The organism is Enterobacter asburiae (assembly GCF_024599655.1).
In the GTDB taxonomy this organism is placed as follows: domain Bacteria; phylum Pseudomonadota; class Gammaproteobacteria; order Enterobacterales; family Enterobacteriaceae; genus Enterobacter; species Enterobacter asburiae_D.
The window spans coordinates 1,029,821-1,084,966 of the sequence record NZ_CP102247.1; the positions used below are offsets into that span (position 1 = coordinate 1,029,821).

57 protein-coding genes (2 of these 57 only partly in view) are annotated in these 55,146 nt (G+C 58.7%); 36 read left to right on the plus strand and 21 right to left on the minus strand.

Annotated elements, in window-relative coordinates:
• Both NQ230_RS04985 and NQ230_RS04990 read right to left on the minus strand, forming a co-directional pair.
• Positions 1–50 carry the 5' end (the start) of an SDR family oxidoreductase gene (locus tag NQ230_RS04985; RefSeq protein WP_257260254.1) on the minus strand. 1,060 nt of this gene lie to the left of the window's left edge, so only the first 50 of its 1,110 coding nucleotides appear in the window; the start codon lies at positions 48–50; its stop codon lies beyond the left edge, outside the window.
• Between the two features lie 348 nt (positions 51–398).
• Positions 399–1,223: a MurR/RpiR family transcriptional regulator gene (locus NQ230_RS04990; RefSeq protein ID WP_024909265.1), complete on the minus strand. Its 825-nt coding sequence runs from the start codon at positions 1,221–1,223 to the stop codon at positions 399–401.
• A gap of 165 nt (positions 1,224–1,388) precedes the next feature.
• Between NQ230_RS04990 and NQ230_RS04995 the strand changes: the two genes are divergently transcribed.
• The 3 genes from NQ230_RS04995 to queE are packed head-to-tail and all read left to right on the plus strand — an operon-like array spanning position 1,389 to position 4,381.
• Entirely contained in the window at positions 1,389–2,948 is a 1,560-nt protein-coding gene (locus tag NQ230_RS04995; RefSeq protein WP_257260257.1) for a PTS transporter subunit EIIC, read from the plus strand.
• Positions 2,948–3,655, plus strand: a complete 708-nt coding sequence (locus NQ230_RS05000; RefSeq protein WP_121424542.1) for an N-acetylmannosamine-6-phosphate 2-epimerase — start codon at positions 2,948–2,950, stop codon at positions 3,653–3,655. The genes NQ230_RS04995 and NQ230_RS05000 overlap by 1 nt, the downstream gene beginning before the upstream one ends.
• Positions 3,656–3,709: 54 nt before the next feature.
• The gene (queE, locus tag NQ230_RS05005; RefSeq protein WP_023333236.1) at positions 3,710–4,381 is read left to right on the plus strand and encodes a 7-carboxy-7-deazaguanine synthase QueE; all 672 of its coding nucleotides are present in this window, start codon (positions 3,710–3,712) and stop codon (positions 4,379–4,381) included.
• A gap of 86 nt (positions 4,382–4,467) precedes the next feature.
• Here the strand turns inward: queE and queD are convergent, their stop codons facing one another.
• A complete protein-coding gene (gene queD / locus NQ230_RS05010) occupies positions 4,468–4,830 on the minus strand; it encodes a 6-carboxytetrahydropterin synthase QueD (protein ID WP_023309002.1) in 363 nt (120 codons plus the stop codon).
• Positions 4,831–5,136: 306 nt separating this feature from the next.
• Here queD and cysJ point away from each other — a divergent pair, with 306 nt between their 5' ends.
• The 3 genes from cysJ (at position 5,137) to cysH (ending at position 9,465) form a co-directional block, all read left to right on the plus strand.
• The gene (gene cysJ / locus NQ230_RS05015) at positions 5,137–6,942 is read left to right on the plus strand and encodes an NADPH-dependent assimilatory sulfite reductase flavoprotein subunit (RefSeq protein ID WP_257260260.1); all 1,806 of its coding nucleotides are present in this window, start codon (positions 5,137–5,139) and stop codon (positions 6,940–6,942) included.
• The gene (gene cysI, locus NQ230_RS05020) at positions 6,942–8,654 is read left to right on the plus strand and encodes an assimilatory sulfite reductase (NADPH) hemoprotein subunit (RefSeq protein ID WP_257260262.1); all 1,713 of its coding nucleotides are present in this window, start codon (positions 6,942–6,944) and stop codon (positions 8,652–8,654) included. The genes cysJ and cysI overlap by 1 nt, the downstream gene beginning before the upstream one ends.
• A 76-nt stretch (positions 8,655–8,730) precedes the next feature.
• Positions 8,731–9,465 (plus strand): phosphoadenosine phosphosulfate reductase, encoded by a 735-nt coding sequence (gene cysH, locus NQ230_RS05025; protein ID WP_257260264.1) that lies wholly within the window; start codon positions 8,731–8,733, stop codon positions 9,463–9,465.
• A 97-nt stretch (positions 9,466–9,562) separates the two neighbouring features.
• Here the strand turns inward: cysH and NQ230_RS05030 are convergent, their stop codons facing one another.
• A complete protein-coding gene (locus NQ230_RS05030; RefSeq protein ID WP_121424538.1) occupies positions 9,563–10,606 on the minus strand; it encodes an aminopeptidase in 1,044 nt (347 codons plus the stop codon).
• 237 nt (positions 10,607–10,843) lie between these two features.
• Between NQ230_RS05030 and cysG the strand changes: the two genes are divergently transcribed.
• The 13 genes from cysG to rpoS all read left to right on the plus strand — a co-directional run bounded on the left by cysG (position 10,844) and on the right by rpoS (position 21,932).
• Positions 10,844–12,202 carry a siroheme synthase CysG gene (gene cysG, locus NQ230_RS05035; RefSeq protein ID WP_371745445.1) on the plus strand — a complete coding sequence of 453 codons (1,359 nt, stop codon included), beginning with the start codon at positions 10,844–10,846 and terminating at the stop codon, positions 12,200–12,202.
• A gap of 9 nt (positions 12,203–12,211) precedes the next feature.
• Positions 12,212–13,120, plus strand: a complete 909-nt coding sequence (cysD, locus tag NQ230_RS05040; protein WP_006811770.1) for a sulfate adenylyltransferase subunit CysD — start codon at positions 12,212–12,214, stop codon at positions 13,118–13,120.
• A gap of 9 nt (positions 13,121–13,129) precedes the next feature.
• Positions 13,130–14,554, plus strand: coding sequence for a sulfate adenylyltransferase subunit CysN (cysN, locus tag NQ230_RS05045; protein WP_257260265.1), 1,425 nt, complete (start codon positions 13,130–13,132; stop codon positions 14,552–14,554).
• Positions 14,554–15,159, plus strand: a complete 606-nt coding sequence (gene cysC, locus NQ230_RS05050) for an adenylyl-sulfate kinase (protein WP_032660281.1) — start codon at positions 14,554–14,556, stop codon at positions 15,157–15,159. Before cysN ends, cysC begins: the two co-directional genes overlap by 1 nt.
• Positions 15,160–15,217: 58 nt before the next feature.
• The gene (locus NQ230_RS05055; protein WP_008499610.1) at positions 15,218–15,544 is read left to right on the plus strand and encodes a DUF3561 family protein; all 327 of its coding nucleotides are present in this window, start codon (positions 15,218–15,220) and stop codon (positions 15,542–15,544) included.
• 166 nt (positions 15,545–15,710) lie between these two features.
• The gene (gene ftsB, locus NQ230_RS05060; protein ID WP_008499609.1) at positions 15,711–16,022 is read left to right on the plus strand and encodes a cell division protein FtsB; all 312 of its coding nucleotides are present in this window, start codon (positions 15,711–15,713) and stop codon (positions 16,020–16,022) included.
• 19 nt (positions 16,023–16,041) lie between these two features.
• Positions 16,042–16,752: a 2-C-methyl-D-erythritol 4-phosphate cytidylyltransferase gene (gene ispD, locus NQ230_RS05065; RefSeq protein WP_121424534.1), complete on the plus strand. Its 711-nt coding sequence runs from the start codon at positions 16,042–16,044 to the stop codon at positions 16,750–16,752.
• Positions 16,752–17,231, plus strand: coding sequence for a 2-C-methyl-D-erythritol 2,4-cyclodiphosphate synthase (gene ispF / locus NQ230_RS05070; protein ID WP_029741541.1), 480 nt, complete (start codon positions 16,752–16,754; stop codon positions 17,229–17,231). The genes ispD and ispF overlap by 1 nt, the downstream gene beginning before the upstream one ends.
• Positions 17,228–18,277 (plus strand): tRNA pseudouridine(13) synthase TruD, encoded by a 1,050-nt coding sequence (gene truD, locus NQ230_RS05075; RefSeq protein ID WP_211137937.1) that lies wholly within the window; start codon positions 17,228–17,230, stop codon positions 18,275–18,277. Before ispF ends, truD begins: the two co-directional genes overlap by 4 nt.
• Positions 18,258–19,019: a 5'/3'-nucleotidase SurE gene (gene surE, locus NQ230_RS05080; RefSeq protein ID WP_023308990.1), complete on the plus strand. Its 762-nt coding sequence runs from the start codon at positions 18,258–18,260 to the stop codon at positions 19,017–19,019. Before truD ends, surE begins: the two co-directional genes overlap by 20 nt.
• Positions 19,013–19,639: a protein-L-isoaspartate(D-aspartate) O-methyltransferase gene (locus NQ230_RS05085; protein WP_023333224.1), complete on the plus strand. Its 627-nt coding sequence runs from the start codon at positions 19,013–19,015 to the stop codon at positions 19,637–19,639. The genes surE and NQ230_RS05085 overlap by 7 nt, the downstream gene beginning before the upstream one ends.
• A gap of 116 nt (positions 19,640–19,755) precedes the next feature.
• Complete coding sequence (nlpD, locus tag NQ230_RS05090) at positions 19,756–20,880, plus strand: murein hydrolase activator NlpD (protein WP_121424532.1); 1,125 nt, start codon at positions 19,756–19,758, stop codon at positions 20,878–20,880.
• Between the two features lie 59 nt (positions 20,881–20,939).
• A complete protein-coding gene (gene rpoS, locus NQ230_RS05095; RefSeq protein WP_008499600.1) occupies positions 20,940–21,932 on the plus strand; it encodes an RNA polymerase sigma factor RpoS in 993 nt (330 codons plus the stop codon).
• Positions 21,933–21,984: 52 nt separating this feature from the next.
• Here rpoS and NQ230_RS05100 read toward each other — a convergent pair whose 3' ends face one another.
• Complete coding sequence (locus NQ230_RS05100; RefSeq protein ID WP_193940363.1) at positions 21,985–22,362, minus strand: DUF4440 domain-containing protein; 378 nt, start codon at positions 22,360–22,362, stop codon at positions 21,985–21,987.
• On the minus strand, positions 22,359–23,561 hold the full coding sequence (locus NQ230_RS05105) for an MFS transporter (protein ID WP_257260273.1): 1,203 nt from the start codon (positions 23,559–23,561) through the stop codon (positions 22,359–22,361). The genes NQ230_RS05100 and NQ230_RS05105 overlap by 4 nt, the downstream gene beginning before the upstream one ends.
• Before the next feature lie 108 nt (positions 23,562–23,669).
• Between NQ230_RS05105 and NQ230_RS05110 the strand changes: the two genes are divergently transcribed.
• Positions 23,670–24,557: a LysR family transcriptional regulator gene (locus NQ230_RS05110; RefSeq protein WP_257261319.1), complete on the plus strand. Its 888-nt coding sequence runs from the start codon at positions 23,670–23,672 to the stop codon at positions 24,555–24,557.
• Here NQ230_RS05110 and NQ230_RS05115 read toward each other — a convergent pair.
• Positions 24,554–24,961: a MarR family winged helix-turn-helix transcriptional regulator gene (locus tag NQ230_RS05115; RefSeq protein ID WP_023308984.1), complete on the minus strand. Its 408-nt coding sequence runs from the start codon at positions 24,959–24,961 to the stop codon at positions 24,554–24,556. The two genes, NQ230_RS05110 and NQ230_RS05115, sit on opposite strands and share 4 nt — an antisense overlap.
• Positions 24,962–25,132: 171 nt before the next feature.
• Here NQ230_RS05115 and NQ230_RS05120 point away from each other — a divergent pair, with 171 nt between their 5' ends.
• From NQ230_RS05120 to NQ230_RS05130, 3 genes are read left to right on the plus strand one after another with little or no spacing between them, the layout of a single operon-like run.
• Entirely contained in the window at positions 25,133–25,735 is a 603-nt protein-coding gene (locus NQ230_RS05120) for a non-oxidative hydroxyarylic acid decarboxylases subunit B (RefSeq protein ID WP_121424528.1), read from the plus strand.
• Positions 25,725–27,152 (plus strand): non-oxidative hydroxyarylic acid decarboxylases subunit C, encoded by a 1,428-nt coding sequence (locus NQ230_RS05125; RefSeq protein ID WP_257260278.1) that lies wholly within the window; start codon positions 25,725–25,727, stop codon positions 27,150–27,152. The genes NQ230_RS05120 and NQ230_RS05125 overlap by 11 nt, the downstream gene beginning before the upstream one ends.
• Before the next feature lie 10 nt (positions 27,153–27,162).
• Positions 27,163–27,384 carry a non-oxidative hydroxyarylic acid decarboxylases subunit D gene (locus NQ230_RS05130; RefSeq protein ID WP_003862116.1) on the plus strand — a complete coding sequence of 74 codons (222 nt, stop codon included), beginning with the start codon at positions 27,163–27,165 and terminating at the stop codon, positions 27,382–27,384.
• Positions 27,385–27,526: 142 nt separating this feature from the next.
• Here NQ230_RS05130 and mutS read toward each other — a convergent pair whose 3' ends face one another.
• Positions 27,527–30,088 (minus strand): DNA mismatch repair protein MutS, encoded by a 2,562-nt coding sequence (gene mutS / locus NQ230_RS05135; RefSeq protein ID WP_121424527.1) that lies wholly within the window; start codon positions 30,086–30,088, stop codon positions 27,527–27,529.
• Positions 30,089–30,201: 113 nt separating this feature from the next.
• Complete coding sequence (locus NQ230_RS05140) at positions 30,202–30,432, minus strand: SymE family type I addiction module toxin (protein WP_121424526.1); 231 nt, start codon at positions 30,430–30,432, stop codon at positions 30,202–30,204.
• 175 nt (positions 30,433–30,607) lie between these two features.
• Here NQ230_RS05140 and NQ230_RS05145 point away from each other — a divergent pair, with 175 nt between their 5' ends.
• Positions 30,608–30,952 (plus strand): nitrous oxide-stimulated promoter family protein, encoded by a 345-nt coding sequence (locus NQ230_RS05145; protein ID WP_024909244.1) that lies wholly within the window; start codon positions 30,608–30,610, stop codon positions 30,950–30,952.
• Between the two features lie 5 nt (positions 30,953–30,957).
• Here the strand turns inward: NQ230_RS05145 and NQ230_RS05150 are convergent, their stop codons facing one another.
• From NQ230_RS05150 to hypA, 10 genes are all read right to left on the minus strand, one after another.
• Positions 30,958–32,178, minus strand: a complete 1,221-nt coding sequence (locus NQ230_RS05150; RefSeq protein ID WP_121424525.1) for an MDR family MFS transporter — start codon at positions 32,176–32,178, stop codon at positions 30,958–30,960.
• A gap of 16 nt (positions 32,179–32,194) precedes the next feature.
• On the minus strand, positions 32,195–32,956 hold the full coding sequence (gene eitC / locus NQ230_RS05155) for a siderophore ABC transporter ATP-binding protein EitC (protein WP_213822115.1): 762 nt from the start codon (positions 32,954–32,956) through the stop codon (positions 32,195–32,197).
• Entirely contained in the window at positions 32,956–33,993 is a 1,038-nt protein-coding gene (locus NQ230_RS05160; RefSeq protein WP_257260284.1) for a FecCD family ABC transporter permease, read from the minus strand. The genes eitC and NQ230_RS05160 overlap by 1 nt, the downstream gene beginning before the upstream one ends.
• Positions 33,993–34,991: a siderophore ABC transporter substrate-binding protein EitA gene (eitA, locus tag NQ230_RS05165; RefSeq protein WP_257260286.1), complete on the minus strand. Its 999-nt coding sequence runs from the start codon at positions 34,989–34,991 to the stop codon at positions 33,993–33,995. Before eitA ends, NQ230_RS05160 begins: the two co-directional genes overlap by 1 nt.
• Before the next feature lie 153 nt (positions 34,992–35,144).
• On the minus strand, positions 35,145–37,217 hold the full coding sequence (gene flhA / locus NQ230_RS05170; RefSeq protein WP_257260289.1) for a formate hydrogenlyase transcriptional activator FlhA: 2,073 nt from the start codon (positions 37,215–37,217) through the stop codon (positions 35,145–35,147).
• 65 nt (positions 37,218–37,282) lie between these two features.
• On the minus strand, positions 37,283–38,293 hold the full coding sequence (gene hypE / locus NQ230_RS05175; RefSeq protein WP_121424520.1) for a hydrogenase expression/formation protein HypE: 1,011 nt from the start codon (positions 38,291–38,293) through the stop codon (positions 37,283–37,285).
• Entirely contained in the window at positions 38,290–39,411 is a 1,122-nt protein-coding gene (hypD, locus tag NQ230_RS05180; RefSeq protein WP_257260292.1) for a hydrogenase formation protein HypD, read from the minus strand. Before hypD ends, hypE begins: the two co-directional genes overlap by 4 nt.
• A gap of 3 nt (positions 39,412–39,414) precedes the next feature.
• Positions 39,415–39,687, minus strand: coding sequence for a HypC/HybG/HupF family hydrogenase formation chaperone (locus NQ230_RS05185; RefSeq protein WP_159514794.1), 273 nt, complete (start codon positions 39,685–39,687; stop codon positions 39,415–39,417).
• Positions 39,678–40,541: a hydrogenase nickel incorporation protein HypB gene (gene hypB, locus NQ230_RS05190; protein ID WP_257260295.1), complete on the minus strand. Its 864-nt coding sequence runs from the start codon at positions 40,539–40,541 to the stop codon at positions 39,678–39,680. The genes NQ230_RS05185 and hypB overlap by 10 nt, the downstream gene beginning before the upstream one ends.
• A gap of 3 nt (positions 40,542–40,544) precedes the next feature.
• Positions 40,545–40,895 (minus strand): hydrogenase maturation nickel metallochaperone HypA, encoded by a 351-nt coding sequence (gene hypA / locus NQ230_RS05195; RefSeq protein ID WP_048979273.1) that lies wholly within the window; start codon positions 40,893–40,895, stop codon positions 40,545–40,547.
• Positions 40,896–41,106: 211 nt separating this feature from the next.
• Here hypA and hycA point away from each other — a divergent pair, with 211 nt between their 5' ends.
• The 9 genes from hycA to hycI all read left to right on the plus strand — a co-directional run bounded on the left by hycA (position 41,107) and on the right by hycI (position 48,903).
• Positions 41,107–41,571: a formate hydrogenlyase regulator HycA gene (gene hycA / locus NQ230_RS05200; RefSeq protein WP_023333209.1), complete on the plus strand. Its 465-nt coding sequence runs from the start codon at positions 41,107–41,109 to the stop codon at positions 41,569–41,571.
• Between the two features lie 70 nt (positions 41,572–41,641).
• Positions 41,642–42,250 carry a 4Fe-4S dicluster domain-containing protein gene (locus tag NQ230_RS05205; protein ID WP_023308971.1) on the plus strand — a complete coding sequence of 203 codons (609 nt, stop codon included), beginning with the start codon at positions 41,642–41,644 and terminating at the stop codon, positions 42,248–42,250.
• Positions 42,247–44,061, plus strand: coding sequence for a formate hydrogenlyase subunit 3 (gene hycC, locus NQ230_RS05210; protein WP_257260300.1), 1,815 nt, complete (start codon positions 42,247–42,249; stop codon positions 44,059–44,061). The genes NQ230_RS05205 and hycC overlap by 4 nt, the downstream gene beginning before the upstream one ends.
• 1 nt (position 44,062) lies before the next feature.
• On the plus strand, positions 44,063–44,986 hold the full coding sequence (locus tag NQ230_RS05215; protein WP_257260302.1) for a respiratory chain complex I subunit 1 family protein: 924 nt from the start codon (positions 44,063–44,065) through the stop codon (positions 44,984–44,986).
• Positions 44,987–45,001: 15 nt separating this feature from the next.
• On the plus strand, positions 45,002–46,711 hold the full coding sequence (hycE, locus tag NQ230_RS05220; protein ID WP_257260304.1) for a formate hydrogenlyase subunit HycE: 1,710 nt from the start codon (positions 45,002–45,004) through the stop codon (positions 46,709–46,711).
• Between the two features lie 9 nt (positions 46,712–46,720).
• The gene (locus tag NQ230_RS05225) at positions 46,721–47,263 is read left to right on the plus strand and encodes a formate hydrogenlyase complex iron-sulfur subunit (RefSeq protein ID WP_257260305.1); all 543 of its coding nucleotides are present in this window, start codon (positions 46,721–46,723) and stop codon (positions 47,261–47,263) included.
• Complete coding sequence (locus tag NQ230_RS05230) at positions 47,263–48,030, plus strand: NADH-quinone oxidoreductase subunit B family protein (protein ID WP_023295327.1); 768 nt, start codon at positions 47,263–47,265, stop codon at positions 48,028–48,030. The genes NQ230_RS05225 and NQ230_RS05230 overlap by 1 nt, the downstream gene beginning before the upstream one ends.
• Complete coding sequence (locus NQ230_RS05235) at positions 48,027–48,437, plus strand: formate hydrogenlyase maturation HycH family protein (protein ID WP_032648039.1); 411 nt, start codon at positions 48,027–48,029, stop codon at positions 48,435–48,437. The genes NQ230_RS05230 and NQ230_RS05235 overlap by 4 nt, the downstream gene beginning before the upstream one ends.
• On the plus strand, positions 48,430–48,903 hold the full coding sequence (gene hycI / locus NQ230_RS05240) for a hydrogenase maturation peptidase HycI (protein WP_257260307.1): 474 nt from the start codon (positions 48,430–48,432) through the stop codon (positions 48,901–48,903). Before NQ230_RS05235 ends, hycI begins: the two co-directional genes overlap by 8 nt.
• A 66-nt stretch (positions 48,904–48,969) precedes the next feature.
• Here the strand turns inward: hycI and NQ230_RS05245 are convergent, their stop codons facing one another.
• Positions 48,970–50,394, minus strand: coding sequence for a 6-phospho-beta-glucosidase (locus tag NQ230_RS05245; protein WP_257260309.1), 1,425 nt, complete (start codon positions 50,392–50,394; stop codon positions 48,970–48,972).
• Positions 50,395–50,412: 18 nt separating this feature from the next.
• Positions 50,413–51,864, minus strand: a complete 1,452-nt coding sequence (gene ascF / locus NQ230_RS05250) for a PTS cellobiose/arbutin/salicin transporter subunit IIBC (protein ID WP_159514783.1) — start codon at positions 51,862–51,864, stop codon at positions 50,413–50,415.
• 214 nt (positions 51,865–52,078) lie between these two features.
• On the opposite strand from ascF, the gene NQ230_RS05255 reads away from it, so the two are divergent.
• From NQ230_RS05255 to hypF, 3 genes are all read left to right on the plus strand, one after another.
• Entirely contained in the window at positions 52,079–53,092 is a 1,014-nt protein-coding gene (locus tag NQ230_RS05255) for a LacI family DNA-binding transcriptional regulator (RefSeq protein WP_159514782.1), read from the plus strand.
• A 134-nt stretch (positions 53,093–53,226) separates the two neighbouring features.
• On the plus strand, positions 53,227–53,772 hold the full coding sequence (gene hydN / locus NQ230_RS05260) for an electron transport protein HydN (protein WP_029739520.1): 546 nt from the start codon (positions 53,227–53,229) through the stop codon (positions 53,770–53,772).
• A 5-nt stretch (positions 53,773–53,777) separates the two neighbouring features.
• A protein-coding gene (gene hypF, locus NQ230_RS05265; protein ID WP_257260312.1) for a carbamoyltransferase HypF crosses the window boundary here: on the plus strand, positions 53,778–55,146 show its 5' portion. Its footprint extends 848 nt past the window's final position; 1,369 of the gene's 2,217 nt are visible here — the first part of the coding sequence; its start codon is at positions 53,778–53,780; the stop codon falls past the right edge of the window.

The following is a 55,146-nucleotide window of genomic DNA, read 5'->3' on the forward strand; positions in this document are numbered from 1 at the left end:
ACTGCACCGCCCAGAAATCCGGTCACGCCTGTAATCAATAACATCTTCATTAATACCGTCTCATTATGATTGATGAGGCGGATTGTAGGCGCGCAAAAGTAAACGGCATTTAAATAATAAATCGCCGAAACCGACAGCATCTTAAGCTTATTTTAAGGAAAGGAAATCGGGTGGATATATTGGACATTAGCGGAAGGGTAAAAATTCACTCTATTAAGATTTAAATTTTAAACTATTGAATTTAATGTTATTTATAGAGGGCTGCCAGAATAGCAAACTTAATTCAAAATGTAATAAAAATAATAATTTGTTACACCAAACATTTACCAAATAAATGATTTAAACACCACTTAACTGAAATCATTTGCAGGCCTATTTATTTAGCCTGCGAATGTTTTTCAGAGCAACAGGGGAAGCGTGGCGCTGGCGGTTTGTTGGCTAACGTCGCCGTAATGACCATCCAGCGCAATCATGGACGTGGTCAGCAGCTCGACCAGCAGCATCACCCCAACCTTAGCATTAAGTGCGCCTGCGCTAAGGGGACCCTCTGGTTTGGCGGCAACCAGCAGCATGTCGCTCAGAGACGCCAGCGGGCTGCGGGGCGTATTGCTGAGTGCCAGAACCTTAACGCCGCGCTTGCGGGCAAGCTTCACCACGTGGAGTAAATCCCGCGTTGAACCTGAACTGGAGATGGCTACAACCAGCGTCTCTTTCGAAAGCGTTGTCGCATTCATGGCCGCGCGGTGCATATCGCTAAACAGCTGTGCGGGTTTGCCCAGCCGCAGCAGCTTGTAATGCAGATACTCCCCGAGGATCGCGCTGGCCGCAACGCCATAAATCTGCACGGATTGCGCCTGGTGCAGCGCCAGCGCCGCCTTTTCAAGCAGCGTGCGGTCGAGGAGTCTGGCGGTATCCTGCAAAGCCTGCACCGACTCATCCACGACGTTATCAATTTCATCCCCCGCCTGACGCGCGGGCTGGCCCTGCTGAATATCCAGCGCAAGCGCCATTTTAAATTCGTTATAGCCCTTGCAGCCCAGCGTCCGGCAAAGGCGCGTGACGCTGGCCTCGCTGGTGTGGCTCTCGCGCGCCAGTTCAGTGATCGTCAGGTAGAGCACCCGGGCAGGATCGCTGAGGACAAACTCGCCGAGTTTTTGTTGCGTTGGGCTGTACCCGGAAGCCTCCTGGCGGAGCTTCAGCAGCAGATTTTCATGGTCCGACATGCCACGTCCTTAATGTGTTTCGCTGCGACTAGTGTGGCGGAAAGGAGGGGAAAGATGCCAGTCATTTTGAAAAAGTATGATCGGCTTCCTGGTTTTTGATGATAATTTTCACGTGATAATATTTATGTGGTAAAAATTTTCATCAATTAACGGGGAGATGAAAAAATGATGCAAATGTTCAGTGGCGCTTCTTCGGGGGGATGGTTTGAAAAAGCGCAGCGCTTTGGTAAATCCTTTATGTTGCCCATCGCCGTGTTGCCCGCGGCGGGTCTGCTGCTGGGGATAGGCGGCGCGTTATCCAATCCCAATACGCTGGCGGCTTATCCGTTTTTAGACGTGGGCTGGCTTCAGGCCATTTTCACCATCATGAGCAGCGCCGGTTCAATTGTGTTTGCGAACCTCTCGGTGCTGTTTGCGGTTGGGGTTGCCGTCGGGTTGGCAAAAAGCGATAAGGGCACGGCTGGGCTGGCGGCGCTGCTCGCGTTTCTGGTAATGAATGCCACCATCAACGCGCTGCTGATCCTCACCGGCAAACTGGCGCACGACAACCCGGGCGCTGTGGGGCAGGGTATGACGCTGGGTATTCAGACGCTGGAAACCGGCGTGTTTGGCGGCGTGGTGATTGGTCTGGTGACCTGCACGCTCCATCATCGGTTTAATAAAATTGCGCTTCCGCAGTTCCTCGGGTTCTTTGGCGGGTCGCGCTTTGTTCCTATAATCAGCTCGCTGGCGGCGATACTTGTCGGCGCGCTCATGACCGTGATCTGGCCGCATTTCCAGAAACTGATTTTTGGTCTCGGCGGGCTAGTGGATGCCACCGGTTATCTGGGCACCCTGCTGTACGGCTTCATTTTACGCATGCTGGGCCCGTTTGGTTTGCACCACATCTTCTATCTGCCGTTCTGGACCACCGCGCTCGGCGGCAGTGAGATTGTCAACGGTCACCTGGTTGAGGGCACACAGCGGATCTTCTTCGCCCAGCTGGCCGACCCGAACACGCAGCATTTCTATGAGGGCACGTCGCGCTTCATGTCCGGGCGCTTTATTACGATGATGTTTGGCCTGCTCGGCGCGTGTCTGGCGATGTACCACACGGCAAAACCGGAGAACAAAAAGCGCGTTGCCGGGCTGCTGCTCTCTGCGGCGTTAACCTCGTTCCTGACCGGGATTACCGAGCCTATCGAGTTCTCCTTCCTGTTTATTGCGCCGGTGCTTTACGTCATTCATGCGCTGTTTGACGGGCTGGCGTTCATGCTCGCACACATGCTGCATATCACCATCGGTCAAACCTTCTCCGGCGGTTTTATCGACTTCGTACTGTTCGGCATTTTGCAGGGGGAGGCCAAAACCAACTGGATGTTCGTTCCGCTGGTCGGCGTGCCGTGGTTCTTCCTCTACTACTTCACCTTCCGCTACCTGATTAACCGCTTCGATTTTGCCACGCCGGGTCGGGAAAAGGAGGCGATGGCCAATGAGGTGACCTTCTCACAGAGCGAGCGCGCCGTTGCGGTGATCGCTGGATTAGGCGGAAAAGACAATCTGGAAGAGGTGGACTGCTGCGCCACGCGGCTTCGCGTCACGGTGAAGGACGGCAGCAAAGTGAATGACGCGGCGCTGAAAGCCACCGGCGCGCGCGGCGTTATCGTGCGCGGCAACGGGGTTCAGGTCATTTATGGCCCGCACGTGACGATTATCAAAAACGAAGTGGAAGAGATCTTATCGTAATGAAAACTGTACTGGATAACCTGAAGGGAAAACTGGTCGTCTCCTGTCAGGCGCTGGAGAATGAACCGCTGCACAGCCCGTTTATTATGTCGCGGATGGCGCTGGCGGCGGCGCAGGGCGGAGCCGCTGCCATTCGTGCCAACAGCGTGGTGGATATCGAGGCCATTAAGCAGCTGGTCTCTTTGCCTGTTATCGGCATCATCAAACGGGATTACCCGGAAAGCGAAGTGTTTATCACCGCCACGATGAAAGAGGTGGATGAGCTCATGGCCGTCTCGCCGGAAATCATTGCGCTTGATGCGACGGCGCGGGAGCGTCCCGGTGGGGAATCCCTGGAAACGCTGGTCACGCGCATCCGCTCTCGCTACCCCTCGGTACTGCTGATGGCGGATATTTCCACCGTGGGCGAAGCCGTGACGGCGCAGGGGCTTGGCTTTGACTGCGTCGGCACCACGCTTTACGGCTATACGGCGGAAACGGCGGGCCATTCGCTTCCGGAGAACGACTGCGCGTTCCTGAAGGCCGTGCTGGCTGCCGTGACGGTTCCCGTGATTGCCGAAGGCAACGTGGATACGCCTGAACGCGCGGCAAGATGCCTGGCGCTGGGCGCGCATACGGTCGTCGTCGGCGGCGCGATCACCCGTCCACAGCAAATTACCGAGCGTTTTATGGTGGCGATTGGCGCGCAAAGCACCGATGGAGCATGACCATCCGGCGGGGATCTGCGATACTTATCGTTTATCCCCTTTACTGAGATGACTATGCAGTACCCGATTAACGAGATGTTCCAGACCCTGCAAGGCGAGGGTTACTTTACCGGCGTTCCCGCTATTTTCATTCGCTTACAGGGATGCCCGGTTGGCTGTGCCTGGTGTGATACCAAACATACGTGGGATAAGCTCGCAGATCGGGAAGTGTCGCTGTTTAGCATACTGGCGAAAACCAAAGAGAGCGATAAGTGGGGCGCGGGCAGTTCAGAAGATCTGCTGGCCATTATTGGTCGTCAGGGCTGGACGGCGCGCCACGTGGTGATCACCGGCGGTGAACCCTGCATACACGATCTGACCCCGCTGACCGAGCTGCTCGAAAAGAACGGCTACAGCTGCCAGATTGAAACCAGCGGCACCCATGAAGTGCGCTGCTCGCACACCACCTGGGTGACGGTATCGCCAAAAGTGAATATGCGCGGCGGATACGACGTGCTGTCTCAGGCGCTGGAGCGCGCGGATGAGATTAAGCACCCGGTAGGGCGCGTGCGTGATATCGAAGCGCTGGATGAACTGCTGGCCACGCTGACGGACGAAAAGCAGCGGGTGATTGCCCTGCAGCCTATCAGCCAGAAAGACGACGCCACGCGCCTGTGCATTGAAACCTGTATTGCGCGTAACTGGCGCCTGTCGATGCAGACGCACAAGTACCTGAATATTGCATAAAAAAGCCCGGTGGCGCTAGCGCTTACCGGGCCTACGGTTCGAGGCTTTTGTAGGCCGGGTAAGGCGAAGCCGCCACCCGGCAAGCATCACTCCCCGCGATAGATACAGCCAGCGGTGCAGGTCTCTTTGATCATCACCGCGCTCAGCAGCGGCACCAGCGGCTTCATCTGATCCCAAATCCATTTCGCCAGCACTTCGCTGGTCGGGTTTTCAAGGCCCGGGATATCATTCAGGTAGTAATGATCCAGACGATCGTAGGTCGGCTTAAACGCCGCCTTCAGCTCGGCAAAATCCATGATCCAACCGGTATGCGGATCAACTTCACCGGTGATCTCAAGACGCACCATGAACGAATGCCCGTGCAGACGGCCGCATTTATGCCCTTCTGGGACATGCGGAAGATGGTGGGCGGCTTCGAAGGTGAAATCTTTAAACAGTGTGGTGGACATGATCGCTCTCAGTAATGCGGAAAAAACCGCCGCATAGTACCGGAAAGCACAATTTTTAGCATTAACTAAAACGGCTCTGAAGCCTGGCGTCTCGTTAACAGGCGTTTTTTGATGTTTTTATCGATAATTTTCAGAGGGTTAATTAATCGGTTTTATCGCTAAGTATGACAACTAAAACAGGTTAGTCCATTTGGTTATTTATTATTTCCATCCCTTCTTTAATTGTTATTATCCTCGCCGTTAACCTTAACTTCAGTTTGGATTTATTCGCTTAAAGTCCGCTTGGCTACTGGAACATAACGACGCATGACAACACAGGCCCCACCTTCAAATTTGCTTCCCCTGAACCCGGAGCAACTGGCGCGCCTTCAGGCTGCCACCTCTGATTTTTCTCCCACTCAGCTTGCCTGGGTCTCCGGTTATTTCTGGGGAATGCTCAATCAGCAGCCTGGCGCTGTGGCGGGTGCACCGGTAACGGCCGTTGAAATTCCGGCCATTACTCTGATTTCCGCCTCGCAGACGGGCAATGCGCGCCGCGTGGCCGAAGCGCTGCGTGACGACCTGTTGGCCGCCAAACTGAACGTGAACCTGGTCAACGCCGGGGATTATAAATTTAAGCAAATCGCGTCAGAAAAACTGCTGGTGGTGGTCGCCTCTACCCAGGGCGAAGGTGAACCCGCTGAAGAAGCGGTGGCGCTGCACAAGTTCCTGTTCTCGAAAAAAGCGCCGAAGCTGGACGGCACGGCGTTTGCCGTCTTTGGCCTGGGCGATACCTCCTATGAATTCTTCTGCCAGTCCGGTAAAGACTTCGACAGCAAGCTGGCGGAGCTGGGCGCGGAGCGCCTGCTGGACCGCGTTGACGCGGATGTCGAATACCAGACCGCCGCCGCCGAATGGCGTGCCCGCATCGTTGAGGTGCTGAAAGCGCGCGTGCCGAAAGAGACGTCGGCGCAGGCCGCCTTCACCGCGACGGGTGCCGTCAACGACATTCACACCAGCCCGTACACCAAAGAGGCGCCGCTGACGGCGAGCCTGGCGGTGAACCAGAAAATTACCGGCCGCGACTCGGAAAAAGACGTGCGCCATATCGAAATCGATCTCGGCGACTCTGGCCTGCGCTATCAGCCGGGCGATGCGCTGGGTATCTGGTATCAGAACGATCCGGCGCTGGTGAAAGAGCTGGTTGAGCTGCTGTGGCTGAAGGGTGACGAGCCTGTCACCGTTGACGGCAAAACCCTGCCGCTTTCAGAGGCGCTGCAGTGGCATTTCGAGCTGACGGTGAACACCCCGAATATCGTCGAAAATTATGCCACCTTAACGCGCAGCGAATCCTTGCTGCCGCTGGTGGGCGACAAAGCGAAACTGCAGCATTACGCCGCGACGACGCCAATTGTCGATATGGTGCGTTTCTCTCCGGCTCAGCTGGATGCCGATGCGCTTATCGGCCTGCTGCGTCCGCTGACCCCGCGCCTGTACTCTATCGCCTCTTCGCAGGCCGAAGTGGAGAGTGAAGTGCATGTCACCGTAGGCGTGGTGCGCTACGACATCGAAGGCCGCGCCCGCGCGGGTGGGGCATCAAGCTTCCTGGCGGATCGCGTGGAAGAAGAGGGCGAAGTGCGCGTCTTTATCGAGCACAACGACAACTTCCGCCTGCCTGAGAACCCGGAAACCCCGGTTATCATGATTGGCCCTGGCACCGGCATCGCGCCGTTCCGCGCCTTTATGCAGCAGCGCGCGGCAGATGAAGCGCCGGGTAAAAACTGGCTGTTCTTCGGCAACCCGCACTTTACCGAAGATTTCCTCTACCAGGTTGAGTGGCAGCGCTATGTTAAAGAAGGCGTACTGACCCGCATCGATCTGGCCTGGTCCCGCGACCAGAAAGAAAAAGTATACGTACAAGACAAACTGCGCGCACAGGGCGCAGAGCTGTGGCGCTGGATCAATGACGGTGCCCACATTTATGTCTGCGGCGACGCCAATCGCATGGCGAAAGACGTTGAGCAGGCGCTGCTGGAAGTGATTGCCGAATTCGGCGGTATGGATGCCGAAACGGCGGATGAATTTTTAAGTGAGCTGCGCGTAGAGCGCCGTTATCAGCGAGATGTCTACTAATGAGCGAAAAACATCCTGGCCCACTGGTGGTCGAAGGCAAACTGACTGATGCCGAGCGCATGAAGGTAGAGAGCAACTACCTGCGCGGTACCATTGCCGAAGATTTGAATGACGGTCTGACCGGCGGTTTCAAAGGCGACAACTTCCTGCTGATCCGTTTCCACGGTATGTACCAGCAGGACGATCGCGATATCCGCGCCGAACGCGCTGAACAAAAGCTGGAGCCGCGTCATGCGATGCTGCTGCGCTGCCGTCTGCCGGGCGGGGTAATCACCACCAAACAGTGGCAGGCGATCGACAAGTTCGCGGGTGAAAACACGATTTACGGCAGCATCCGCCTGACCAACCGTCAGACCTTCCAGTTCCACGGCATTCTGAAGAAGAACGTGAAGCCGGTGCACCAGATGCTCCACTCCGTCGGGCTGGACGCGCTGGCGACCGCCAACGACATGAACCGTAACGTGCTCTGCACCTCGAACCCGTATGAATCCGAACTGCACGCCGAAGCGTACGAGTGGGCGAAGAAGATATCTGAGCACCTGCTGCCGCGCACGCGCGCCTATGCAGAGATTTGGCTCGATCAGGAAAAAGTCGCGACCACGGACGAAGAACCGATCCTTGGCCAGACCTATCTGCCGCGCAAGTTTAAAACTACTGTCGTGATCCCGCCGCAGAACGATATCGATCTGCACGCCAACGACATGAACTTCGTGGCGATTGCCGAAAACGGCAAGCTGGTCGGCTTTAACCTGCTGGTGGGCGGCGGCCTGTCCATTGAGCACGGTAACAAGAAAACCTATGCCCGCACCGCGAGCGAGTTCGGCTTCCTGCCGCTGGAGCACACGCTGGCCGTGGCGGAAGCGGTAGTGACCACCCAGCGCGACTGGGGTAACCGTACCGACCGTAAAAACGCGAAAACCAAATACACCCTGGAGCGCGTGGGCGTTGAGACGTTCAAAGAGGAAGTGGAGCGTCGTGCAGGCATCAAGTTTGAGCCGATCCGCCCTTACGAATTCACCGGTCGCGGCGATCGCATTGGCTGGGTGAAGGGTATCGATAATAAATGGCACCTGACGCTGTTTATCGAAAACGGACGTATTCTGGATTATTCGGGCCGTCCGCTGAAAACCGGTCTGCTGGAAATTGCTAAGATCCATAAAGGCGAGTTCCGCATTACCGCTAACCAGAATCTCATCATTGCCGGCGTGCCGGAGAGCCAGAAGGCGAAGATCGAGAAGCTGGCGCGCGATCACGGGTTAATGGATGCCGTTAAACCGCAGCGTGAAAACTCGATGGCCTGCGTGTCGTTCCCGACCTGCCCGCTGGCGATGGCCGAAGCGGAACGTTTCCTGCCGTCATTTACTGACAAAGTGGAAGCGATTCTGGAAAAACACGGTATTCCGGACGAGCATATTGTTATGCGCGTCACCGGCTGCCCGAACGGCTGCGGTCGCGCGATGCTGGCCGAGCTTGGGCTGGTCGGCAAAGCACCGGGTCGTTACAACGTGCACCTTGGCGGCAATCGTATGGGGACGCGCATTCCGCGTATGTACCGTGAAAATATTACGGAACCGGAAATTCTTGATTCCATCGACGAGCTTGTCGGGCGCTGGGCGAAAGAGCGCGAAGCGGGTGAAGGCTTCGGCGACTTTACGGTGCGTGCGGGCATCATTCGCCCGGTGCTCGATCCCGCAAGGGATTTCTGGGAGTAACATCCCGACGGTTTTACAGATTTTGTAGGCCGGGCAAACGCAGTGCCGCCCGGCAAAACAGGCAAACGAGGTTCTTATGTCCGTACTCGATCTAAACGCCCTTAATGACCTGCCAAAAGTCGAACGCATTCTTCAGCTTTCAGAAACCAATGCCCATCTTGAAAAGCTGGACGCCGAAGGGCGCGTGGCGTGGGCGCTGGAAAACCTGCCGGGAGACTATGTGCTGTCGTCGAGCTTTGGTATTCAGGCGGCGGTCAGCCTGCATCTGGTGAATCAGATCCGTCCGGACATTCCGGTGATCCTCACCGATACCGGCTACCTGTTCCCGGAAACCTACCAGTTTATTGACGAGCTGACGGACAAGCTCAAGCTGAACCTCAAAGTTTACCGCGCGAAGGAAAGCGCGGCCTGGCAGGAGGCGCGCTACGGTAAGCTGTGGGAACAGGGCGTTGAGGGCATTGAGAAATACAATGAAATCAACAAAGTTGAGCCGATGAACCGGGCGCTGAAAGAGCTCAATGCGCAGACGTGGTTTGCGGGGCTACGCCGCGAGCAGTCCGGCAGCCGTGCAACCTTGCCGGTGCTGGCGGTCCAGCGCGGGGTGTTTAAAGTGCTGCCGATTATCGACTGGGATAACCGGACGGTGTATCAGTACCTGCAAAAACACGGGCTGAAGTACCATCCGCTGTGGGACCAGGGCTATCTGTCGGTGGGCGACACCCACACCACGCGCAAATGGGAACCGGGAATGGCGGAAGAAGAGACGCGATTCTTTGGGCTGAAGCGCGAGTGCGGGCTGCACGAAGGATAATGTCATTTCGCCCGGTGGCGCTGCGCTTACCGGGCCTACAAAGGCTCGATCGATACGTAGGCCCGGTAAGGCGTAGCCGCCACCGGGCTTAACAACCTCAGGCTTTCCCCGCTTTCGCCAGCTCCTTCACCAGCGGCAGCATCACCTTCACCACATCACGACTGCGGTGCTCAATCCGCTGCGGTAGCGCGCTATCAATGTGCTGCTGATTATCCAGCATCACGTTGTGCCAGCTTGTCCCGTCCGGGAAGGCCTTCGATTTAGCCCGCTGCTGATAGCCATCTTTCTTGCCCAGTGCCCAGTTTGTCGCTTCCACGTACAGCACCGGAATGCCCGCCTTATCGAACACTTCCCCGTCGTTGCAGCAGCCTGTTCCTCGCGGATAACCCGGGTTACCGCCGGGGTTGCTGGTGGCATAAACGCCATGGCTGCGGGCAATCGCCAGCGCCCGGTCGCGCGTCAGTTTCCGCACGGTACCCGGCGTACTCTGCCCGCTGTTGAAATAAAGCTTATCGCCGACGATCAGGTTATCGAGGTTGATCACCAGCAGCGTATTTTTCTTCTCCTCAGCGCTCATGCGTTTAAGGAGATTCTCAGCGCCGAGTTTGCCCTCTTCTTCACCGCTGGTGGCCACGAAACGAATGCCATACTGGGTTGGAATATCCTTCATCCGCTCGGCTAGTTCGAGCATCACGCCCAGGCCCGCCGCGTTGTCGTCCATGCCCTGCAGCGTCAGCCCGCCGAGGTTGTTATCCGTATCGGCATCGCTCATCGGGGCGTAGGTATCAAGGTGCGCCATAATAATAATCTGTTCAGCCGCGCTACCTTCATGCGCCGCGATAACCGTACTGCCGGTCACGTTATGCCAGTTTTTCGTTTTATTTCGTGAGGTATAGACGTAGCGGCTGTGAAATGTCCGGATGTCGCTCTGGTAGCCCATCCCGGCAAACTGCTGGCGAAGATAGTCCGCGGAGAGCATTTCCGCAGGCGAACCGGTCATGCGGCCAGGAAAGACAGTGGCAATATGCCGCGCCTGCATAGTGGCGATTTCACCATAAGGTTGGTTTTTTGCCTGAGCCGGAAGAATAAAGCAAACGCCGAGCGCCAGGGCTGCAATACGGTGGCGCGTTGCGGAAAACATAGTGAGTCCTTAAAAACTGAGCAAAATAATAACCCGCTTAGTATGAAACTGTGATCGTCCATACACAATTTGAATTGCTCTTAAATGCCCGAAATTTCGCGTGTTAAGCACTTTTTGGTATTAGCTTTTTCGCGGCGTTATTCCATTGAGTAACTACTCATTCCAATTCGTAATTTCATTCGGTCTAAGCCGCCCCCTATAGTCCCTTTATTCCTCGTTGTTAGTGAGTTGTTGCTTGTGGACTATCTGCCCTTATTTGCCGCGATAAAAGAGAAGCCGGTGCTGGTTGTAGGCACGGGTGAAATTGCCGATCGCAAAATCGCGTTTCTGCAGCGTGCAGGGGCGCAGGTGCGGGTAGTAGCAGAAGCGGACTTTGACGAATCACAAATTGACAGCGTAGTGCTGGTGATTGCGGCGACCGAAGATCGCGACCTGAACCGACGGATTTCCGACGCCGCTCAGGCCCGTTATCGCCTGGTGAACGTGGTGGACGACCAGCCATTATGCTCGTTTATCTTCCCGTCGATCGTTGACCGTTCGCCGCTGCTGGTGGCGATCTCCTCCGGCGGCACCGCACCGGTGCTGGCGCGCGTGCTGCGTGAAAAAATCGAAGCGCTGCTGCCGACCAGCCTCGGGCGCATGGCGGAAAAAGCCAGCTTCTGGCGTAACCACCTGAAAACGCGCCTGACCAGCGTGACGGAACGCCGTCGCTTCTGGGAACGCGTGTTTCGCGGCCGCTTTGCCAGCCTGATGCATGCCGGCAATGAGACGGCGGCGCAGAAAATCCTCGAGGACGAACTGGATAACCCCGGCAGCACGGGCGGGGAGATCATTCTGGTAGGGGCAGGGCCGGGCGATGCCGGGCTTCTGACGCTGCGCGGCCTGCAGGTGCTGCAGGACGCGGACGTGGTGTTCTACGACCATCTGGTCACCGACGGCGTGCGCGAGCTGATCCGTCGCGACGCGGAGCAAATCTGCGTCGGCAAACGGGCTGGCGAGCACTCGGTGCCGCAGCACGACACCAACCAGATGCTGGTTGACGCCGCCAAAGCGGGTAAAGCCGTGGTGCGCCTGAAAGGGGGCGATCCGTTTATCTTCGGTCGCGGCGGCGAAGAGCTGCAGGCGGCAGCCGAAGCGGGCGTACCGTTCCAGGTGGTGCCCGGCATTACGGCGGCCTCTGCGGTAACGGCCTACGCCGGTATCCCGCTCACCCACCGCGATTATGCCCAGAGCGTGACCTTTGTGACCGGCCACTACAAGGCCGACAGCACGCCGTTCGACTGGTCGCATCTCGCCCAGAGCCGCCAGACGCTGGCGATCTACATGGGCACGATGAAGGCGGCGGACATCAGCGAACAGCTTATTCAGCACGGTCGCGAGGCGACGACGCCCGTTGCCGTCATTTCTCGCGGCACGCGCGTCGATCAGCACGTTGCGACGGGCACGCTGGAACATCTTGCAACCCTGGCGAAAGACGCCCCGATGCCCGCCCTGATCGTGGTGGGAGAAGTGGTGCAGCTGCACAGCACGCTCGCCTGGTTCCAACACACAACCGATACAGAAGGCTTTGGTTCTTCTGTTGTAAATTTGGCTTAAGGAACGGTTATGGACCAAAAACGTCTTACACACCTGCGGCAGCTCGAAGCGGAGAGTATCCATATCATCCGCGAAGTGGCCGCCGAGTTTTCTAACCCGGTGATGATGTATTCCATCGGTAAAGATTCCAGCGTCATGCTGCATCTGGCGCGTAAAGCGTTTTATCCGGGCACGCTGCCGTTCCCGCTGCTGCACGTGGATACCGGCTGGAAATTCCGCGAAATGTACGAGTTCCGCGACCGTACCGCGAAGGCCTACGGCTGCGAGCTACTGGTGCATAAAAACCCGGAAGGGGTGGCGATGGGCATTAACCCGTTCGTGCACGGTAGCGCCAAGCACACCGATATCATGAAAACTGAAGGGCTGAAGCAGGCGCTGAATAAATACGGTTTTGACGCGGCCTTCGGCGGCGCGCGCCGTGACGAAGAGAAGTCCCGCGCCAAAGAGCGTATCTACTCCTTCCGCGACCGCTTCCACCGCTGGGACCCCAAAAACCAGCGCCCGGAGCTGTGGCACAACTACAACGGTCAGATTAATAAAGGCGAAAGCATTCGCGTCTTCCCGCTCTCCAACTGGACCGAGCTGGATATCTGGCAGTACATCTATCTCGAAAACATCGAAATCGTTCCGCTGTATCTGGCCGCCGAGCGCCCGGTGCTGGAGCGTGACGGCATGCTGATGATGATCGACGACGATCGCATCGACCTGCAGCCGGGTGAAGTGATCAAAAAACAGATGGTGCGTTTCCGTACCCTCGGCTGCTGGCCGCTGACCGGCGCGGTGGAATCCAGCGCGCAGACGCTGCCGGAGATCATCGAAGAGATGCTGGTGTCCACCACCAGCGAGCGACAGGGGCGCGTGATTGACCGCGACCAGGCAGGCTCCATGGAGCTGAAGAAACGTCAGGGTTATTTCTAAGGAGCCGCCATGAATACCACTATTGCTCAACAAATTGCCAACGAAGGCGGCGTGGAAGCGTATCTGCACGCGCAACAACACAAAAGCCTGCTGCGTTTTCTGACCTGCGGCAGCGTGGATGACGGGAAAAGTACCCTGATTGGCCGTCTGCTGCACGATACGCGCCAGATTTATGAAGATCAGCTCTCTTCCCTGCATAACGACAGCAAACGCCACGGCACCCAGGGCGAAAAACTCGACCTGGCCCTGCTGGTGGACGGCCTGCAGGCGGAGCGCGAGCAGGGCATCACCATCGACGTGGCCTACCGCTACTTCTCTACCGAGAAGCGCAAATTTATTATTGCCGACACCCCAGGGCACGAGCAGTACACCCGTAACATGGCGACCGGCGCTTCCACCTGCGACCTGGCGATCCTGCTGATGGACGCGCGTAAAGGCGTGCTGGATCAGACCCGTCGTCACAGCTTTATCTCGACGCTACTGGGGATCAAACACCTGGTGGTGGCGGTCAACAAGATGGATCTGGTGAACTTCAGCGAAGAGAAGTTCGAGGAGATCCGCCAGAGCTACCTGACCTTTGCCGAACAGCTGCCGGGCAACCTGGATATTCGCTTTGTACCGCTCTCGGCGCTGGAAGGGGATAACGTCGCCTCCCAGAGTGCGAACATGCCATGGTACAGCGGCCCGACGCTGCTGGAGGTGCTGGAAACCGTTGAAATTCAACGCGTGGTCGACACCCAGCCGATGCGCTTCCCGGTGCAGTACGTGAACCGTCCAAACCTCGATTTCCGCGGTTTCTCGGGCACCATCGCGTCAGGCTCCGTGAAGGTAGGTCAGCGCGTCAAGGTGCTGCCATCCGGCGTGGAATCGACTATCGCCCGCATCGTCACCTTCGACGGTGACCTGCAGGACGCGGGCGCCGGTGAAGCCGTAACGCTGGTGCTGAAAGACGAAATTGATATCAGCCGCGGCGACCTGCTGGTCGACGCGCAGGAAACGCTGGCGGCGGTGCAGGGCGCGTCCGTGGACGTGGTGTGGATGGCCGAACAGCCGCTGACCGCTGGCCAGAGCTACGACATCAAAATTGCGGGCAAGAAAACCCGCGCCCGCGTGGATGGCATTCAGTTCCAGGTGGACATCAACAACCTGACCCACCGTGACGTGAGCGAGCTGCCGCTGAACGGTATTGGCCTGGTGGATCTGACCTTTGACGAGCCGCTGGTGTTGGATCCATATCAGCAGAACCCGGTGACGGGCGGGCTGATCTTTATCGACAGGCTGACCAACGTCACCGTTGGTGCTGGCATGGTGCGCGAGCCTAACGCGCAGGCTGCCGCGACGTCTGAATTCAGCGCCTTCGAGCTGGAACTGAACGCGCTGGTGCGTAAACACTTCCCGCACTGGGGCGCACGCGATCTGCTGGGAGGCAAGTAATGGCCGCCCATGATGAGAACGTCGTCTGGCATCCTCATCCGGTGACCGTCGCCCAGCGCGAACGGCTCCACGGTCACCGTGGGGTTGTGCTGTGGTTTACCGGGCTGTCCGGCTCGGGTAAATCAACGGTGGCGGGCGCGCTGGAAGAGGCGTTGCATCAGCAGGGCGTAAGCACGTACCTGCTGGATGGCGACAACGTGCGTCACGGCCTGTGCAGCGATTTAGGGTTTAGCGACGATGACCGCAAAGAGAACATCCGCCGGGTGGGCGAAGTCGCCAGCCTGATGGCTGACGCCGGGCTGGTGGTGCTGACCGCGTTTATCTCTCCGCACCGCGCCGAGCGCCAGATGGTGCGCGAACGCGTGGGCCAGGATCGGTTTATCGAGGTGTTTGTCGATACGCCGCTGGAGATTTGCGAAGCGCGCGATCCGAAAGGGCTGTACAAGAAAGCGCGTGCCGGAGAACTGCGCAACTTCACCGGAATTGACGCGGTATACGAAGCGCCTGAATCGCCTGAGATTCACCTGGAAGGTCAACAATTGGTAACAAATTTAGTAAGCCAATTATTAGACCTGCTCAGACGGGACGATATTATCAGATCCTGAGACGGTATCGTTCGGGAGCTGTCTTCCCGAACGATGAGTCACGGTCACAGGATTAGCTATGCGCAACAGTGAACATTACATCACCACCACCGGGTCGGAGCCGCTCGCGACCGACGACGAAACGACCTGGTCATTTCCTGGGGCCATCATTGGCTTCGTCTCATGGCTGCTGGCGCTTGGCATTCCGTTTCTCATCTACGGCGGCAACACGCTGTTCTTCTTTCTCTACACCTGGCCTTTCTTTCTGGCGTTGATGCCCGTGGCGGTTGTCGTCGGGATTGCGCTGCACTCTCTGCTCAACGGTAAGCTCCTCTACAGCACCGTAGTCACGATTGTGACGGTGGTTCTGATGTTTGGTCTGTTATTTTTGTGGCTCATGGGCTAACTTCAGCCATAATTCAAACCGTAACCAACTGTGTAACGATATTGTGCAGGACGATTCTGCGGAAAAAATGTGGTACATTTGCCCGCGATGTTGCGGCATCTCTGTTACCCCGGCGTAGTGCTCTGGGGAAGTCTTGGGATGATGATGCCGTTTTTCAGGGGGCAGGATGGGTAAACTAACGCTGCTGTTGCTGGCTTTGCTAATCTGGCTGCAATATTCGCTGTGGTTCGGTAAGAACGGACTGCACGACTATAGCCGGGTGAGCGATGACGTTGCGGCTCAGCAGGCAACAAACGCCAAACTTAAGGCGCGAAACGATCAACTCTTTGCTGAAATTGATGACCTCAATGGCGGGCAAGAGGCGATTGAGGAACGCGCACGCAATGAACTCAGTATGACTAAGCCGGGCGAAACCTTTTATCGTCTGGTTCCGGATGCGTCTAAACGCAATCAGGGCTCAGCACAAAACAATCGATAATCAGGCCCAGGATTACGACATGGCAGTAACTTTTTCGGACGTATGCGCCGTGGTGCCGGCCGCAGGTTTTGGCCGGCGCATGCAGACAGAATGTCCCAAGCAGTACCTCTCTATTGGCGATAAAACGATCCTCGAGCACGCCGTGGCGGCGCTGCTGGCGCACCCGCGGGTGACGCGGGCGATCATCGCTATCAGCCCTGGCGATGCGCGCTTCGCGCAGCTGCCGCTGGCAAATCATCCGCAGATTACCGTCGTTGACGGTGGCGCCGAGCGCGCCGATTCCGTGCTGGCGGGCATTCAGGCCGCCGGAAACGCGCCGTGGGTGCTGGTGCATGATGCGGCGCGTCCGTGTCTGCATCAGGACGATCTTGCGCGCCTGCTGGCCCTGAGCGAAACAAGCAAGGTTGGCGGGATTCTGGCCGCGCCGGTGCGCGACACCATGAAGCGCGCCGAGCCGGGCAAACAGGCTATCGCCCACACCGTCGATCGCGTCGATTTATGGCACGCGCTGACGCCACAATTTTTCCCCCGCGAATTACTCCACGACTGCTTAACGCGTGCGCTTAAAGAAGGTGCGACCATCACGGACGAAGCCTCTGCGCTGGAATATTGCGGTTTCCACCCTGAGCTTGTTGAAGGACGCGCTGATAATATTAAAGTGACGCGTCCGGAAGATTTACAGCTTGCGGAATTCTATCTTACCCGTTCGACCCATCAGGAGAAGGCATAATGCGAATTGGACACGGTTTTGATGTACACGCCTTTGGCGGAGAAGGCCCAATTATCATTGGCGGCGTGCGCATTCCTTATGAAAAAGGACTGCTGGCGCATTCTGATGGCGACGTGGCGCTGCATGCGCTGACCGATGCGCTGCTGGGCGCTGCCGCGCTGGGTGATATCGGCAAGCTGTTCCCGGACACTGACCCGGCATTTAAAGGGGCGGACAGCCGCGAGCTGCTGCGCGAAGCGTGGCGCCGCATTCAGGCGAAAGGCTACACCCTCGGCAACGTCGACGTGACGATTATTGCCCAGGCCCCGAAAATGCTGCCGCACATTCCGCAGATGCGCGTCTTTATTGCAGAAGATCTGGGCTGCCATATGGACGACGTGAACGTCAAAGCGACGACGACCGAGAAGCTGGGCTTTACCGGGCGTGGCGAAGGGATTGCCTGTGAAGCCGTAGCGCTGCTGCTGAAGGCGAGCAAATGACGGACTTCGACAACCTGACATACCTGCACGGTAAACCGCAGGGGAACGGGGTGCTGAAAGCCAGCCCGGAAGATTTCCTCGTGGTGGAGGATCTGGGCTTTGAGCCGGATGGCGAAGGTGAACATATCCTGGTGCGTATTCTGAAAAATGGCTGCAATACCCGCTTTGTGGCCGATGCGCTGGCAAAATTCCTCAAAATTCATGCCCGCGAAGTGAGCTTTGCCGGGCAGAAAGATAAACACGCCGTCACTGAACAGTGGCTCTGCGCGCGCGTTCCCGGCAATACGATGCCTGATTTAAGCAAATTTGAGCTTGAAGGCTGTAAGGTATTGGAGTTCGCCCGCCACAAGCGCAAGCTGCGTCTGGGGGCACTGAAGGGGAACGACTTTACGCTGGTGCTGCGTGAAGTGTCCGATCGCGATGACGTTGAGAAGCGTCTGAGCGCGATTCAAGAGCTGGGCGTACCGAACTACTTTGGCGCGCAGCGCTTTGGCATTGGCGGCAGCAACCTGCAGGGTGCGCTGCGCTGGGCGCAAAGCGATGCACCGGTGCGCGACAGGAATAAACGCAGTTTTTGGTTGTCGGCGGCCCGCAGCGCGTTGTTTAATCAGATTGTGAGCGAAAGGCTGAAAAAACCGGACGCGAATCAAGTTGTTGTTGGCGATGCGCTACAATTAGCGGGACGCGGAAGCTGGTTTGTGGCAACGGCCGAAGAAATGGCCGATGTGCAATCGCGCGTGGACGCAAAAGCGCTGATGATTACCGCCGCGCTGCCCGGTACAGGCGACTGGGGAACACAGGGCGACGCGCTGGCCGCCGAGCAGTCAGCCGTAGCGGATGCGCCAGAATTGCAGTCCTTGCTGGTGCGGGAAAAAGTCGAAGCGGCACGCCGCGCGATGCTGCTCTATCCGCAGCAGTTAAGCTGGAACTGGTGGGATGACGTAACCGTCGAGTTACGCTTCTGGCTACCGGCAGGTAGCTTTGCCACCAGTGTTGTCAGGGAACTTATCAACACCTCGGGTGATTATGCGAATATTGCTGAGTAACGATGACGGGATCCACGCGCCGGGCATTCAGACCCTGGCGAAACACCTCCGCGAATTTGCGGATGTGCAGGTCGTGGCACCCGATCGTAACCGCAGTGGAGCGTCTAACTCTCTGACGCTGGAGTCGTCGCTTCGCACCTTTACCTTTGAAAATGGCGATATTGCCGTGCAGATGGGTACGCCAACCGACTGCGTTTTTCTGGGCGTGAACGCGCTGATGCGTCCGCGTCCGGATATCGTCGTCTCCGGCATTAACGCCGGTCCTAACCTCGGCGATGACGTGATTTATTCCGGTACCGTGGCGGCCGCAATGGAAGGGCGCCATCTGGGGTTCCCGGCGCTGGCGGTCTCGTTAAACGGCCACACGCATTACGACACCGCCGCCGCGGTGACCTGCTCGATCCTGCGGGCGCTCGGCCGCGAGCCGTTGCGTACCGGGCGCATCCTCAACATCAACGTGCCGGATCTTCCTCTTGATGAAATTAAAGGCATTCGCGTCACCCGTTGCGGAAGCCGACATCCTGCCGATCAGGTGATCCCGCAGCAGGATCCTCGCGGCAACACGCTTTACTGGATTGGCCCTCCCGGCGATAAGTGCGATGCGGGTCCGGATACCGACTTTGCCGCCGTAGATGAAGGCTATGTTTCGGTTACCCCGCTGCACGTAGATTTAACCGCGTATAGCGCGCATGATGTGGTGTCGGGCTGGCTGGATCGCGCAGGAGTGAACGCGCAATGGTAAACAAACGTGTACAAACTCTTCTGGAACAACTCCGCGCGCAGGGGATCCGCGACGAGCACGTGCTTGAAGCGCTTGCTCAGGTTCCGCGTGAGAAATTTGTAGACGAGGCGTTTGAACACAAAGCGTGGGAAAACGTAGCGCTGCCCATCGGGCAGGGTCAGACGATTTCGCAGCCTTACATGGTGGCGCGCATGACGGAGCTGCTGGAGCTGACGCCCGACTCACGCGTGCTGGAGATTGGCACCGGGTCGGGGTATCAAACCGCAATCCTGGCGCATCTGGTTCATCATGTATGCTCCGTTGAACGGATTAAAGGTTTACAGTGGCAGGCGCGTCGTCGCCTGAAACAACTTGATTTACATAATGTTTCGACACGACACGGTGATGGATGGCAGGGTTGGAAGGCGCGCGCGCCGTTTGACGCGATCATCGTGACGGCGGCCCCACCTGAAATTCCTGCGGCCCTGTTGTCGCAGCTGGATGAGGGGGGCATTCTTGTTCTGCCTGTCGGGGACGAACAGCAGCTTTTGAAGCGCGTTCGTCGGCGCGGCGGCGAGTTTATTATCGACACCGTGGAAGCCGTGCGCTTTGTGCCTCTGGTAAAGGGGGAGTTGGCCTGAGACTCGGAATTATCCAGGGTTATTAAGGCAAATTCAGCGTATGGTGTGGCGCGAAAGATTCGTGCCATCACGGTAAATTTTAAGTCACTGGTAGTTAACACATTCCTGGGGGATAAATGAGCGCGGGAAGCCCTAAATTCACCATCAGCCGTGTTGCGGCATTATCACTGGTTTCGCTCTGGCTGGCAGGCTGTACAAGTTCTAACAACGCGCCTGCGCCCGTCAGTTCTGTCGGCGGAAACAGCGGCTCGGGTAACACGTCCAGCGGAATGTTGATCACACCGCCGCCTAAAATGGGTACTGCTGCGCAGCAGCAAACACCACAAATTCAGCCTGTGCAACATCCTGTTACACAGCCAATGCAGGTTCAGCCAGTGGAACAGCCTGTTCAGACCCAAAATGGCCGCATAGTCTATAACCGTCAGTATGGGAACATTCCGAAAGGCAGCTATACCGGTGGCAGTACCTATACCGTGAAACGCGGCGATACGCTGTTCTACATTGCGTGGATCACCGGGAACGATTTCCGTGACCTCGCGCAGCGCAATAACGTCCAAGCCCCGTATGGTCTGGAAGTGGGGCAAACGCTCCAGGTTGGTAACGCAACGGGCACGCCGCTTACGCCTGGCAACACCGTTTCAGCGGCCGATGTGACGGCTCAAAATAACAGCGTTAAGCCTGCACAAAAATCCACCACGGTGGTTGCTTCACAACCTGTAATTACGTATTCTGAGGATTCAGGTGATCAGACTGCTAACAAAATGTTGCCGAATAATAAAGGGACTGCGACTGTTGTCACAGCACCGGTTACGGCACCTGTGGTTAGCTCTACTGAACCGACTGCCAGCAGTATGACCTCCAGTTCGCCAATCTCTGCATGGCGCTGGCCAACTGACGGCAAGGTTATCGAGAACTTCTCTTCCTCCGAGGGGGGAAATAAAGGGATCGATATCGCAGGGAGTAAAGGACAGGCTATCATCGCGACCGCAGACGGGCGCGTTGTGTATGCCGGTAACGCTCTGCGCGGTTACGGTAATCTTATTATCATCAAACATAACGATGATTACCTGAGTGCCTACGCCCATAACGACACAATGCTGGTCCGGGAACAACAAGAAGTTAAGGCGGGGCAAAAAATCGCTACCATGGGTAGCACCGGAACCAGTTCTACACGCTTGCATTTTGAAATTCGTTACAAGGGGAAATCCGTAAACCCGCTGCAGTATTTGCCGCAGCGATAATTTGACGGGGCATGCCAGCCAGGGTGTCTCGTTCAGGGATCACGGGTAGGAGCCACCTTATGAGTCAGAATACGCTGAAAGTTCATGATTTAAATGAAGACGCGGAATTTGATGAGAACGGAGTAGAGGCTTTTGACGAAAAAGCCTTAGTAGAAGAGGAACCCAGTGATAACGATTTGGCTGAAGAAGAGCTGTTATCGCAGGGCGCCACACAGCGTGTACTGGACGCGACTCAGCTTTACCTTGGGGAGATTGGTTACTCCCCACTGCTAACGGCCGAAGAAGAAGTCTATTTCGCACGTCGTGCTTTGCGTGGTGATGTTGCCTCGCGTCGTCGCATGATTGAAAGTAACCTGCGACTGGTCGTGAAAATTGCCCGCCGTTACGGCAATCGTGGTCTGGCTCTGCTGGATCTGATTGAAGAGGGCAACTTAGGTCTCATCCGCGCAGTTGAGAAGTTTGACCCGGAACGCGGGTTCCGTTTCTCAACCTACGCGACCTGGTGGATTCGTCAGACCATCGAACGGGCTATTATGAACCAGACCCGTACGATCCGCCTGCCGATTCACATCGTCAAAGAGTTGAACGTTTATCTGCGTACCGCGCGCGAGTTGTCCCATAAACTGGACCACGAGCCAAGCGCAGAAGAAATTGCCGAACAACTCGATAAACCGGTTGATGACGTAAGCCGTATGCTGCGTCTCAACGAGCGCATTACCTCCGTTGACACCCCGCTGGGTGGCGACTCCGAAAAAGCGCTGCTGGACATCCTGGCCGATGAAAAAGACAACGGTCCGGAAGACACCACGCAGGACGATGACATGAAGCAGAGCATCGTCAAATGGCTGTTCGAACTGAACGCCAAACAGCGTGAAGTGCTGGCACGTCGTTTCGGTTTACTGGGGTATGAAGCTGCGACACTGGAAGACGTCGGCCGTGAAATTGGCCTGACCCGTGAACGTGTTCGTCAGATTCAGGTTGAAGGTCTGCGCCGCCTGCGTGAAATCCTGCAGGGGCAAGGTCTGAATATCGAAGCGCTGTTCCGCGAATAAGCAACCTTTCGTCAAAAAAGGCCCGTCGTGAGACGGGCCTTTTTCTTTTGCGCTACGGCTGCGCCGTTTCGTGCAGCAGGCGCCACACTATCCGATCGCCTTCCTGATTGAGCACCGCGGTTGACCAGCGCACGTTGACGGGCAGGTCGGGCCGGGTTTGCGTCTCCCGGTAGTGCAGCACCGCGCCACGATCCCAGCGCTCGATCGTGGATAATTCGTCAATGACGATCTTCAGTCCGGGACGGCTTCCGCGCTGTTTTTCCAGAAAACTGACCAGACCGGCATAGTCGATATGAGCGCCGCCCGGCGGGATCATCAGGAAATCTGGACGGAAGCGGGCGAGCAGGGCGTCGGAATCACCTTCACCTTTGCCTAACCAGTCTTCGAGCGCAATGTGGAGGTCGATAATGTCGTGTTCGAAAGGCGTCATGGATTCTCCTGTCGCAGCTGGGTGAGCACCTGCGTATTGTTAAGACGAAAAACGTACAGTACAGGCAGCAAGGTCATGCCTGCGGCAAAAATAAACATCCCGTGCCAGGCAGCGAGCGGTGGCAGCCAGGTCTGCGCCAGGTTCAGCGCCTGCGCCAGCAGCAGGGCTCCGGCAAAAAAGCTCAGCTGACGATTAAGATTCCACAGCGCGCTGGCATCCGGCATCTCTTCCCGGCGCGTCGACAGGAAAGCGCTGCTCTGAGCCGTACTGCTGCACAGGCTTCCCCCCGCGCCCATCAGAGTAAACGCAGCGGCAGGCAGCAGCGTAGCCGAACTGACGTTAATCAAAAGCAGGATACCCGTCGCCTGCAACAGGCAGCCGATGACGATCAGCGGTCGGGGGCCGATACGGTTAAAATAGCGTCCCGTTGCCGTGATGGCGATAAACGATGCTACGGACCACGGCAGCATGAGCATCCCCGTTGCGGCGGGGCTCATGTTCGCCACGTGCTGAAGATAAAACATGCCCGTGACGTTCACCCCAATAAACATGCCGGGTACGCAGATATAGATAAGCATGGAAAAACGCAAAAGCGGGTCCGCAAGCAGCGACAGGTTTAACAGTCTGGCCGCTTTCATCGCGGGCATTTCGTGTTTAAGCCACAGGCAGGCTAAAACAAAGGTCACGATAGCGACCGGTAGCGTGGCGAAAAATATCCATCGCCAGCTTAGCGTCTGCACCAGCAGCCCCCCGATAGCCGGGGAGCAGGCCGGGGCAAGCAGCGCGACCAGCATCACCGCCGAGGAGAGTCGGGCCCGCTCGTGAGGCTTAAACTGTTGCCAGGTCAGCGCCTGTCCGACTGGGATCAGTAAGCCTCCTCCCACGCCCTGGAGTACTCGCCAGGCGATCAGACCCTCAAGCGTTGCAGACAGGCCCGCCGCTGCGGAGGCTGCGCTGAACAGAAAAAGCGAGAGCAGGATGACGCGCTTTGGCCCGATGCGTAGTGTGAGCACGCTGCTGAACGGGATCACCAGCGTCAGGCCGGCAATGTACCCGTTACTAACCCAGGCAAGAGCTGAAGGCGTGGTGTTAAACGTGTGAGCCATTGCCGGGAACGCGACGCTGGCAATGAACATATTGATCAAATCAAGAAAAAAGCCCAGCAGATAAACAACGGCGACTTTGCTGCGATACGTCATGGTGGATCCTCCGGTGAGGTGGCGTATCGTATCGACCACGGAAGCACGGATAAACCTGACAAAGCGCGATATACTGTCAAAAATATTTTGACAGTAAAAGACGTGATGATGATTAACTTACAGCGGACGCAGATGTTTGTCGCGGTGGCCGACACCGGCAGTTTCACTGCCGCAGCCGAGGCGATGGGGCTGACAAAAGCCGTGGTCAGCTTCAATATTCGCCAGCTTGAAGATGAGCTGGGCGTTACGCTGCTGCTGCGCTCCACCCGCCGCCTGACGTTAACCGAGGCGGGCGCGCTTTTTCATCAGCGCAGCGTGGCGCTTCTGAAGGATGCAGAACGGCTGCAGGATGATGTCCGCGCGAATCATGCGGGGCTTACTGGCGAACTGCGGATCACGACTACCCCCGAGTATGGCTCACAGGTGGTGGTGCCGCTGCTGGCCAGGTTTAGCCAGCAGCACCCGGATCTTCGCGTGCGGCATGTTTCATCGTCCCTGCACGCCGACCTTATCTCGGAGCGCTTTGACGTGGCCATCCGGCTGGGAACGCTTGCCGATTCGCGCAACCACGCCGCGCTGATTTCGCACTTCTCCATTCTCCCCGTCGCGACGCCCGGGTGGCTCGTTAACCATCCGATCGAAACGCTTGCGCAGCTGGCCCACGCGGACTGGATTATTCACGAGCGTCTGGCCTCGCCGCTGCGCTGGCAGGTGAGAGATGCCAGCGGTGCGCCTGAAATGCTGGAGATAAAAAAAGCGCCGCGCCTGTTTGCCGACAGCGCTCAGGCTCTTATGGCTTTTGCGCTCGCTGGCGGAGGCGTGGCGTTACTGCCGGAATGGCTGGCGCGCGATGCGCTTGATGCGGGAAAACTGGTCCCGGTTTTACCGGAATATACCTTTGCGCAGCAGGGCATCTATGCGGTTTATCCCGATGCCCGGCATGTGTCAGCGAAAGTGCGCATCTTTATCGATTTTATGCGCGCCAGCGTGAATTAATCGTGCATCATCTTTTTGATGAGCGCGGAGAACTGCTCCCGCTCGGCCTTGTTAAGACGTCCTAAAAACGCCTCATCCACCTCGTTGCCAACCGGTTTACAGCCCGCAAGCAGGGCTTCTCCTTCCGGCGTCAGGAAGACAAACCGGCGGCGCTTATCGGCCGGATCGTGCTCGCGTTTGACCAGACCGCGCGCCTCCATGCGGCTGAGCATCTCCGCCAGGGTCGCTTTCGTGCTGACCGCCACTTCGGTCAATGCCACCTGTTCAATACCCGGATGCTCGGCAATGGAGCGCATAACCGCATACTGTGGCTTGGTCAGTTCCGGCAAGGCATGCTGCCACTGCGCGGTATGCTGTTGAAAAAGCTGACGTAACAGGTGGAACGCCTCTTGTCTTAGTTCCATGAACACTCCGACGGAAAAAATCTCCCCCTATGATAGCCGCTATTGCTCTCAATTTTAACGCGGCATTTTTTAGCCATTCGTGTGATCGTATGCGAACGATCTTGTCTGGAAAACAATCCTGGAGTAGTTTATTTATAATGTTCGTGTACGAACAAGTTATTGAGGTGATGAATGAGATTGATAGTAGGAATGACGGGAGCAACGGGGGCGCCGCTGGGCGTGGCGCTGCTGCAGGCGCTGCGGGAAATACCGGAGGTGGAGACGCATCTGGTGATGTCGAAGTGGGCAAAAACCACCATTGAGCTGGAAACGCCTTACACCGCGCAGGACGTTGCTGCCCTGGCTGACGTTGTCCACAGTCCGGCTGACCAGGCCGCCACCATCTCCTCCGGCTCGTTTCGCACCGACGGCATGATCGTCATTCCCTGCAGCATGAAAACGCTGGCGGGTATCCGCGCGGGCTACGCCGAAGGGCTGGTGGGACGTGCGGCGGACGTGGTGCTGAAAGAGGGGCGCAAGCTGGTGCTGGTGCCCCGTGAAACGCCGCTCAGCACCATTCATCTGGAGAACATGCTTGCCCTTTCCCGCATGGGCGTGGCGATGGTGCCGCCCATGCCTGCCTATTACAACCACCCGCAAACCGCCGATGACATCACCCAGCATATCGTGACCCGCGTGCTCGACCAGTTCGGTCTGGAGCATAAAAAGGCGCGCCGCTGGAACGGGCTGCGGGAGGCGAAACATTTTTCACAGGAGAATAAAGATGGCATTTGATGATTTGAGAAGCTTCCTGCAGGCACTCGATGAGCAAGGGCAGTTGCTGAAAATTGAGGAAGAGGTAAACGCCGAGCCCGATCTGGCGGCGGCAGCCAACGCGACCGGCCGCATTGGCGACGGCGCGCCCGCGCTGTGGTTTGATAATATTAGTGGCTTTACCGATGCCCGCGTGGTGATGAACACCATCGGCTCCTGGCAGAACCACGCCATTTCGATGGGGCTGCCTGCGAACACCCCGGTAAAAAAACAGATCGACGAGTTTATCCGCCGCTGGGATAAATTCCCTGTCACACCGGAGCGCCGCGCCAACCCGGCCTGGGCGCAGAATACGGTGGACGGTGAAGACATTAACCTGTTCGATATCCTGCCGCTGTTTCGCCTGAACGACGGTGACGGCGGGTTTTATCTCGATAAAGCGTGCGTTGTCTCGCGCGATCCGCTCGACCCGGACCACTTCGGCAAGCAGAACGTCGGGATCTACCGCATGGAAGTGAAGGGCAAGCGCAAGCTCGGCCTCCAGCCGGTTCCGATGCACGATATCGCTCTGCATCTGCATAAAGCGGAAGAGCGCGGTGAAGACCTGCCGATTGCGATTACGCTGGGCAACGACCCTATCATCACCCTGATGGGCGCCACGCCGCTGAAATACGATCAGTCCGAGTATGAAATGGCCGGCGCGCTGCGTGAAAGCCCGTACCCGATTGCCACCGCGCCGCTGACCGGCTTCGATGTGCCCTGGGGTTCTGAAGTGATCCTGGAAGGGGTGATTGAGGGCCGCAAGCGTGAAATCGAGGGGCCGTTCGGCGAGTTTACCGGACACTATTCCGGTGGCCGTAACATGACGGTGGTCCGTATCGACAAAGTCTCTTACCGCACCAAGCCGATTTTTGAGTCGCTCTACCTCGGCATGCCGTGGACCGAAATTGACTATCTGATGGGACCGGCTACCTGCGTGCCGCTCTACCAGCAACTGAAAGCGGAATTCCCGGAAGTGCAGGCGGTGAACGCGATGTACACCCACGGTCTGCTGGCGATTATCTCCACCAAAAAACGCTACGGCGGTTTTGCCCGCGCGGTCGGTTTACGCGCCATGACCACGCCGCACGGTCTGGGCTACGTGAAGATGGTAATCATGGTGGATGAGGATGTCGATCCGTTCAATCTCCCGCAGGTGATGTGGGCGCTATCGTCGAAAGTGAACCCGGCAGGGGATCTGGTTCAGTTGCCGAACATGTCGGTCCTTGAGCTTGATCCTGGATCCAGCCCGGCGGGCATTACCGACAAGCTGATTATCGATGCCACCACGCCTGTCGCGCCGGACACCCGTGGACACTACAGCCAGCCGGTACAGGATCTGCCTGAAACCAAGGCCTGGGCCGAAAAACTGACCGCGATGCTGGCAGCACGCCAATAAGGAGGAAAAGATGATTTGTCCACGTTGTGCCGATGAGCATATTGAAGTGATGGCGACGTCGCCCGTAAAAGGGGTCTGGACCGTTTACCAGTGCCAGCATTGTTTGTATACCTGGCGCGATACCGAACCGCTGCGCCGTACCAGCCGCGAGCATTACCCGGAAGCGTTCCGCATGACGCAGAAGGATATTGACGAGGCGCCGCAGGTGCCGACGATCCCGCCGCTGTTGTAAAAAAAAGCCCGGTGGCGGCTTCGCCTTACCGGGCGATAATATCGTGCGGCCTTTTGCCCGGTGGCGCTGCGCTTACCGGGCCTACGGGTTTTGTAGGTCGGGTAAGGCGAAGCCGCCACCCGACAAAACAGACCGCAGAAAACTAAACCAGACTCTTCAACCGATAAATCCACTCCAGCGCCTGACGCGGCGTCAGTGAATCCGGGTCGAGGTTCTCCAGTGCTTCCACCGCTGGCGACGTCTCTTCCGCAGGCACCAGCAGCGACATCTGGGTGCCATCAATCTGCGTCGCCGCCGCATTCGGTGACAGACTTTCCAGCTCACGCAGTTTCTGACGCGCGCGCTTGATCACGTCCTTCGGCACACCTGCCAGCGCCGCGACGGCCAGGCCATAGCTCTTGCTCGCCGCGCCATCCTGCACCGTGTGCATGAAGGCAATGGTATCGCCGTGCTCCAGCGCATCCAGATGAACGTTCGCAACCCCTTCCATTTTCTCCGGCAGCTGCGTCAGTTCGAAATAGTGGGTGGCGAACAGCGTCATGGCCTTGATTTTATTCGCGAGGCTTTCCGCACAGGCCCATGCCAGCGACAGACCATCATAGGTTGACGTTCCGCGTCCGACTTCGTCCATCAGCACCAGGCTGTGCTCCGTCGCGTTATGCAGAATGTTTGCCGTTTCGGTCATCTCGACCATGAAGGTTGAGCGGCCGCTCGCCAGATCGTCCGCTGCCCCGACGCGGGTAAAGATGCGGTCGATTGGGCCAATCTCCACGTTTTGCGCCGGGACGTAGCTGCCGATATACGCGAGCAGCGCAATCAGCGCCGTCTGACGCATATAGGTACTCTTACCGCCCATGTTCGGACCGGTAATGATCAGCATTCTTCTTTGCGGTGACAGGCTCAGCGGGTTGGCGATGAACGGTTCATTCAGCACCTGCTCTACCACCGGGTGACGGCCTTCTGTGATACGAATGCCGGGTTTGTCGGTAAAGGTCGGGCAGGTATAGTTCAGCGTTTCAGCGCGTTCAGCCAGATTCACCAGCACGTCCAGCTCCGCCAGCGCGCTGGCGCTCAGCTGCAGGTCGGCCAGGTGCGGCATCAGCATGTCGAACAGCTCGTCATACAGCTGTTTTTCCAGCGCCAGCGCCTTACCTTTCGAGGTGAGGACTTTGTCTTCGTACTCTTTCAGCTCAGGAATGATGTAGCGTTCGGCATTTTTCAACGTCTGGCGACGCACGTAGTGAATCGGCGCCAGGTGGCTCTGCCCGCGGCTGATCTGAATATAGTAGCCGTGTACCGCGTTATACCCCACTTTCAGGGTGTCGAGCCCAAGACGTTCGCGCTCGCGGATTTCCAGCTTGTCGAGGTAGTCCGTCGCACCGTCGGCCAGCGCGCGCCATTCGTCCAGCTCTTCGTTGTAGCCTGGGGCAATTACGCCGCCATCACGCACCAGAACCGGAGGCGCATCGATAATGGCACGCTCCAGCAGTTCGCGAAGCTCGGTAAACTCGCCCATGGTTTCGCGGAGTTTCTGCACCGGCGCGCTGTCAACGTCACTCAGCTGCGCGCGCAGTTCCGGCAGCTGCTGGAAGGCATGACGCATCCGCGCGAGGTCGCGTGGTCGAGCTGTTCGCAGTGCCAGACGAGCAAGGATACGCTCAAGATCGCCTACCTGGCGCAGGACCGGCTGCAGCTCGGTATAGCGATCCTGCAGCGCAGCAATCGTCTGCTGACGGCAAACCAGCGTATCGGTATCGCGGATCGGCATATGCAGCCAGCGTTTCAGCATGCGGCTGCCCATTGGCGTCACCGTACTGTCGAGGACCGACGCGAGCGTATTGTCTACTCCACCCGCCAGGTTCTGCGTGATCTCCAGGTTACGGCGCGTGGCGGCATCCATGATGATACTGTCCTGCTGGCGCTCCATGGTGATTGAGCGGATATGCGGCAGGGAGGTGCGCTGGGTATCTTTTACATACTGCAGGAGACACCCTGCCGCACACAGCCCACGCGGGGCATTTTCAACGCCAAAGCCAATCAGATCGCGGGTGCCAAACTGCAGATTCAGCTGCTGGCGCGCGGTATCAATTTCGAATTCCCACAGCGGACGGCGACGCAGCCCGCGACGGCCTTCAATCAGCGCCATTTCGGCGAAATCTTCGGCATAGAGCAATTCTGCCGGGTTGGTGCGCTGCAGTTCGGCTGCCATCGTTTCACGGTCAGCCGGTTCACTCAGGCGAAAACGTCCGGAGCTGATATCCAGCGTCGCGTAGCCAAACCCTTTACCGTCCTGCCACAGCGCTGCCAGCAGGTTATCCTGGCGTTCCTGTAACAGGGCTTCATCACTGATGGTGCCAGGCGTGACGATGCGCACGACTTTGCGTTCCACCGGGCCTTTTGAGGTCGCCGGATCGCCGATCTGTTCGCAGATGGCGACGGACTCACCCTGATTCACCAGCTTCGCCAGGTAGTTTTCTACCGCGTGGTGCGGGATACCTGCCATAGGGATGGGTTCGCCTGCCGATGCGCCACGTTTGGTCAGCGAGATGTCGAGCAGCTGTGATGCACGCTTAGCATCGTCATAAAACAGCTCGTAAAAATCACCCATACGGTAAAACAGCAGGATTTCCGGATGCTGTGCTTTCAGCTTCAGATACTGCTGCATCATCGGCGTATGTGCGTCGAAATTGTCGATTGTGCTCATGGAGTTATGATGTCCATTTCTTTGAAAATAAACCGTTTTGATCGGCTCAGTGGCCGTTTGTTCCTTCTATTGTCGCATGAAAAAAAGGTCCGGCGCAGAAAAATGTCGTGGCTTTACGAGGCGCCTTCCGACATTAATTCGATGACAATTTTTCCATGCTCTACGCCCACTCTGACTCTGGAATGGGTCGTAAACCCCGCCTTTTCAAGCCAGTCACCTTTTAAGCTCAGCGCCGCATGCACGCTGTAGCGCTTCGGTATCTTGGTATTGCGGTCTTCATGGCGCTTTCTAAAATATCCCACTGTTAAATGGCGATAGGGTTTGCCGATCGTGAGCTCTTGCATAGGGTCTCCAGACAACACTGACAAAGATCATTTCTGATGCCTGTATAAAATACCAGTGATTATCGGTCGGTGCAGGGCGAAAACTGGAATCAGGCTTCAGGAAACGAAATGCAACCGCTGAAATCCAGCGTTGTAAGGTGTATCATTAATGCACCTTATTATTTGGTAAGCCGTTATGTCCGGTAAACGTATCTCACGAGAAAAAGAGACCATCGCAAAAATGATCGCGCTGTATGAAAAGCAGTGCCCGCAGGCATCTCAGGAGGAAGGGCACTATCAGGCGCTCAACGCGTATGCCGATAAGCGCCTGGATAAGTGCGTTTTCGGTGAAGACAAGCCTGCCTGCAAGCAGTGTCCGGTACACTGCTACCAGCCTGCCAGACGTGAAGAGATGAAGCAGGTTATGCGCTGGGCGGGTCCGCGTATGTTATGGCGTCATCCCATTCTGACCGTTCGTCATCTGATAGATGACCGTCGTCCCGTACCGGAACTGCCGGAGAAGTACCGTCCGAAAAAATGATCGGTTCAGCGTTTCAGCGGGCGGCAAATCACGTTCAGGGCCAGCGCGCTGCAGAGTGGGAAAAGGGCCAGCAGCAGCCAGGGATACATTGCCTGCGTCGAGGGCATCAGCGCGCGATCCAGCAGGCTGCCAAATAACAGGTTTCCTGCCAGTACCGCAATGCCGCCAGCGGTGGCGAGTGCGCCGTAGTGCGCGCCAAGCGTGGATTCTTCCGCAAACCTCGGGATCAGATCTTTAGCCGATGGCACCAGCAGCATTTGCCCCAGCGTCAACAGCGTCACGAAACAGACTGAAGGCAGCAGGCGCAGCCAGCCCTCTGGCGGTGCCGTCGGGGCAAACATGGCCACGCTCGCAAAGGCGGCGGAGAGCAGCAAAAATCCCACCGGCAGGATCCTCACCGCACCCACGCGTCGGGCGAAGCGCGCCAGCGGCAGCTGTAAGGTGATGATCAGAACGGAGGCCAGCATAAAAAGCGGACCGAGATCTTTCTCGCTACCGCCAGAACGCTGGATCTCCACCGGCAGCGCCAGATAGAGCTGGTTATAGCTTAACAGCCACGAGCTGTAGGCAATGATAAAGGCGACAAAGCGCGGCTGACGAAACGTCGTCCACCATGGCTGTATTTTCAGCGTCTGTGAACGATGGCCAGCAGCAGGCAGGCAAAAGTAGAGCACCACTAGCGCAATGACAAAGACGCCTGCGCCTGCCAGCGCCACCTGACGAAAGCCCAGCCCGGTGAGCAGGGCGCCAGCAACCGGGCCCAGTACCGCGCCGAGTTCTCCACAGACGGCAAAGAGCGCAAACCACTCCGCCCGGCTTCGTTTGCCTTTTGCCTCGCTGTGCGTGCCCGCTTTTGCCAGCAGTGCCTCAATCGAGGGAGAGAACAATGCGCCGCCAATGCCCGTCAGACACGCGCCCAAAATAATCGGCCACAGTGATTCCCCGAAGGCCAGCAGCAGATAGCCTGAAACACGGACAATACAGCCGCTCAGGATAATCACTTTCGCGCCAAAGCGGTCCGAGAGCGCACCACCGACGATAAACATACCCTGTTGAGAGAACGTGCGCAGGCCCAGGATCAGCCCGATCAGCCCGCCGGAGAGCAGCATATCGTCGCGCAGGAATATCGCCAGGAAGGGTACGACGGCGTAAAAGCCAATGTTGAAAACAAACTGGCTACCCAGTAAGACGGGCGGCCAGAGCGTAGTGGCAGGGCGAAGGGGCATCGTTGTTCACTCGTCCCTAAACGATAAAGTGGATGTGCTTTTTGCCATGGAACGGCGAGATCTCGATTTTGGTTTTGACCCGGAAGACATCCCACAACAGCGACTCGGATAAGATGTCCTGCGGTGTCCCCGTCGCCACAATTTGCCCTTTCTGCATCACAATCAGCGAGTCGCAGAACATCGCGGCGTGGTTGAGATCGTGGATAGCGACGATGCTGGTGACCGGTAATTCGCTGATCAACTGCATCAGCTGCATCTGATGATGAATGTCGAGGTGGTTGGTCGGTTCGTCCAGCAGGATTTCCGTTGGGGTCTGGGCCAGCGCGCGGGCAATATGCACGCGCTGGCGCTCACCGCCGGAGAGGCTCAGCCAGCCCTGGTCGCTTTTATCCAGCATATCCACGCGCTGCAGGGCGGCGGTGACGGTTTCGTCATCGTGGTTGCTCCAGTTGGAAAAAGCGGAGTGGTGTGGAATACGCCCAAGTTTCACCACGTCGCGCACGCGCATGTTGGCGTCCGTCATCCCGTGCTGTTCCACAAAGGCGACCCGGCGGGCAAGCTGCTTTTTGGCGATGCGGGAGATGTCCTGCCCGTCCAGGGTAACACACCCAGCATCCGGGCGACGAAGCCCCGCGAGGATCCGTAAAAGAGACGATTTACCGCAGCCGTTAGGGCCAAGCAGTCCTACCGTTTCGCCGCGTGACACCTTCAGCGAGACGTTATTAACGATGACTTTTTTGCCGACCTTCCAAGTAATATTTTCAGCGCAGATACTCATCACTTATTCCTTGAACGGTAGATAATCACGGCAAAGAACGGCACGCCAACCAGCGCGGTGACTACGCCGACGGGCAGGCTTTGCGGCGCAATCAGCATGCGCGAGGCAATGTCTGCCAGCACCATCAGGATTGCCCCTGCCAGCGCGCTGGCAATCAGCAGCGTGCGGTGCAGCGGCCCGAACAGGAAACGCGTCACGTGCGGCACCACCAGCCCGACAAAGCCGATTGAGCCCGCCATGCTGACAATCGTCGCGGTAATCAGCGCGGTAGTGGTAAAGAGCGTCAGGCGAACCCACGGGACGGCAATACCTAAAGAGGCGGCAGCGTCATCACCGAACGTGAAGGCATCCAGCGCCCGGGAATAGTAGAGGCAAACAGCTAATCCCATCAGCACCACCACCAGCGCCAGCTGGAATTCCGGCCAGCGAACGCCGCTGAAGCTGCCCAGCAGCCAGAACATCACGTCGCGCGCCTGCTGGGCGCTGGCGGAGGTGCTGATGGTGTAGGCGGTAATGGCGTTGAACAGCTGAGAGGCGGCGACCCCTGCCAGAATGGTACGTTCATTCCCCCCGCGCGCGCCGTTCGTCAGAAACGCGACAAACGCAAAGGCGGCAAACGCCCCGGCAAACGCGCCCGCAGAGAGCGACACCGCGCCGGTACCAATTCCTAATACGACGACCGACACCGCACCGGTTGACGCACCCGCCGACACGCCGAGCACGTAAGGTTCCGCCAGCGCGTTCTTCAGCAGGCTTTGCAACACGGCGCCGCAGATGGCTAACCCCGCCCCGCAGCAGGCCGCCACCAGCGCGCGGCTCAGGCGAAAGTCCCAGATCACGCTCTCATAGATGCGGGTGAGCGGAACCTCGGTGAGCCCCATTTTATTGCTGATGGCGTAAAACACGTTATCCAGGGGAATGGACAGCTCGCCGACGCTGACGCTCAGCGCGATCGTCAGAAATAGCAGTACCAGGGCGAGCAAAGCCGAGGTCGTCAGAACCAGGCTCTGCCGGACCTGAAGAACGGCGGTTGTCATCAGTTCAGCCCCAGCTTTCTGAGCTGTTCGCCGACCTGCTCAGCCCCGTAAATCGTACGGATCGTCGGGTTCATCGCCTGGCCGTCCATCACCACGATATGGCCTTTTTTCACCGCGTCCAGCTGGCTGACGGCGGGATCGCTTTTCAGAAATTTGATTTTCTCTTCCGCGTTATCCAGCGCCCAGCGGTTACGATCCAGGCTGGAGACGACGATCACGTCCGGGTTGGCGGCAATAATGCTTTCCCAACCCACGGTTGGCCATTCGGTCTCCGACGTAATGGCGTTATGACCGCCCATCAGGCTGGCGATAAACCCGGAGGGGCTATTTTTACCGCCGACGTAGGCGTCCGCAGAAGGGGATGAACTGGAGAACCAGAAGACAAACGAAAGGTCTTTTTTATTCTTGCCGAATTCCTTACGCAGGTCGGCCTCGCGTTTTTTGAAATCGGCAATAACGGCCTGACCGCGATCTTCAACGTTAAAAATTTTGGCGAAATCCTCAATCTCTTTATAGAGATAGGTCATACCCCACAGTTTCTGGCGGCTGCCGTACATATCGCCGGTGGCTTTTTTGGTCGCACACATGCCCGGGGACACGTAGCTGTTCACGCCCAGGGTCATCAGATCGTCACGTTTTGCGACCTTACTTTCCGGCCCCAGCAGCAGGGGTGACTGCGCCGGGACAAAGTCAGGATTTTGCGCAAGAACGGATTCAAGGGTCGGGATTTCGACCGTCAGGGTTTTGATTTTTGCGTTCTGTTCCGCCAGCTGCGGCAGCACTTTTGTCGGCCAGAAGGCGCTGGCTTTGACCTTATCTTCCAGACCCAGCAGAAGCAGGATCTCAACGGTATTCTGACCCAGGGCCACGACGCGTTCCGGCGCTTTGGTGAATGTCTCTTTGTAGCCACAGTTTTCAATCGTCAGGGGATAGGTGGTTGCCAGAGCAGAACCGACCGACGCAATCGCCAGGCCTAACGCGCAGATGACCTTTTTCATGAAACGCTACCCTTCATTAAAATTATTATTGATGCAAATGAAACTCATTATTAAGGCGGAATTTTATACAGAGGAAACGATTTTGTGTCAATGAGGGACAATTACGCAGGGGAACAAAAGGCGGTGTCAGAAAAACACCGCCGGAATAAGGCCTTAAATGAGGCTCTCTTTATCAATCCCGAGACGCTTCATGCGTGACAGCAGGGTGGTGCGTTTTAACCCCAGGCGCTGGGCGGCACCTTTTGGCCCGGCGACCACGCCGTTGGTCTCTTTCAGCACGCGCATAATGAGCTGATATTCATCTTCTCCCTCTTTTGCGGTCTCGGCGGCGTGCGCGGTTGCGTCAGGAAGCGTAACCTCAGGCAGGGAGAGTTGCAGCACGTTACCGCGCGTCAGCAGCACCGCGCGTTCGATGACGTTTTCCAGCTCGCGTACGTTGCCGGGCCATTCCATCGATGAAAGGGTACGCAACGTCTCGGCAGGAATACTGTCGATGTTTCGCCCCATCCGGCGCGCGATCTTCGCGGTAAAGGCTTTGACCAGCAGGGGGATATCCTCCGGGCGTTCGCGCAGCGGCGGCAGGCAGATCGGGAAGACGTTCAGGCGATAGTAAAGGTCGCTGCGAAACTCGCGGTCGGCGACCATTTTTTTCAGGTCGCGGTTGGTGGCGGCAATCAGCCGCACGTCGGTCTGGATAAGCTTGTTGCTGCCAAGTCGCTCAAACTCCTGCTCCTGCAGCACGCGCAGCAGTTTCGGCTGTAGCTCCAGGGGCATATCGCCCACTTCGTCGAGGAACAGCGAGCTTTTGTCCGCCAGCTCAAAACGGCCCAGCCGCTGACTGCTGGCCCCGGTGAATGCGCCGCGCTCGTGGCCGAACAGGTCGCTTTCCAGCAGACCCGCGGGCATCGCCGCGCAGTTCATCTTCACCATCCGTCGGCTGTTGCGGTTGCTCAGGTTGTGGATAGCGCGGGCAATCAGCTCTTTACCCGTACCGGTTTCGCCGAGGATCAGCACCGTGCTGTCGCTCTGCGCCACCATCTCAACCTGCTTGAGCACGCTGTACATGGCGTCGCTGCGCCCGATGATTTCACCAAACTCGCTGTCCACGTTGTTGAGCTGTTCGGTCAGGGCCAGGTTCTCATCCACCAGCCGCTCTTTCAGGCGATGGATCTCCTGGTAGGCGAGGGCGTTATCCAGGGCAATAGAGATACGCTCGGCGATCTGGCGCAGCAGCTTCAGGTTGGCGGTGGTGAACACGCCTTCCTCACACTGCGCCAGCTTCAGCACGCCCAGCATGGTGTTGCCGGACATCAGCGGCAGCAGGCACAAGGTCTGGATTTTGTTGCCCCAGGTGTTGAACAGCATTCGCTCGTAAGGGGCCACCGGATCCTGTTCGTTCAGGTTAAGCAGCAGGATCTCTTTGCTTTTGAAGACCCGTTCAGAAAGGGTGCCCGCTTCGTCTACCTCGCTCTGCTCGTGCGCCGGATTGGCTTCATCGAGATAATGCGTGGAGTAGATGTTCAGCTTGCCCTTGCGATGGCCGCGAAGCGCAATGCTGATGGCGTCGATTTTGAAATAGTGGTGGATCTCTTTCGAGACTTCGCTGACCAGCTCATCCATGTCGAGCCGTGACAGCACGGCGTTGGTGATGGCGACCAGAATGCGAAAGTTGTCGCGCTCGCGGCTCAGCAGGTCGTAATCGACGTTATTGGTGACGCGGCTTTGGATCTGCTCCGCGACGACGGCCACAATTTGGGTAAAGGTGTGCAGGCGCTCGTATTCCGCCTCGCTCCAGGGCTGGTCGGTCGTGCGGATAAACTCGCATCCGCCAAAAATCTGGCCCTCTGCCGCCAGCGGCAGCATGCAGTAATGCCCGAAAGGCTGATAGAGGTTGCTCTGCGCCAGCCTCGGCCACGCCTGGCGGAATTCCGCAAAGTTGCAGTGCAGCACTTCAGGGCGGGAGAGTATGCGGCGCACCGGGCCATGCGCCAGATACGTTTCGTCTTCGTATTCAAACGTTTTGCCATTATCACGCGTTGAGTAGTAGCTCGCGCGGTGCGTTCCGCTATGCCAGAGCACAATCGCTGCGCTGTCCGCCAGCGCCGATTGCCTGACCAGCCGGGTCAGGGCATCGCTCAGCGCGCCGAGGTCCGGCTGCTGTAAAAGTGTGCGCGTGATGTCAAACAGGCCCTGCTGTCCAAGATCGCTCATCGGTGTATACGGCATATTGCTTTCCAATAGAAACTGGCAAAAAAAAGAGACATTCAGTGCTGACCGCTTTTGTCGCGGTTCTAGCAAATACGGGGTAAGGGTTCCGCGTGCGGCAGATCAAGCGTCCGCTTCACGCCATAAAGCCCGGTCAGGCGCACCCCTTTGCGCTCAACCACTTCACCAATCATTGCCGCCTCTTTCCCTGACGGATGAGCCCGCAGCTGTTCAAGAACGGCTTCCGCGGCCGCGCGTTCAACGCCAATCACCAGTTTGCCTTCGTTGGCGAAGTTAAGCGGGTCAAGGCCCAGCAGTTCGCAAAGGCCGCGAACGGCAGGCTTAACGGGCAGGCTGCGCTCGGTGAGTTCAATCCCGTACCCGCAGCTTGCCGCAAATTCGTGTGCCACGGCATTCACACCGCCTCGCGTAGCGTCCCGCAGGGCTTTCACGCCGGGCACGGCACGCAGGGTCTGAATCAGCGGGGTGAGCACCGCGCAGTCGCTGCGCAGTTCCCCGTCCAGCCCCAGGCCTTCGCGCAGGTTAAGGATGGTCGCCCCGTGGCAGCCCAGCGTTCCGGTCACGATCAGCACGTCGCCCACGCTAAGATGCTGCGCGCCCCAGTGAATATCGGCGGGGATCGCCCCCATGCCGGCGGTGTTGATAAACAGCTTGTCGGCCGCGCCGCGCTGCACCACTTTGGTATCGCCGGTGACGATCGCTATCCCCGCCTCGCGCGCGGTCTGCGCCATGCTGTTGACCACTGTCGTGAGCGTCTCCATCGGTAATCCCTCTTCGAGGATAAACCCGCAGGAGAGGTAGCGCGGAACGGCACCGCTGACCGCCACGTCGTTGGCCGTGCCGCAGACGGCGAGCTTGCCGATATCGCCACCGGGGAAGAACAGCGGATCGATCACGTAGCTGTCGGTGGAGAAGGCCAGCCTGTCGCCCTGGGCGGTGAGGGTGGCGAGGTCAATCCGCGCCTGGTCTTCCTGTTCGGCCAGCCAGGGGTTGTTAAAGGCCGCCATAAACAGCCGGTTAATTAGCTGCTGCATCGCCTGCCCGCCGCTGCCGTGCGCCATTTCAACCGTATTCATGCTTCACTCTCCTGGTTGCGATACTGATACCACGCGGCACACGCCCCTTCGGAGGAGACCATCAGCGCGCCAAACGCCGTTTGCGGGTTACAGGTATTGCCAAATAACGGGCATTGATGAGGTTTGCATTTACCGGTGAGCACGTCGCCGCAGCGGGCCCGGGGATCGTCGCAAACCTGCTGCGGCTGCAGGCGGAAATGCGCTTCGGCGTCGAACGCGCGATAGGCTGACGTCAGGTGTACGCCAGATTCGGCAATCAGCCCCAGACCACGCCATTCGCTGTCGCCTTCGACGCAAAATACGTCGGCTATCGCCTGCTGCGCCCGTTCATTTCCCGCATCCGGCACCACGCGGCGGTACTGGTTTTCCACTGCACTCAGGGCCGCTATTTTCTGCTCAACCAGCATGGTCACACCTTGCAGTAGATCAAGTGGTTCGAAACCAGCGACCACTAACGGACGATTGTACTGTTCAGCGATAAAACCGTAGGCGTCTGTGCCAATCACCATGCTGACATGCCCCGGAGCCAGAAAGGCGTCTATCCCGTTTCCCGGCTCTTCCAGCAGGCTGCGCAGCGTGGGAATGAGCGTAATGTGCTGGCAGAAGAAGAAAAAATTCCCGACGCCGCGCGCTTTCGCCTGCTGCAGCGTGATGGCGGTGGCGGGCATGGTGGTTTCAAACCCGAGGCCAAAAAATACCACCTTGCGCGCGGGGTTATTCTCTGCCAGCGTCAGGGCATCCATCGGCGAGTAGACGATCCGGATGTCGGCTCCGCGCGCTTTTGCCTGCAGCAGCGAGCCGTTTTTCCCCGGCACGCGCATCGCGTCGCCAAAGGTGCAGAAAATGACGTCGGGCTGGCTGGCAATTTCAATACAGCTGTCGATGCGTCCCATCGGCAGCACGCACACCGGGCAGCCGGGGCCGTGGATAAACTCGATGTTCTCCGGCAGCAGCTGGTCGAGGCCAAATTTGAAGATGGCGTGCGTGTGTCCGCCGCACACTTCCATGATCCGCAGCGGTCTTTCTTTGGTGTAGTCCAGCAGCGCCGCGCGCGTTTTCAGGTGCCCGATAAGCTGTAGCACCTGCTCCGGCGCGCGGTATTCATCAACGTAACGCATAGACTAGTACTCCTCGCCGTACAGGATCGCGCCCACGTCCGGCTCCACGTCGAACATGTTTTGCAATGCATCCAGCGTGTCGCGGGCTTCCGCTTCGTTAATGACGCTCATGGCAAACCCCACGTGGACCAGCACCCACTGGCCGAGGCGCGAGGCGCCCGTTTCATCGCTGCTGCCCACCAGCGTCAGGTCGACGTCGCGCAGGATGCCGCAGACCTCGACTTTGGCCTGATTCCCGTCAATGGAATGGATTTGTCCCGGTACGCCTATGCACATCGTTCGTTCTCCAGCCACTGTAGCCAGCCGTCCATGCCGTCGCCGCGCGTGGCGGAGATCAGCAGGATCTCAATCTCCGGATTCACTTCACGGGCATACGCCAGACACTTATCCACGTCGAAATTCAGGTACGGCAGCAGGTCGACTTTGTTCAGCAGCATGATGGACGCGGCGGCAAACATATGCGGGTACTTCAGCGGTTTGTCTTCGCCTTCGGTCACCGAAAGCACCGCCACCTTGTGTCGTTCTCCAAGATCGAAGCTCGCCGGGCAGACCAGGTTGCCGACGTTTTCAATAAACAGAATGCCGTTATCCGCCAGCGGCAGGCGCGGGGCCGCATCGGCAATCATCTGCGCATCCAGGTGGCAGCCTTTGCCGGTATTGACCTGAATCGCCGGGGTGCCGGTTTCGCGAATGCGCGCCGCGTCGTTAACGGTTTGCTGATCGCCTTCGATCACCGCGCAGGAGACGAGTCCGTTCAGGCGTTTGAGGGTTTCCGTTAACAGCGTGGTTTTGCCGGAGCCAGGGCTGGAGACCAGGTTCAGCACCAGCTGTTTGCGGGCGGCAAAGCGCGCGCGGCTGCGGGCGGCGATCTGGTTATTTTTGTCCAGCACGTTGATCTCCACCTCCAGCATCTGGCGCTGGCTGATGCCCGGCGCGTGGGTACCCGCCTCCCCGTGGCCGTAGTGCAGATCGCCCGCATCGGAGCGCTGTGGAGCGAAGGTGATACCGGTCAGTGCCGCAGAAGGGCGTGTGGCAGGTGAAAAGGGCGCGGAGCGAAACGCGGAATGGGGGTGATGTTCATCCCCTTCTATATACAGGTTGCCTTCGGCGCAACCGCAGGTGCTACACATACTTTACTCCTTCTCGATTTCGAGGCGTTGGATCTGCATGCCGTCATCCGCCACGATGCGAAGACCGGTGCTCTGACACTGCGGACAGCGCTGAACCTTCGATGACAGCAGGGTGACGTACTGCTGGCACTGCTCGCACCAGCACTCCGCCTGCTGCTCTTCAATATGGAGCTCGCAGCCTTCCGCCAGCGTGCCGCGGCACACCAGCTCAAAGCAGAAATGCAGGGCGCTGGTCTCGACGCAGGAAAATGCTCCGACCTTCAGCCAGACGCCGGTGACGCGCTTCGCGTGGTTTTGCACTGCCTGCTGTTCGATAAGTTCCAGAGCCCGCTGGCAGAGGGTGATTTCGTGCATGACGCCTCCTCAATGAATTGCGCCATTGAATGCAATAACGGTGCCAGCTTGATTTTTGTTAAGGCGTGACGATGTCAACGCTGTCGAAATGACACGTCGACACCGCGGCGTTGACAGCGGTTTTGCAATTAAACCCATTTAAAATCATTAAGATAAAAACTGGCATGGAATCTGCTTAACAGCCGATATCTCCATTAAACGGATACCTTCTATGACTATTTGGGAAATCAGCGAAAAAGCGGATTACATCGCGCAGCGTCATCAGCAGCTGCAGGACCAGTGGCACCTCTACTGCAACTCTCTGGTTCAGGGCATAACTCTCTCGAAAGCGCGCCTTCACCACGCGATGAGCTGCGCGGCGCAGGGCGACATGCGCTTCGTCCTGTTCGGCCATTTCATCATCAACGTTACCCTGGCGGACAACTTCAACAGCCACACCATTGAGTACCACCTCGAGACAAAAGACGGCGAAAAACAGTGTATTGCGAAGGCGCAGCTGATGGCCGACGGCATGGTGGACGGCCACGTCAGCAACCGCGATCGCCAGCAGGTGCTGGAGCACTATCTGGAAAAAATCGCGCCGGTCTATAACGGCCTGTACGCCGCCGTTGAACACGATCTCCCGGTCAACCTGAAGCAGCTGATGGACGGAAATGCCTCAGCGAACGTGGCCTGACCCTTGCGTGTCGAGAAGTGTCGACAAGACAGTTTTTCGTCAAAAATGACTATCACCAGAGGATAACCCGGTGAACCGTTTTGTAATTGCTGACTCGACGGTCTGTATTGGCTGTCGAACCTGTGAGGCGGCGTGTTCGGAAACGCATCGCCTGCATGGGCTGCAGTCCATGCCGCGCCTGCACGTCATGCGTAATGAAAAAGAGTCTGCCCCGCAGCTCTGCCATCACTGTGAAGACGCCCCCTGCGCGGGCGTCTGCCCTGTGAATGCCATCACCCGCGTTGATGGCGCTGTCCAGCTGAACGAAAGCCTGTGCGTAAGCTGCAAGCTGTGCGGCATTGCCTGCCCGTTCGGCGCGATTGAATTTTCCGGCAGCCGCCCGCTGCACATTCCGGCGAATGCCAACTCGCCAAAAGCCCCGCCCGCGCCGCCGGCTCCGGCACGCGTAAGCACGCTGCTGGACTGGGTGCCCGGCATCCGTGCCGTTGCGGTGAAATGCGACCTGTGCAGCTTCGATGAGCAGGGCCCGGCCTGCGTGCGCACCTGTCCGACTAAGGCTTTGATTCTGGTTAACATTCGCGACATCGCCCGTACCAGCAAGCGTAAACGCGAGCTGACCATCAACAGTGATTTTGGCGACCTTTCTCTGCTACAGGCGCTTAACGAGGGGGCGAAATGAACGCGGCGATGATGATTACCAGCGCGGTAGCCTGTTTTGCTGCCGCCGCTGTTCTGGCGCAGCTCTTCTCTTTCCATAAAACCCTCAGCGGCTTGGTCGCCGGGGTCGGCGGGGCGGCAGGTAGCCTGATGACGTTGGCGGCAGGGGGGGTTGTTCTGCTCGGCGGGCAATCCGTTGACGCGCTCGTGCCGCTGATTCGCCACGCCGTTGAGATCGCGCCGCTGAACGCCATCTGGCTGGTGACGTTCGGCCTGTGCGGGCTGTTTATCAGCCTGTTCAATATCGACTGGCACCGCCACCCGCACGCTAAAGCCAACGGCCTGCTGGTCAATCTGCTGATGGCGACGGCGGTCTGCACCGTTATCGCCAGCAACCTCGGCGCGCTGGTGGTGATGGCGGAGATCATGGCGCTCTGCGGCGTGTTCCTGACGGGCTGCAGCGCCTCCGGCAAGCTGTGGTTTGCGCTGGGACGCCTCGGAACGCTGCTGCTGGCGCTGGCCTGCTGGCTGGAGTGGCAACGCTTTGGCACGCTGGACTTCGCTGCTCTCAACGGCCATCCGCTGGGGAACGACGTCTGGCTGCTGGGCGTTATCGGCTTTGGCCTGCTCGCAGGGATTATCCCGCTTCACGGCTGGGTGCCGCAGGCGCATGCAAATGCCTCCGCGCCCGCCGCCGCGCTGTTTTCTGTGGTGGTGATGAAAGTGGGGCTGTTCGGGATTCTGGCGATTACGCTGACCGGCGGACAGCCGCCGCTGTGGTGGGGCGTCGTGCTGCTGATTGCGGGCATGATCACCGCGTTCGTCGGCGGCCTGTACGCGCTGATGGAGCACAATATCCAGCGTCTTCTGGCGTACCACACGCTGGAAAACATCGGCATCATCCTGCTCGGTATTGGCGCGGGTGTCACCGGGCTGGCGCTCAATCATCCGGCGCTGATTGCCGCCGGGTTTATCGGCGGTCTTTATCACCTCGTCAACCACAGCCTGTTTAAAAGCACCCTGTTCCTGGGCGCGGGCAGCGTCTGGTTCCGCACCGGTCATCGGGATATCGAAAAGCTGGGCGGGATTGGCAAAAAGATGCCGGTGATTTCACTGGCGATGCTGGTCGGGCTGATGGCAATGGCCGCGCTGCCGCCGCTGAACGGCTTTGCCGGGGAGTGGGTGATCTATCAGTCCTTCTTCGCGCTTGGTCAGAGCGACGCATTTATCGCGCGCCTGCTCGGCCCGCTGCTGGCGGTCGGGCTGGCGATTACCGGGGCGCTGGCGGTGATGTGCATGGCGAAAGTCTATGGCGTGACCTTCCTCGGCGCGCCGCGCACCCGCGAAGCGGAAAACGCCTGCTGCGCACCGTTGTTGATGGGCGTGAGCGTGGTCGCGCTGGCGCTGTGCTGCATCGCGGGTGGCGTCGCCGCGCCGTGGCTGCTGCCGCTGCTGGGCAACGCCATTCCGCTGCCGCTGACCGTGGCGAATACCACCGTCTCTCAGCCGATGATCGCGCTGCTGCTGATTGGCGCACCGCTGCTGCCGCTCGTCCTGATGCTGTTCTTCAAACGCGACAGGCTCACCTCCCGCGCGCGCGGTGCGGCGTGGGCCTGCGGCTACGAACACGAACAGTCGATGGTCATCACCGCCCACGGTTTCGCCATGCCGGTGAAGGAGAACTTCGCCGCCGTGCTGAAGCTGCGCCACTGGCTCAACCCGGTGGGCTGGGTACCCGGCTGGCAGAGTGCCGCCGCACCCGCGCTGTTCCGCCGTCTGGCGGTCATCGAGCTGGCCGTGCTGGTGGTCATTGTGATTTCACGAGGAGCCTGACATGAGTCTGTTACTGGCAATTCTTCAGGCGCTGGTGCTGTTCGCCGCTGCGCCGCTGCTGTCGGGCATCACGCGCGTGGCGCGCGCCCGGATGCACAACCGTCGCGGTCCTGGCGTGCTTCAGGAGTACCGCGATCTCTTTAAACTGCTCTCTCGTCAGAGCGTCGCGCCGGACGCCGCAGGCTGGGTCTTCCGCCTGACGCCGTTTGTGATGGTGGGCGTGATGCTGACCATCGCCACCGCGCTGCCGGTTGTGACGGTGGCGTCGCCGCTGCCCGTGCTTGGCGATCTGATCACGCTGATTTACCTCTTTGCCATCGCCCGCTTTTTCTTTGCGATTGCGGGCCTGGACACCGGGAGCCCGTTTACCGGCATCGGCGCCAGCCGCGAGGCGATGCTCGGCGTGCTGGTTGAGCCGATCCTGCTGCTGGGGCTGTGGGTCGCCGCACAGGTGGCGGGTTCCACCCACATCAGCTTTATCACCCACACCGTTTACCACTGGCCGGTGTCTCGATCAATCCCGCTGGTGCTGGCGCTGTGCGCCTGCGCGTTCGCCACGTTTATTGAGATGGGCAAACTGCCGTTCGACCTGGCGGAAGCCGAGCAGGAGCTGCAGGAAGGGCCGCTTACCGAGTACAGCGGCTACGGCTTCGCGGTGCTGAAGTGGGGCATCAGCCTCAAACAGCTGGTGGTGCTGCAGATGTTTGTCGGCGTCTTCTTCCCGTGGGGGCAAATGACGCATTTCTCCGCGGGCGGTCTGGCGCTGGCCGTCGTGATTGCCGCCCTCAAGCTGCTGGTCGGCGTGCTGGTGATTGCCCTGTTTGAAAACAGCATGGCGCGCCTGCGTTTTGTGGAAACGTCGCGCATCACCTGGGCCGGTTTTGGTTTTGCATTTTTAGCGTTCGTCTCCTTGCTGGTGGCGTGATTAAAGAGAGTATTTATGTCTGAAGAAAAGAAAGGTCAGCAGTATCTCGCCGCGTTGCATCAGGCTTTCCCCGGCGTGGTGCTGGAGGAGTCCTGGCAAACCAAAGACCAGATAACCGTCACCATTAAGGTGAACTACCTGCCGGAAGTGGTGGAGTTTCTCTATTACCAGCAGGGCGGCTGGCTGTCGGTGCTGTTCGGCAACGACGAGCGCCAGCTGTGCGGCAACTATGCGGTGTACTACGTGATGTCGATGGAGCAGGGCGAAAAGTGCTGGCTCACCGTGCGCGTCGAAGTCGACCCGAATAAGCCGGAATACCCGTCCGTCACGCCGCGCGTGCCTGCCGCGGTCTGGGGCGAGCGCGAAGTGCGCGACATGTACGGCCTGGTGCCGGTCGGCCTGCCGGACGAGCGCCGCCTGGTGCTGCCGGACGACTGGCCGGACGAACTCTATCCGCTGCGCAAAGACAGCATGGACTACCGCCAGCGCCCGGCGCCGACCACCGACAGCGAAACCTACGAGTTCATCAACGAGCTGGGCAGCAAGAAGAACAACGTAGTGCCGATCGGCCCGCTGCACGTCACCTCCGACGAGCCGGGCCACTTCCGCCTGTTCGTTGACGGCGAAAACATTATCGACGCCGACTACCGCCTGTTCTACGTCCACCGCGGCATGGAAAAGCTGGCGGAAACCCGCATGGGCTACAACGAAGTGACGTTCCTCTCTGACCGCGTGTGCGGCATCTGCGGCTTCGCCCACAGCACCGCCTACACCACCTCGGTGGAAAACGGCATGGGGATCGTGGTGCCGGAGCGCGCGCAGATGATCCGCGCCATTCTGCTGGAAGTGGAGCGCCTGCACTCGCACCTGCTGAACCTCGGCCTGGCCTGCCACTTCGTCGGCTTTGACTCCGGGTTTATGCAGTTCTTCCGCGTGCGCGAGGCGTCGATGAAGATGGCGGAGATCCTCACCGGGGCGCGCAAAACCTACGGCCTGAACCTGATCGGCGGGATCCGCCGCGACCTGCTGAAGGACGACATGATCCAGACCCGCCAGCTGGCGCAGCAGATGCGCCGGGACGTGCAAGAGCTGGTGGACATGCTGCTCAGCACGCCAAACATCGAGCAGCGCACCGTCGGCATCGGTCGCCTTGACCCGGAGATCGCCCGCGACTTCAGCAACGTCGGCCCGATGGTGCGCGCCAGCGGCCACGCCCGCGACACGCGTGCCGATCACCCGTTCGTCGGCTACGGCCTGCTGCCGATGACCGTGCACAGCGAGCAGGGCTGCGACGTCATTTCGCGCCTCAAGGTGCGCATCAACGAGGTGTTCGCCGCCCTGAACATGATCGACTTCGGCCTCGATAACCTGCCGGGCGGCCCGCTGATGGTGGAGGGCTTCACCTACATCCCGAACCGCTTTGCCCTCGGCTTTGCCGAAGCGCCGCGCGGGGACGACATTCACTGGAGCATGACCGGCGACAACCAGAAGCTTTACCGCTGGCGCTGCCGCGCGGCCACCTACGCCAACTGGCCAACCCTGCGCTATATGCTGCGCGGCAACACGGTTTCCGATGCGCCGCTGATCATCGGCAGCCTCGACCCGTGCTACTCCTGCACCGACCGCATGACCGTTGTGGACGTGCGCAAGAAGAAAAGCCAGGTGGTGCCGTACAAAGAGCTTGAGCGCTACAGCATCGAGCGTAAAAACTCGCCGCTGAAATAAGGACTCGCCATGTTTACCTTTATCAAAAAAGTGATCAAAACGGGCACGCAGACCAGCCGTTATCCGCTGGAGCCGATGCCGGTGGATAAAAACTTTCGCGGCAAGCCGGAGCACAGTCCGCAGCAGTGCATCGGCTGCGCGGCCTGCGTCAACGCCTGCCCGTCGAACGCCTTAACGGTCGAAACGGATCTCAAAACCGGCGAGCTGGCCTGGCAGTTTAACCTCGGGCGCTGCATCTTCTGCGGCCGCTGCGAGGAGGTCTGCCCGACGGTCGCCATTCGCCTGTCGCAGGAATACGAGCTGGCGGTGTGGAAGAAAGAGGATTTTCTGCAGCAGTCGCGCTTTGACCTGTGCAGCTGCCGCGTCTGCAGACGCCCGTTCGCCGTGCAGAAAGAGATCGACTACGCCATCGCGCTGCTGCAGCACAACGGCGACGCCCGCGCGGAGCATCACCGTGAAAGCTTTGAAACCTGCCCGGAGTGCAAGCGTCAGAAGTGCCTGCTGCCGTCCGACCGTATTGATATCACCCGCCATATGAGAGAGGCCAGCTGATGGAAAACCTACTGGGCCCGCGCGACGCTAACGGCATTCCGGTGCCGATGACGGTGGACGAATCCATCGCCAGCATGAAGGCGTCGCTGCTGAAAAAAATCAAACGCTCGGCCTACGTCTACCGCGTGGACTGCGGCGGCTGCAACGGCTGCGAGATCGAGATCTTCGCTACGCTGTCGCCGCTGTTTGACGCCGAGCGCTTCGGCATCAAGGTGGTGCCGTCCCCGCGTCATGCGGACATCCTGCTGTTTACCGGGGCCGTCACCCGCGCCATGCGATCCCCCGCGCTGCGCGCCTGGCAGTCCGCGCCGGACCCGAAAATCTGCATCTCGTACGGGGCCTGCGGCAACAGCGGCGGTATCTTCCACGACCTCTACTGCGTCTGGGGCGGCACCGACAAAATCGTGCCGGTGGACGTCTACATTCCCGGCTGCCCGCCGACGCCCGCCGCGACGCTGTACGGCTTTGCCATGGCGCTCGGCCTGCTGGAGCAGAAAATCCACGCGCGCGAGCCGGGCGAGCTGGACAACCAGCCTGCCGCCATTTTGCACCCTGACATGGTGCAGCCGCTGCGGGTGAAGGTTGACCGCACGGCGCGGAAACTGGCGGGCTATCGCTACGGGCGTCAGATTGCCGACGATTATCTGCGCCTGCTGAGCCAGGGCGACCATCAGGTGGCGCGCTGGCTGGAGGCGGAAAACGATCCGCGTCTCAATGAGATCGTGGCGAACCTGAACAGCATTGTGGATGAGGCGCGTATCCGATGAGTGAAACGGTGGTGTTCAGCCAGCTGAGCCGTAAGTTTATTGACGAGAACGATGCCACGCCGGATGCGGCGCAGCAGGTGGTCTATTACAGCCTGGCGATTGGGCACCACCTCGGGGTGATTGACTGCCTGGAGGCGGCGCTGAGCTGCCCGTGGTCCGAGTACCTGGCCTGGATCGCCACGCTGGAGGAGGGCAGCACGGCACGGCGCAAGATGGAGGGCGTGCCGAAGTACGGCGAGATCGTCATCGACGCCAACCACATTGCGATGCTCGCCAACGCCTTTGACGCGGCGCTCGGCAGGCAAACCCCCGAGCAGCAGGCGTGGAGCAAAACGCTGCTTAGCATGCTGCACGATATTCATCAGGAGAGCGCCATCTACCTGATGGTGAGGAGATTACGTGACTGACGTTTTACTGTGTGTCGGCAACAGCATGATGGGCGACGACGGCGCGGGCCCGCTGCTGGCAGAGATGTGCGCCGCGAACCCGCAGGGCAGCTGGGTGGTGATTGACGGCGGCAGCGCGCCGGAAAACGACGTGGTCGCCATTCGCGAGCTGCGCCCGAAAAGGCTGTTAATCGTCGATGCCACCGATATGGGGCTCAACCCCGGCGAGGTCCGCCTGATTGACCCGGACGACATCGCCGAGACGTTTATGATGACGACGCACAATATGCCGCTCAACTACCTGGTCGATCAGATTAAAGACGACGTGGGCGAGGTGCTGTTTTTGGGGATCCAGCCGGACATCGTTGGGTTTTATTACCCGATGACGCCGCCGGTGAAAGAGGCGGTGGAAGTGGTTTATTCAAGGCTTGCGGAGTGGGATGGAAATGGTGGATTTGAACCCCTCACCCTAACCCTCTCCCCATAGGGGAGAGGGGACAAAACACACCCTCTCCCCTATGGGGAGAGGGCCGGGGTGAGGGGTAAGGATTGGCTACTCCAGATCCCCCCCATTACTCGCAATCACCTTCTTATACCACCAGAATGATTTCTTGCGCTTGCGGTCCAACGTGCCGTTTCCGGCGTCATCGCGGTCAACGTACACAAACCCGTAGCGCTTGCTCATCTCGCCCGTTGAGGCGGCCACCAGGTCGATACAGCCCCAGGTGGTGTAGCCCATCAGCGGCACGCCGTCCTCAATCGCGTCGCCCATGGCGCGGATGTGCTCGCGCAGGTAGCTGATGCGGTAGTCGTCGTTGATTTCGCCGTTTTCATCAATAACGTCCTTCGCCCCGAGGCCGTTTTCCACCAGGAACAGCGGCTTCTGGTAGCGGTCGTACATCATGTTCATGGTGATGCGCAGGCCGAGCGGGTCGATGCCCCAGCCCCATTCGCTCACCTGAATGTGCGGGTTGCGCAGGGACTTCACGATATTCGCCGCGCTGGTATTTCCCGCGTTCATGTCCGCCGACGCGCAGCGCGAGGCGTAATAGCTGAACGAGACAAAGTCGACGGTGTTTTTCAGAAGTAGATCGTCGCCGGGATCTTTCACAATCACCACGCCTTTCTCGCGGAACACGCGGGCAGAGTAGGCCGGGTAGCTGCCGCGCGCCTGCACGTCGATAAAGAACAGGTTCTCGCGGTCTTTCTCCAGCGCCATCCACACGTCTTCTGGCTTGCAGGAGTACGGGTAGAAATTCCCGCCCGCCAGCATGCAGCCGACCTGGTTTTCCGGGTTTACCTCGTGGGCAATTTTTGTCGCCAGCGCGCTCGCCACCAGCTCGTGATGCGCGGCCTGGTATTTCACCTGGTCTTCGTTTTCACCTTCCTCAAACACCAGCCCCGCGCCGGAGAACGGGCTGTGCAGCATGATGTTAATTTCGTTGAAGGTTAGCCAGTATTTCACCAGCCCGTTAAATTCTTCAAAGCAGGTGCGGGCGTAGCGGGCGAAGAAATCGACCATCTTACGGTTGCGCCACGAGCCGTACTCCGTCACCAGGTGCATCGGCACGTCGAAGTGGCACAGGGTGACCAGCGGCTCAATGTTGTACTTTTTGCACTCCTCGAACACCGCGCGGTAGAAGGCAATACCCTCTTTGTTCGGCAGCGGCTCGTCGCCGTTCGGATAGAGGCGGCTCCAGGCAATCGAGGTGCGGAACACCGTAAAGCCCATCTCCGCCATCAGGGCGATGTCCTCTTTATAGCGATGGTAAAAATCAATCGCCTCGTGGCTCGGGTAGAACTCGTCGTCACGCAGCGAAAAACGCTTTTCCTTACCGAGCTTCACCGGCAGGCGGTTCGCGCCGTGGGGGATCATATCGACCGTCGTCAGCCCCTTGCCGCCTTCACGGTAAGCGCCTTCACTCTGGTTAGCGGCAAGCGCGCCGCCCCATAAAAATCCTTGTGGAAAAACAGACATTCTTACCTCGCTTTCAATTTATGCTTGTGCTGCTTTGCTCTGTACCGGTGCGGTCTGCAGGGCGCGCGCTTTTTCGGCCTCGTCTTCGACCGGGATATCCTCAAAGCCGAGTATCAGGGTCAGAACAAACGATAGCACCACTGCCAGCCCCATCACGCCGAACACCCATACGATGGTCATCGGGTTCGCCGGGTCGAAGAATTGCACGCTGGTGAACAGCCCCGGCGCCGCCATCGAGTGGCTGGCAAGTCCGGCCATGCCGGCGACCGCGCCGCAGATAAAGCCGCTGATCAGGCTCGCAATCAGCGGACGTTTCAGGCGTACCGCCACGCCGTAAAGCGCCGGTTCAGAGATCCCCGCCATGATGGCGGAGGCCGCCGCCGCCAGCGCCGTCTGGCGCAGCTCCGGGTTTTTGGTTTTCCACGCCACCGCCAGCGACGAGCCGCCGAGCGACAGGTTGGCGCCGATTTCCGACGGCATCACCATCCCTTCTTTGCCCGTTTCGGCAATGGTCTGAATGATGGTCGGCGTAAACACGCGGTGCATCCCGGTCATCACCAGCAGCGGCCACAGCGCGCCCATGATGGCGACGGAGAGCCAGCCCAGATAGCCGTGAATGGTGTAAACCAGCGCGGAGATGGCGCTGCCGATCCAGATCCCCAGCGGGCCAATCAGCACGATGGCGAGCGGGGCGGCAATCAGCACGATCAGCATCGGCTTGAGGAAGTTTTTGGTTACTGCCGGGGTAATGCGATCCACCCAGCGTTCGATGTACGACAGGCACCAGGTCATCACCAGCGCCGGGATGACGGTGTAGGTGTATTTCACCGCCGTCACCGGAATAAAGGCAAACTCAACGTGCTCGCCCTGGGCGGCTTTCGCCATCAGCTCGATAAAGCTCGGGTGGACCAGCACGCCCGCGATGGCGATCGCCAGCGACATGTTGGTTTTGAACTTCACCGCCGCCGAGGCCGCCACCATCAGCGGCAGGAAGAAGAACGCGCCGTCGCCAATGACCGTCAGGATGGTCAGCGTGGGATCGCCCTTGCCCAACACGCCGGTCATCTCGAGGATCATCGCCAGCAGCTTGACCATCGAGCCGCCGATGATCGCCGGGATCAGCGGGGACATGGTGCCGATCAGCGCGTCGAGGATCCCCGCGCCAATGCGGCGCAGGGTCAGTTTCTGCGGGCCTTCCGGTACGGCAGGCTGCAGGCTGGTTGGCAGCAGGCTCACCACTTCGCGGTACGCCTGTGAAACGGTGTTGCCGATGATGACCTGGCACTGGTTGTCGTTGCGCACCACGCCGAGCACGCCGCTGATGCTTTTCAGGCGCGGGGCGTCGGTAAGGCTCTCGTCTTTCAGAACGAAACGCAGACGCGTCATGCAGTGGGTGACGGCGACAATGTTCTCTTTGCCGCCCAGCGCGCTGACAACGTCGTTCGCCAGCGCAGCGTAATTTTTGGCCATCGGATATGATCCTGTTATCGTTGTGAGAAATGTAGGAAACCGGTTCCACATAATCATTATGAGTTTTTATGAATGAAACAAGATCGCTTTTTGACCATTTTTTCGTTTCGTGATGCAGATCGCAATGAGGTAGCGAAAGCGTGATTTCACCGCTGCGACAATTTTTTCGCAGTGCAGTACACTGCGTTCCATCAGATTCAGACGGATTAACAACATGACCACGATGCTGGAAGTGGCGAAGCGGGCAGGCGTTTCGAAAGCGACGGTCTCCCGGGTGCTGTCGGGAAACGGCTACGTCAGCCAGGAGACCAAAGACCGGGTGTTTCAGGCCATTGAAGAGAGCGGCTATCGCCCGAATTTGCTGGCGCGCAACCTGGCAACCAAACGTACCCAGACGCTGGGGCTGGTGGTGACCAACACCCTTTATCACGGCGTCTACTTTAGCGAACTGCTGTTTCACGCCGCGCGGATGACGGAAGAGAAAGGGCGGCAGCTGATCCTCGCGGACGGCAAGCACAGCGCGGATGAAGAGCGCGAGGCGATCCAGTACCTGCTCGATATGCGCTGCGATGCGGTGATCATCTATCCGCGCTTCCTGAGCGTGGAAGAGATGGATGAGATCGTCGAGAAGTGCGAGCAGCCCATTATGGTGCTCAACCGCCGCCTGCGGAAAAACAGCAGCCACAGCGTCTGGTCCGATCATAAAGCCTCCAGCCAGGAGGCGGTATCACAGCTGATTGCGAAAGGGCACCGGGAGATCGCGTTTATCACCGGCTCGCTGGATTCTCCCACCGGGGTTGAGCGTCTCTCCGGCTACCGGGACGCGCTGGCGCAGCACGGTATTCCGCTGCGCGAGGGGCTGATTGCGCAGGGGAAGTGGAACCCGGCCAGCGGCGCGGCGGCGGTTTCCGAACTGCTTGCCCGCGGCGAACGCTTTACGGCGCTGGTGGCGAGTAATGACGACATGGCAATCGGCGCCATGAAGCAGCTGCACGACAGCGGCGTGGCCGCGCCGGACGCGGTGTCGGTGATCGGTTTTGACGACGTGGCCATCGCGCCCTACATCGTGCCGTCGCTCTCCAGCGTGCGTATTCCGGTGACGGAGATGATCAAAGAGACCATCAGCCGCCTGATCTTCATGCTCGACGGCGGAGAGTTTAAATATCAGCAAACATTCTCCGGCGAGCTTATCCTTCGCGACTCGGTTATTGACGGCCCGCACCGCTGATGTCGACAGCTGTCATCGTCATAAGTGACGATGACAGCGCCGCTGCGATGTTTAAACTCATATAAAATCAATAATTTAATTATTGGCACGGTTTATGAATATCTCCGGGCATAACTGTAATGCTGGAGAAGCAGATGAACCGTTTTATTATGGCCGATGCCAGTAAGTGTATTGGTTGCCGTACCTGTGAAGTGGCGTGCGTGGTTTCCCATCAGGCGGAGCAGGACTGCGCGTCGCTTACCCCTGACACGTTCCTGCCGCGCATCCACGTCATCAAAGGCGTGAATATTTCTACCGCCGCCATCTGTCGCCAGTGCGAAGACGCACCCTGTGCGAACGTCTGCCCGAACGGGGCGATTAAACGCGAGAAAGGCTTTGTGCATGTCATGCAGGAGCGCTGCATTGGCTGTAAAACCTGCGTGGTCGCCTGCCCGTACGGCGCGATGGAGGTGGTTGTCCGTCCGGTGGTACGCAACAGCGGCATGGGGCTGAGCGTACGTGCGGACAAAGCCGAAGCCAACAAATGTGACCTGTGCTACCACCGCGACGCCGGCCCGGCCTGCATGGAAGCCTGCCCGACGCACGCGCTGGTCTGCGTGGATCGCGACAAGCTTGAGCAGATGAGCGCCGAAAAGCGCCGTCGTGCGGCGTTCGACACGTCGTCATCACTGCTGTTCTGAACCGTATGTGCAGCAACGGTGTCCAGCTGCGCGTGCGCGGCAAGGTGCAGGGCGTGGGGTTTCGTCCCTTCGTCTGGCAGCTGGCGCAGGCGCTTCAGTTGACCGGTGACGTCTGCAATGACGGGAAGGGCGTGCTGGTGCGCCTCGCGGGTAATGGGGGGGCCTTTACCGCGAGGCTGCATCAGGACTGCCCACCGCTGGCACGCATCGACCACGTTGACACGCAGCCGTTTACCTGGGCGCACCTGCCGGAGGACTTTACCATCCGCCACAGCGCGGGCGGGGCGATGGACACCCAGATTGTCCCCGATGCCGCGACCTGTCCGGCGTGTCTGGCTGAAATGCGCGACCCCGGCGAGCGCCGTTATCGCTACCCGTTTATCAACTGCACCCACTGCGGGCCGCGGTTTACCATTATCCGCGCTATGCCCTATGACCGTCCGGCCACGTCGATGGCCACATTTCCCCTCTGCGTGCCGTGCGAAATGGAATACCGTAACCCGGCTGACCGCCGCTTTCACGCCCAGCCGGTGGCGTGCCCGGACTGCGGGCCCGCGCTGGAATGGCGTGCGGACGACGTTGTTGCCACCCGCGAAGCGGCTCTGCGTGCGGCGGTGGATATGCTGAAAAGCGGCGGCATCGTTGCGGTTAAAGGGCTGGGCGGTTTTCACCTCGTCTGCGATGCGCAAAACCCGCAGGCGATACTGAGACTGCGGTCACGCAAGCAGCGCCCGTCGAAGCCGCTGGCGGTGATGATCCCGGATGTGGATAAGCTGCCTGAGTCGATTCAGACGCTGCTCGGCTCACCCGCTGCACCCATCGTGCTCACGCCAAAAGCCTGTCTGCCTGACTTCCCTGAGGGTATCGCACCGGGTCTGGATAGCGTGGGCATCATGCTGCCCGCTAATCCGCTGCAGCATCTTCTGATGATGGACTGCCGACGACCGCTGGTGATGACCTCCGGCAACCTCAGCGGAAGGCCGCCTGCCATCAGTAATCAACAGGCGCTGGATGAACTGGGCAACATTGCGGATGGATTCCTGCTGCACAACCGCGACATTCTTCAACGGATGGACGATTCGGTGATGGATCGGGACGGCGCGATGCTGCGCCGGGCGCGCGGTTTTGTGCCGGATGCCATCACGTTGCCTGTGGGTTTCGAGAATATCCCCGCCATGTTATGCACAGGCGCGGAGATGAAAAACACCTTCTGCCTGGTGCGTGGCAGCCAGGCGGTGCTGAGCCAGCATTTTGGCGATCTCGGCGACGAGGGTGTCGAAGCGCAGTGGCGCGGCGCGCTCTCGACGATGCAGGACATCTACGCCTTCCAGCCGGAGCGCGTGGTGTGCGACGCCCATCCGGGCTACCACATGC

Excerpts from the sequence above, each read along its gene's own strand:
- NQ230_RS04990 (WP_024909265.1), bottom strand. The coding sequence starts at position 1,223 with ATGTCGGACCATGAAAATCTGCTGCTGAAGCTCCGCCAGGAGGCTTCC.
- NQ230_RS04995 (WP_257260257.1), top strand. The coding sequence starts at position 1,389 with ATGATGCAAATGTTCAGTGGCGCTTCTTCGGGGGGATGGTTTGAAAAA.
- NQ230_RS05000 (WP_121424542.1), top strand. The coding sequence starts at position 2,948 with ATGAAAACTGTACTGGATAACCTGAAGGGAAAACTGGTCGTCTCCTGT.
- queE (WP_023333236.1), top strand. The coding sequence starts at position 3,710 with ATGCAGTACCCGATTAACGAGATGTTCCAGACCCTGCAAGGCGAGGGT.
- queD (WP_023309002.1), bottom strand. The coding sequence starts at position 4,830 with ATGTCCACCACACTGTTTAAAGATTTCACCTTCGAAGCCGCCCACCAT.
- cysJ (WP_257260260.1), top strand. The coding sequence starts at position 5,137 with ATGACAACACAGGCCCCACCTTCAAATTTGCTTCCCCTGAACCCGGAG.
- cysI (WP_257260262.1), top strand. The coding sequence starts at position 6,942 with ATGAGCGAAAAACATCCTGGCCCACTGGTGGTCGAAGGCAAACTGACT.
- cysH (WP_257260264.1), top strand. The coding sequence starts at position 8,731 with ATGTCCGTACTCGATCTAAACGCCCTTAATGACCTGCCAAAAGTCGAA.
- NQ230_RS05030 (WP_121424538.1), bottom strand. The coding sequence starts at position 10,606 with ATGTTTTCCGCAACGCGCCACCGTATTGCAGCCCTGGCGCTCGGCGTT.
- cysD (WP_006811770.1), top strand. The coding sequence starts at position 12,212 with ATGGACCAAAAACGTCTTACACACCTGCGGCAGCTCGAAGCGGAGAGT.
- cysN (WP_257260265.1), top strand. The coding sequence starts at position 13,130 with ATGAATACCACTATTGCTCAACAAATTGCCAACGAAGGCGGCGTGGAA.
- cysC (WP_032660281.1), top strand. The coding sequence starts at position 14,554 with ATGGCCGCCCATGATGAGAACGTCGTCTGGCATCCTCATCCGGTGACC.
- NQ230_RS05055 (WP_008499610.1), top strand. The coding sequence starts at position 15,218 with ATGCGCAACAGTGAACATTACATCACCACCACCGGGTCGGAGCCGCTC.
- ftsB (WP_008499609.1), top strand. The coding sequence starts at position 15,711 with ATGGGTAAACTAACGCTGCTGTTGCTGGCTTTGCTAATCTGGCTGCAA.
- ispD (WP_121424534.1), top strand. The coding sequence starts at position 16,042 with ATGGCAGTAACTTTTTCGGACGTATGCGCCGTGGTGCCGGCCGCAGGT.
- ispF (WP_029741541.1), top strand. The coding sequence starts at position 16,752 with ATGCGAATTGGACACGGTTTTGATGTACACGCCTTTGGCGGAGAAGGC.
- truD (WP_211137937.1), top strand. The coding sequence starts at position 17,228 with ATGACGGACTTCGACAACCTGACATACCTGCACGGTAAACCGCAGGGG.
- surE (WP_023308990.1), top strand. The coding sequence starts at position 18,258 with ATGCGAATATTGCTGAGTAACGATGACGGGATCCACGCGCCGGGCATT.
- NQ230_RS05085 (WP_023333224.1), top strand. The coding sequence starts at position 19,013 with ATGGTAAACAAACGTGTACAAACTCTTCTGGAACAACTCCGCGCGCAG.
- nlpD (WP_121424532.1), top strand. The coding sequence starts at position 19,756 with ATGAGCGCGGGAAGCCCTAAATTCACCATCAGCCGTGTTGCGGCATTA.
- rpoS (WP_008499600.1), top strand. The coding sequence starts at position 20,940 with ATGAGTCAGAATACGCTGAAAGTTCATGATTTAAATGAAGACGCGGAA.
- NQ230_RS05100 (WP_193940363.1), bottom strand. The coding sequence starts at position 22,362 with ATGACGCCTTTCGAACACGACATTATCGACCTCCACATTGCGCTCGAA.
- NQ230_RS05105 (WP_257260273.1), bottom strand. The coding sequence starts at position 23,561 with ATGACGTATCGCAGCAAAGTCGCCGTTGTTTATCTGCTGGGCTTTTTT.
- NQ230_RS05110 (WP_257261319.1), top strand. The coding sequence starts at position 23,670 with ATGATTAACTTACAGCGGACGCAGATGTTTGTCGCGGTGGCCGACACC.
- NQ230_RS05115 (WP_023308984.1), bottom strand. The coding sequence starts at position 24,961 with ATGGAACTAAGACAAGAGGCGTTCCACCTGTTACGTCAGCTTTTTCAA.
- NQ230_RS05120 (WP_121424528.1), top strand. The coding sequence starts at position 25,133 with ATGAGATTGATAGTAGGAATGACGGGAGCAACGGGGGCGCCGCTGGGC.
- NQ230_RS05125 (WP_257260278.1), top strand. The coding sequence starts at position 25,725 with ATGGCATTTGATGATTTGAGAAGCTTCCTGCAGGCACTCGATGAGCAA.
- NQ230_RS05130 (WP_003862116.1), top strand. The coding sequence starts at position 27,163 with ATGATTTGTCCACGTTGTGCCGATGAGCATATTGAAGTGATGGCGACG.
- mutS (WP_121424527.1), bottom strand. The coding sequence starts at position 30,088 with ATGAGCACAATCGACAATTTCGACGCACATACGCCGATGATGCAGCAG.
- NQ230_RS05140 (WP_121424526.1), bottom strand. The coding sequence starts at position 30,432 with ATGCAAGAGCTCACGATCGGCAAACCCTATCGCCATTTAACAGTGGGA.
- NQ230_RS05145 (WP_024909244.1), top strand. The coding sequence starts at position 30,608 with ATGTCCGGTAAACGTATCTCACGAGAAAAAGAGACCATCGCAAAAATG.
- NQ230_RS05150 (WP_121424525.1), bottom strand. The coding sequence starts at position 32,178 with ATGCCCCTTCGCCCTGCCACTACGCTCTGGCCGCCCGTCTTACTGGGT.
- eitC (WP_213822115.1), bottom strand. The coding sequence starts at position 32,956 with ATGAGTATCTGCGCTGAAAATATTACTTGGAAGGTCGGCAAAAAAGTC.
- NQ230_RS05160 (WP_257260284.1), bottom strand. The coding sequence starts at position 33,993 with ATGACAACCGCCGTTCTTCAGGTCCGGCAGAGCCTGGTTCTGACGACC.
- eitA (WP_257260286.1), bottom strand. The coding sequence starts at position 34,991 with ATGAAAAAGGTCATCTGCGCGTTAGGCCTGGCGATTGCGTCGGTCGGT.
- flhA (WP_257260289.1), bottom strand. The coding sequence starts at position 37,217 with ATGCCGTATACACCGATGAGCGATCTTGGACAGCAGGGCCTGTTTGAC.
- hypE (WP_121424520.1), bottom strand. The coding sequence starts at position 38,293 with ATGAATACGGTTGAAATGGCGCACGGCAGCGGCGGGCAGGCGATGCAG.
- hypD (WP_257260292.1), bottom strand. The coding sequence starts at position 39,411 with ATGCGTTACGTTGATGAATACCGCGCGCCGGAGCAGGTGCTACAGCTT.
- NQ230_RS05185 (WP_159514794.1), bottom strand. The coding sequence starts at position 39,687 with ATGTGCATAGGCGTACCGGGACAAATCCATTCCATTGACGGGAATCAG.
- hypB (WP_257260295.1), bottom strand. The coding sequence starts at position 40,541 with ATGTGTAGCACCTGCGGTTGCGCCGAAGGCAACCTGTATATAGAAGGG.
- hypA (WP_048979273.1), bottom strand. The coding sequence starts at position 40,895 with ATGCACGAAATCACCCTCTGCCAGCGGGCTCTGGAACTTATCGAACAG.
- hycA (WP_023333209.1), top strand. The coding sequence starts at position 41,107 with ATGACTATTTGGGAAATCAGCGAAAAAGCGGATTACATCGCGCAGCGT.
- hycC (WP_257260300.1), top strand. The coding sequence starts at position 42,247 with ATGAACGCGGCGATGATGATTACCAGCGCGGTAGCCTGTTTTGCTGCC.
- NQ230_RS05215 (WP_257260302.1), top strand. The coding sequence starts at position 44,063 with ATGAGTCTGTTACTGGCAATTCTTCAGGCGCTGGTGCTGTTCGCCGCT.
- hycE (WP_257260304.1), top strand. The coding sequence starts at position 45,002 with ATGTCTGAAGAAAAGAAAGGTCAGCAGTATCTCGCCGCGTTGCATCAG.
- NQ230_RS05225 (WP_257260305.1), top strand. The coding sequence starts at position 46,721 with ATGTTTACCTTTATCAAAAAAGTGATCAAAACGGGCACGCAGACCAGC.
- NQ230_RS05230 (WP_023295327.1), top strand. The coding sequence starts at position 47,263 with ATGGAAAACCTACTGGGCCCGCGCGACGCTAACGGCATTCCGGTGCCG.
- NQ230_RS05235 (WP_032648039.1), top strand. The coding sequence starts at position 48,027 with ATGAGTGAAACGGTGGTGTTCAGCCAGCTGAGCCGTAAGTTTATTGAC.
- NQ230_RS05245 (WP_257260309.1), bottom strand. The coding sequence starts at position 50,394 with ATGTCTGTTTTTCCACAAGGATTTTTATGGGGCGGCGCGCTTGCCGCT.
- ascF (WP_159514783.1), bottom strand. The coding sequence starts at position 51,864 with ATGGCCAAAAATTACGCTGCGCTGGCGAACGACGTTGTCAGCGCGCTG.
- NQ230_RS05255 (WP_159514782.1), top strand. The coding sequence starts at position 52,079 with ATGACCACGATGCTGGAAGTGGCGAAGCGGGCAGGCGTTTCGAAAGCG.
- hydN (WP_029739520.1), top strand. The coding sequence starts at position 53,227 with ATGAACCGTTTTATTATGGCCGATGCCAGTAAGTGTATTGGTTGCCGT.